46 protein-coding genes and 1 pseudogene (1 of these 47 cut by a window edge) are annotated in these 57,308 nt (G+C 67.4%); 24 read left to right on the forward strand and 23 right to left on the reverse strand.

Annotation, left to right across the window (positions count from 1 at the left end):
• Positions 1-93: 93 nt before the first annotated feature.
• Complete coding sequence (locus FOF45_RS01715; protein WP_158982309.1) at positions 94-735, reverse strand: histidine phosphatase family protein; 642 nt, start codon at positions 733-735, stop codon at positions 94-96.
• A gap of 123 nt (positions 736-858) precedes the next feature.
• Between FOF45_RS01715 and FOF45_RS01720 the strand changes: the two genes are divergently transcribed.
• The gene (locus tag FOF45_RS01720) at positions 859-1,257 is read left to right on the forward strand and encodes a DUF3224 domain-containing protein (protein ID WP_158982310.1); all 399 of its coding nucleotides are present in this window, start codon (positions 859-861) and stop codon (positions 1,255-1,257) included.
• A gap of 7 nt (positions 1,258-1,264) precedes the next feature.
• Here FOF45_RS01720 and FOF45_RS01725 read toward each other — a convergent pair whose 3' ends face one another.
• A complete protein-coding gene (locus tag FOF45_RS01725) occupies positions 1,265-2,554 on the reverse strand; it encodes a DUF1254 domain-containing protein (RefSeq protein ID WP_199244416.1) in 1,290 nt (429 codons plus the stop codon).
• Positions 2,555-3,242: 688 nt separating this feature from the next.
• Between FOF45_RS01725 and FOF45_RS01730 the strand changes: the two genes are divergently transcribed.
• From FOF45_RS01730 to FOF45_RS01740, 3 genes are all read left to right on the forward strand, one after another.
• Complete coding sequence (locus FOF45_RS01730) at positions 3,243-8,120, forward strand: autotransporter domain-containing protein (RefSeq protein ID WP_158982311.1); 4,878 nt, start codon at positions 3,243-3,245, stop codon at positions 8,118-8,120.
• Between the two features lie 193 nt (positions 8,121-8,313).
• Complete coding sequence (locus tag FOF45_RS01735; RefSeq protein WP_158982312.1) at positions 8,314-8,736, forward strand: hypothetical protein; 423 nt, start codon at positions 8,314-8,316, stop codon at positions 8,734-8,736.
• A gap of 5 nt (positions 8,737-8,741) precedes the next feature.
• Positions 8,742-9,059: a hypothetical protein gene (locus FOF45_RS01740; protein WP_158982313.1), complete on the forward strand. Its 318-nt coding sequence runs from the start codon at positions 8,742-8,744 to the stop codon at positions 9,057-9,059.
• 36 nt (positions 9,060-9,095) lie between these two features.
• Here FOF45_RS01740 and FOF45_RS01745 read toward each other — a convergent pair whose 3' ends face one another.
• The gene (locus tag FOF45_RS01745; protein ID WP_158982314.1) at positions 9,096-9,521 is read right to left on the reverse strand and encodes a cupin domain-containing protein; all 426 of its coding nucleotides are present in this window, start codon (positions 9,519-9,521) and stop codon (positions 9,096-9,098) included.
• 302 nt (positions 9,522-9,823) lie between these two features.
• On the opposite strand from FOF45_RS01745, the gene FOF45_RS01750 reads away from it, so the two are divergent.
• Positions 9,824-10,723: an acid phosphatase gene (locus FOF45_RS01750; RefSeq protein ID WP_158982315.1), complete on the forward strand. Its 900-nt coding sequence runs from the start codon at positions 9,824-9,826 to the stop codon at positions 10,721-10,723.
• A gap of 120 nt (positions 10,724-10,843) precedes the next feature.
• On the opposite strand, the gene FOF45_RS01755 is transcribed toward FOF45_RS01750, so the two are convergent.
• A complete protein-coding gene (locus FOF45_RS01755; RefSeq protein WP_158982316.1) occupies positions 10,844-13,009 on the reverse strand; it encodes a S46 family peptidase in 2,166 nt (721 codons plus the stop codon).
• Positions 13,010-13,177: 168 nt separating this feature from the next.
• Entirely contained in the window at positions 13,178-15,343 is a 2,166-nt protein-coding gene (locus FOF45_RS01760; protein ID WP_233264027.1) for a S46 family peptidase, read from the reverse strand.
• A gap of 155 nt (positions 15,344-15,498) precedes the next feature.
• Between FOF45_RS01760 and tdh the strand changes: the two genes are divergently transcribed.
• Positions 15,499-16,533 carry an L-threonine 3-dehydrogenase gene (gene tdh, locus FOF45_RS01765; RefSeq protein ID WP_199244417.1) on the forward strand — a complete coding sequence of 345 codons (1,035 nt, stop codon included), beginning with the start codon at positions 15,499-15,501 and terminating at the stop codon, positions 16,531-16,533.
• A 123-nt stretch (positions 16,534-16,656) separates the two neighbouring features.
• Here tdh and FOF45_RS01770 read toward each other — a convergent pair whose 3' ends face one another.
• A complete protein-coding gene (locus FOF45_RS01770) occupies positions 16,657-17,337 on the reverse strand; it encodes a hypothetical protein (RefSeq protein WP_158982318.1) in 681 nt (226 codons plus the stop codon).
• Positions 17,338-17,443: 106 nt separating this feature from the next.
• Between FOF45_RS01770 and kbl the strand changes: the two genes are divergently transcribed.
• Complete coding sequence (gene kbl, locus FOF45_RS01775; RefSeq protein ID WP_158982319.1) at positions 17,444-18,649, forward strand: glycine C-acetyltransferase; 1,206 nt, start codon at positions 17,444-17,446, stop codon at positions 18,647-18,649.
• Positions 18,650-18,732: 83 nt separating this feature from the next.
• Here the strand turns inward: kbl and FOF45_RS18220 are convergent, their stop codons facing one another.
• The 7 genes and pseudogenes from FOF45_RS18220 to FOF45_RS01810 all read right to left on the reverse strand — a co-directional run bounded on the left by FOF45_RS18220 (position 18,733) and on the right by FOF45_RS01810 (position 26,082).
• Positions 18,733-19,161, reverse strand: a complete 429-nt coding sequence (locus FOF45_RS18220) for a hypothetical protein (RefSeq protein ID WP_233264028.1) — start codon at positions 19,159-19,161, stop codon at positions 18,733-18,735.
• Positions 19,162-19,275: 114 nt separating this feature from the next.
• The gene (locus FOF45_RS01785) at positions 19,276-20,157 is read right to left on the reverse strand and encodes a pseudouridine synthase (protein ID WP_158982320.1); all 882 of its coding nucleotides are present in this window, start codon (positions 20,155-20,157) and stop codon (positions 19,276-19,278) included.
• Entirely contained in the window at positions 20,058-20,561 is a 504-nt protein-coding gene (locus FOF45_RS01790) for a hypothetical protein (RefSeq protein ID WP_158982321.1), read from the reverse strand. Before FOF45_RS01790 ends, FOF45_RS01785 begins: the two co-directional genes overlap by 100 nt.
• Before the next feature lie 172 nt (positions 20,562-20,733).
• Positions 20,734-21,780, reverse strand: a pseudogene (locus tag FOF45_RS01795) (OmpA family protein); the annotation flags it as partial.
• Positions 21,781-22,017: 237 nt separating this feature from the next.
• A complete protein-coding gene (locus FOF45_RS01800) occupies positions 22,018-23,100 on the reverse strand; it encodes an OmpA family protein (RefSeq protein ID WP_158982322.1) in 1,083 nt (360 codons plus the stop codon).
• A 256-nt stretch (positions 23,101-23,356) separates the two neighbouring features.
• Positions 23,357-24,463 (reverse strand): OmpA family protein, encoded by a 1,107-nt coding sequence (locus FOF45_RS01805; RefSeq protein ID WP_158982323.1) that lies wholly within the window; start codon positions 24,461-24,463, stop codon positions 23,357-23,359.
• Between the two features lie 170 nt (positions 24,464-24,633).
• Complete coding sequence (locus FOF45_RS01810) at positions 24,634-26,082, reverse strand: bifunctional 2-methylcitrate dehydratase/aconitate hydratase (RefSeq protein WP_158982324.1); 1,449 nt, start codon at positions 26,080-26,082, stop codon at positions 24,634-24,636.
• 163 nt (positions 26,083-26,245) lie between these two features.
• Between FOF45_RS01810 and FOF45_RS01815 the strand changes: the two genes are divergently transcribed.
• Positions 26,246-27,037 (forward strand): DODA-type extradiol aromatic ring-opening family dioxygenase, encoded by a 792-nt coding sequence (locus FOF45_RS01815; RefSeq protein WP_158982325.1) that lies wholly within the window; start codon positions 26,246-26,248, stop codon positions 27,035-27,037.
• 275 nt (positions 27,038-27,312) lie between these two features.
• Here FOF45_RS01815 and FOF45_RS01820 read toward each other — a convergent pair whose 3' ends face one another.
• Positions 27,313-28,233, reverse strand: a complete 921-nt coding sequence (locus FOF45_RS01820) for a LysR family transcriptional regulator (RefSeq protein ID WP_158982326.1) — start codon at positions 28,231-28,233, stop codon at positions 27,313-27,315.
• A 111-nt stretch (positions 28,234-28,344) separates the two neighbouring features.
• Here FOF45_RS01820 and FOF45_RS01825 point away from each other — a divergent pair, with 111 nt between their 5' ends.
• The 8 genes from FOF45_RS01825 (at position 28,345) to FOF45_RS01860 (ending at position 37,987) form a co-directional block, all read left to right on the forward strand.
• Positions 28,345-29,595 carry an MFS transporter gene (locus FOF45_RS01825; RefSeq protein WP_233264029.1) on the forward strand — a complete coding sequence of 417 codons (1,251 nt, stop codon included), beginning with the start codon at positions 28,345-28,347 and terminating at the stop codon, positions 29,593-29,595.
• Positions 29,596-29,620: 25 nt separating this feature from the next.
• Positions 29,621-30,964, forward strand: a complete 1,344-nt coding sequence (locus FOF45_RS01830; protein WP_158982327.1) for an SGNH/GDSL hydrolase family protein — start codon at positions 29,621-29,623, stop codon at positions 30,962-30,964.
• Complete coding sequence (locus tag FOF45_RS01835) at positions 30,916-31,944, forward strand: aldo/keto reductase (protein WP_158982328.1); 1,029 nt, start codon at positions 30,916-30,918, stop codon at positions 31,942-31,944. The genes FOF45_RS01830 and FOF45_RS01835 overlap by 49 nt, the downstream gene beginning before the upstream one ends.
• A gap of 224 nt (positions 31,945-32,168) precedes the next feature.
• Positions 32,169-33,188, forward strand: a complete 1,020-nt coding sequence (locus FOF45_RS01840; RefSeq protein ID WP_158982329.1) for a zinc-binding alcohol dehydrogenase family protein — start codon at positions 32,169-32,171, stop codon at positions 33,186-33,188.
• A gap of 102 nt (positions 33,189-33,290) precedes the next feature.
• The gene (locus FOF45_RS01845; protein ID WP_158982330.1) at positions 33,291-33,641 is read left to right on the forward strand and encodes a YciI family protein; all 351 of its coding nucleotides are present in this window, start codon (positions 33,291-33,293) and stop codon (positions 33,639-33,641) included.
• 449 nt (positions 33,642-34,090) lie between these two features.
• The gene (locus tag FOF45_RS01850; RefSeq protein ID WP_158982331.1) at positions 34,091-36,169 is read left to right on the forward strand and encodes an NADPH-dependent 2,4-dienoyl-CoA reductase; all 2,079 of its coding nucleotides are present in this window, start codon (positions 34,091-34,093) and stop codon (positions 36,167-36,169) included.
• A gap of 464 nt (positions 36,170-36,633) precedes the next feature.
• Positions 36,634-37,092 carry a cell wall hydrolase gene (locus tag FOF45_RS01855; protein ID WP_158982332.1) on the forward strand — a complete coding sequence of 153 codons (459 nt, stop codon included), beginning with the start codon at positions 36,634-36,636 and terminating at the stop codon, positions 37,090-37,092.
• Positions 37,093-37,375: 283 nt separating this feature from the next.
• The gene (locus FOF45_RS01860; RefSeq protein ID WP_158982333.1) at positions 37,376-37,987 is read left to right on the forward strand and encodes a glutathione S-transferase family protein; all 612 of its coding nucleotides are present in this window, start codon (positions 37,376-37,378) and stop codon (positions 37,985-37,987) included.
• A gap of 51 nt (positions 37,988-38,038) precedes the next feature.
• Here the strand turns inward: FOF45_RS01860 and FOF45_RS01865 are convergent, their stop codons facing one another.
• Positions 38,039-38,560, reverse strand: a complete 522-nt coding sequence (locus FOF45_RS01865; protein WP_158982334.1) for a hypothetical protein — start codon at positions 38,558-38,560, stop codon at positions 38,039-38,041.
• A gap of 165 nt (positions 38,561-38,725) precedes the next feature.
• Here FOF45_RS01865 and FOF45_RS01870 point away from each other — a divergent pair, with 165 nt between their 5' ends.
• Entirely contained in the window at positions 38,726-39,673 is a 948-nt protein-coding gene (locus FOF45_RS01870; protein ID WP_158982335.1) for a DUF2268 domain-containing putative Zn-dependent protease, read from the forward strand.
• Between the two features lie 87 nt (positions 39,674-39,760).
• Here the strand turns inward: FOF45_RS01870 and prpC are convergent, their stop codons facing one another.
• Together prpC and prpB are read right to left on the reverse strand one after the other, a co-directional pair.
• Complete coding sequence (gene prpC / locus FOF45_RS01875) at positions 39,761-40,912, reverse strand: bifunctional 2-methylcitrate synthase/citrate synthase (RefSeq protein WP_158982336.1); 1,152 nt, start codon at positions 40,910-40,912, stop codon at positions 39,761-39,763.
• Positions 40,913-41,159: 247 nt separating this feature from the next.
• The gene (gene prpB, locus FOF45_RS01880) at positions 41,160-42,041 is read right to left on the reverse strand and encodes a methylisocitrate lyase (RefSeq protein WP_158982337.1); all 882 of its coding nucleotides are present in this window, start codon (positions 42,039-42,041) and stop codon (positions 41,160-41,162) included.
• Positions 42,042-42,130: 89 nt separating this feature from the next.
• Here prpB and FOF45_RS01885 point away from each other — a divergent pair, with 89 nt between their 5' ends.
• On the forward strand, positions 42,131-43,342 hold the full coding sequence (locus tag FOF45_RS01885) for a citrate synthase family protein (RefSeq protein ID WP_158982338.1): 1,212 nt from the start codon (positions 42,131-42,133) through the stop codon (positions 43,340-43,342).
• A 3-nt stretch (positions 43,343-43,345) separates the two neighbouring features.
• Here the strand turns inward: FOF45_RS01885 and prpE are convergent, their stop codons facing one another.
• The 3 genes from prpE to FOF45_RS01900 form a co-directional block, all read right to left on the reverse strand.
• On the reverse strand, positions 43,346-45,244 hold the full coding sequence (prpE, locus tag FOF45_RS01890) for a propionate--CoA ligase (protein ID WP_158982339.1): 1,899 nt from the start codon (positions 45,242-45,244) through the stop codon (positions 43,346-43,348).
• A gap of 189 nt (positions 45,245-45,433) precedes the next feature.
• Positions 45,434-46,417 carry a malate dehydrogenase gene (locus FOF45_RS01895; protein ID WP_158982340.1) on the reverse strand — a complete coding sequence of 328 codons (984 nt, stop codon included), beginning with the start codon at positions 46,415-46,417 and terminating at the stop codon, positions 45,434-45,436.
• Between the two features lie 48 nt (positions 46,418-46,465).
• Positions 46,466-47,671: a pyridoxal phosphate-dependent aminotransferase gene (locus FOF45_RS01900; protein WP_158982341.1), complete on the reverse strand. Its 1,206-nt coding sequence runs from the start codon at positions 47,669-47,671 to the stop codon at positions 46,466-46,468.
• Positions 47,672-48,050: 379 nt separating this feature from the next.
• Between FOF45_RS01900 and FOF45_RS01905 the strand changes: the two genes are divergently transcribed.
• Genes FOF45_RS01905 through FOF45_RS01915 form a run of 3 tightly spaced genes read left to right on the forward strand, consistent with a single transcriptional unit; the run spans position 48,051 to position 50,526 of the window.
• Entirely contained in the window at positions 48,051-48,794 is a 744-nt protein-coding gene (locus FOF45_RS01905) for a hypothetical protein (protein ID WP_158982342.1), read from the forward strand.
• Positions 48,791-49,948 (forward strand): M48 family metallopeptidase, encoded by a 1,158-nt coding sequence (locus tag FOF45_RS01910; protein WP_158982343.1) that lies wholly within the window; start codon positions 48,791-48,793, stop codon positions 49,946-49,948. Before FOF45_RS01905 ends, FOF45_RS01910 begins: the two co-directional genes overlap by 4 nt.
• Positions 49,945-50,526 carry a hypothetical protein gene (locus FOF45_RS01915; protein WP_158982344.1) on the forward strand — a complete coding sequence of 194 codons (582 nt, stop codon included), beginning with the start codon at positions 49,945-49,947 and terminating at the stop codon, positions 50,524-50,526. The genes FOF45_RS01910 and FOF45_RS01915 overlap by 4 nt, the downstream gene beginning before the upstream one ends.
• Positions 50,527-50,617: 91 nt before the next feature.
• Here the strand turns inward: FOF45_RS01915 and FOF45_RS01920 are convergent, their stop codons facing one another.
• The gene (locus tag FOF45_RS01920; protein WP_158982345.1) at positions 50,618-51,124 is read right to left on the reverse strand and encodes a peptidylprolyl isomerase; all 507 of its coding nucleotides are present in this window, start codon (positions 51,122-51,124) and stop codon (positions 50,618-50,620) included.
• 185 nt (positions 51,125-51,309) lie between these two features.
• Here FOF45_RS01920 and typA point away from each other — a divergent pair, with 185 nt between their 5' ends.
• The 3 genes from typA to FOF45_RS01935 all read left to right on the forward strand — a co-directional run bounded on the left by typA (position 51,310) and on the right by FOF45_RS01935 (position 55,391).
• Positions 51,310-53,169, forward strand: coding sequence for a translational GTPase TypA (gene typA, locus FOF45_RS01925; RefSeq protein WP_158982346.1), 1,860 nt, complete (start codon positions 51,310-51,312; stop codon positions 53,167-53,169).
• Positions 53,170-53,211: 42 nt separating this feature from the next.
• Positions 53,212-53,682, forward strand: coding sequence for a DUF2127 domain-containing protein (locus FOF45_RS01930; RefSeq protein WP_158982347.1), 471 nt, complete (start codon positions 53,212-53,214; stop codon positions 53,680-53,682).
• Positions 53,683-53,744: 62 nt separating this feature from the next.
• Positions 53,745-55,391, forward strand: coding sequence for an amidase (locus FOF45_RS01935; protein ID WP_158982348.1), 1,647 nt, complete (start codon positions 53,745-53,747; stop codon positions 55,389-55,391).
• Positions 55,392-55,466: 75 nt separating this feature from the next.
• On the opposite strand, the gene FOF45_RS01940 is transcribed toward FOF45_RS01935, so the two are convergent.
• Together FOF45_RS01940 and FOF45_RS01945 are read right to left on the reverse strand one after the other, a co-directional pair.
• Positions 55,467-56,852 carry a class II 3-deoxy-7-phosphoheptulonate synthase gene (locus FOF45_RS01940; RefSeq protein WP_158982349.1) on the reverse strand — a complete coding sequence of 462 codons (1,386 nt, stop codon included), beginning with the start codon at positions 56,850-56,852 and terminating at the stop codon, positions 55,467-55,469.
• 117 nt (positions 56,853-56,969) lie between these two features.
• A protein-coding gene (locus FOF45_RS01945) for a disulfide bond formation protein B (RefSeq protein WP_158982350.1) crosses the window boundary here: on the reverse strand, positions 56,970-57,308 show its 3' portion. 168 nt of this gene lie beyond the right edge of the window; 339 of the gene's 507 nt are visible here — the last part of the coding sequence; its start codon lies off the right edge, out of view; it ends in the stop codon at positions 56,970-56,972.

Here is a 57,308-nt window from a genome sequence, read left to right on the forward strand (position 1 = left end):
GATTGTGAAGATGCGACAACCGGTGAGAAACGCGGCTTGAATCGCTGGATAAGCGGCTGTTTTTGCACCGGCTGAACCTTATGCCTGCCCGCATCACAACGCCCGATGAACCGCCTCGCCGAAGAACGCGGTGTGGTGGCTGCAGTCGTTGAGGCGAACGACTTCCAGGTGATCGACGTCGGCGCCTTCGAGCAGGTTGATCGTGGTCGGCGCCTGGCGGAAGGTCCACAGCTTCGCCAGCGGGATGCCGAGGATGCGGCACAGCAGCACGCGGTTGACGGCGTCGTGCGCGACCACCAGCAGCGTGTCGTCGTCGCCGAGTCCTTCAGTCGCGCGCGCGAACGCGGGCCAGGCGCGGTCGAACACGTGCTGCAGCGATTCGCCTTCGGGCATCAGCACTTCGTGCGGCGTGTCGCGCCACGCCTTGAGGCGTTCGCCGTCGCGCTCGCGGATCTCGCTGGCGAGCAGGCCTTCCCAGGTGCCGTGTGCGATTTCCATCAATCCCGGGTCCAGCGTCAGCGGCAGGTCGCGTTCGCCGAGTGCGAATTCGGCGGTCTGGCGCGCGCGGCCCAGCGGCGAGGCGACGGCGCGGGTAATCGGCACCTCGCGCAGGCGTTCGCCCAGCGCGCGTGCCTGCGAGATGCCGACCGGCGAAAGCGGAATGTCTTCCTGTCCCTGGTAGCGGCCTTCAGCGTTCCAGGGCGTTTCGCCGTGACGGGCAAGCAGGATGCGCATGATCGTGGTGTGTGGGGATGGGCCCCGCAGCCTAGCAAATGCCGGGCCGCGGACAACCGTTGCACTGGCAACCGCCGTGGCGCTGCGGGACGATGCACGTCCACCCCACGAAGGAGCGTCGAGATGGCACAGGTGAAGGGCGAGTTCGAAGTGAAGCGCACGCCTGAAGGCAGTTGCGATCTCGGCGATGGCGTGGCCGCCGGCCATTTCCGCTTCGACAAGCGCTTCAGTGGCGCGCTGGATGCGACCGGCGTGGTCCACATGATGGCGGTCGGCACCGAGGTGGAAGGCTCGGCCGCGTACGTCGCCCTCGAACGCATCAGCGGCACGCTCGACGGCCGCACCGGCGCGTTCTTCACCCAGCACAACGGCACGATGGACCGCGGCGCGCCGACGCTGTCGCTGACCGTGGTGCCCGATTCGGGCACGGGCGAACTGACCGGGCTGCGCGGTCGCATGGCCATCGACATCGTCGATGGCAAGCACTACTACACCCTCGACTACACGCTGGGCGAAGGCTGACGCCGGCTCAGGACGACGTCACCTTGACCGCCGGCGGCGACCACGCACCGTCCAGGATCGCCTGGTCCGGCCAGTACGTGCGCACGTACAGAGAGAACTCCGCGTTCTTCGGCGACGGCAGCCAGTTGGCGCGCTGCGCCGGATCGGTCGGCGCGTCGGGCTGCACGTAGATCGTCAGCGTGCCGTCGGGATTGGGCTGGAGATCCTTGTTCTTGGTGCCGACCGAATATCGGTTGATCGCATTGGGCGAGAAGAAATGCTGCGCGTCGTACAGCGTCAGCGACCAGAAGCCCTTCACCGGCGGGCCACCCTTGTCGAAAGTGACGGTGTAGCGCTTTCCACCGTTGAGCCGCGCGCCGGTTTCGTCGAGGTCCTGGTAGAAGTACGTGGCCTCGTTGGGCTTGTTGACGAAGATGTTCGACTTCGCCACGGCGGTACGCGTGAAGTAATCCGTGCCGAACTGCGCGCCGTTGCGCACCGTCGTCCAGTTGTGCGACAGCGGCACGCCGAAATTGCGGAACTGCAACAGCGGCGCGATCAGCTCCTGCTCGGTCTTCGCCGCCTCGTCGATCGCCGCGGCCTTGAGTGCCGGATCTTTCTGCAGCGCCGCCACCAGCGCGAGTGCCTGCGCGTAGCGTGATTCCTCGCCGGGCAGCGGCTTCGCGTCCTTCAACACAACGGGAAGCTCGTCGAAGAACTTCGCCGGATCGACCTTCGGCGCTTCACCTGCGCCGGTGGGTCTGGGCGGTTCGGGGAACGTCGGCGAAGCGCTCCAGTCGCGCTGCTTTGTCTTTCCGTCGAACTCCGACAGCGGATACATGTCGATCTGCGCGACCAGTGGCTGCACTGCCGCGCGATCCTCGGGCGTGTCGAGCAGCGCGACACGCGGAATCACGTAACCGGTGTTCGCGCTCGCGCGGAACACCTGCGTGATGCCCTGCGGGACCTCGCCTTTCCAGTCGGGACCGGCGAACAGATAGAAGCCCGGCTTCGTGCCGTACATCTTGCCGAGGTTGACGAAGCTGTCGGTGCGCGAATCGACCACCTGGTACACCCAGAAACGATCGCCGAAGTCCGGCACCTGGATCACCACCGGCGAGACATCGAGCGCGAGCGGCCCGCCGCCGTAAACGACGTCCTGGTTCGGACACGCGACTTCACGCTCGGACGGCGCCACGTAATCGGTGAGCATGCTCAAGCGGTTTGGTGGCGCGGCGGGGAGCACGCCGCCGAGCAGACCCGGCCCGGGCAGATCCTTGAAGCCAAGCCGGCGGTTGTAGACGTTGACATAGGCCATGCCCAGAAATACACGTCGCGCGCGACCATGCGCACGTACGGCTCGGTGAGGCGCGTGCCTTCGACCGGACCTGGGACCGTTGCAGCGACCGGCGCGGCGGTGACCGGCAACGACTCGCTCGCGACGGGCGCGCTTGGCGTCTCCGCACGCGGTGCTTCCTGTGGCGCGCGACTGCAGGCCGCAGCCAGCAAGGTCAATGTCAGGCAGGACAGAACCTGGAATCGCGACATGACACCGACCTCCTTGGCTGAAGACGCAAGGATCGAGTGGATACGTGAACGCGTGGTGAAACGTAGGCCACCAGAATGACCACGCGCGACTCAGGGTGATCCGCGCCGGACTTCCGGCGTCGCCGGCTCCGGTTTCGCCACTTCTTCAAGGCGGCGCGACCGGATCTCCGGGCCCGTGCTGCCCTCCGCGCCCCGCGACCCTACGTAGCGCGCCTCGCGAACCCGAATTTGCCGATTGCGGTCGTTCGTGACGGGAAAGTGTGAACTGCATCAAGAAAGTCGATCTCCCGACGATAACGTCGACGAGTGAGGTGTTCTCACCCCGCGAAACGCCCGGTTTCGCAGTGGCACACGCATTGCACGACAGCCGCCGCAACGCATCGCCGTTGTCGATCCGGCTGTGCACGCGTGCGCCCGCTCGTCTTGTCTTTATCGCAGCGGTGGGGAGCCGCATCCGAATGAATCATGTTTTTAGCGTCGTCTGGAACCGTGCCCTGAACCAGTGGGTGGTGGCCTCCGAACTGTGCCGCGCCCGCACCAAGAGCGCGCGTTCCGTCATCGCCGCTCCGTCCGCCGCGTTCTCGCGCCTTGGCGCTGGCGTCATGCTGGCCGTGCTCGGGCTGACGACGGCGCAGGCGCACACCATCTCCATCGGCTACGAAAACTCTGGCGACCGCGCCCTCACCTTCTGGTACGGCACCTACCACGCGCACAGCGAAACCACGTACACCGAAGGTTCGCTGCGCCTGCAGGGTCCGAACGGCCTCGACACCACGCTGCCGTTCGCGCTGCTGACCGACAACAAGCCGACCGGCCTGGTCGACGGCGACACCAACTTCTACAACAACGGCCACGGCGCGCTGGGCGGGATCAACCTCGACCCGCGCGGCGAGCCCGCCAACTGGCAGGGCCTGCAGTTCACCAACCTGTTCGCCGGCACCTACACCTTCACCTACGTGCCGATCGCCAACCCGACCCAGGTGTGGGCGCCGGAAAGCCCGGTGATCCTGAGCAGTTCGGTCACCATCATCACCGCCGACCTGAGCACCGCGCCGCGCATCGAAGCCGGCCAGGTCGTCAACGAAACGCAGGTCGGCGACCCGCTGCTGTTCGACGGCGGCACGCTGCGCATCGATCAGGACACCGTGCTCCCGCAGGTGGTCAGCCTGACCAACAAGGGCGGCACGCTCGACACCAACGGCCATGAGCTCACGCTCAACGGCGACATCGACGGCCGCGGCGACATGATCAAGGACGGCGACGGCACGCTGTTCATCCGTGGCGACAACACCAACACCGGCAACCTCGTCATCAACGAAGGCATCGTCAACGTCGTTGCCGACAGCAATCTCGGTGCGCCGGACTCGGACGTGATCTTCAACGGCGGCACGCTGCAGTGGGGCGCACAGTTCGACCTTGGCAACGCGCGCGACATCGTGCTCGACGCTGGCGGCGGCACGCTCGACACGCAGGCGAACGACACCCGCATCGACCAGGCGATCACCGGCACCGGCGACCTGACCAAGACCGGCACCGGCACGCTGGAATTCGGCGGCGCCAACACCTACACCGGCGACACCACGATCGACGAAGGCACGCTCGCCCTGACCGGCAACGGTTCGCTGGCGAATTCCAGCCAGGTCGTCGTTGGCAGCGGCGCGACGCTGGACGTGTCCGGCGGAAACACCGACGCAGCGATCGCCTCGCTCGGCGGCAACGGCGGCATCGTGCTGGGCAACCACGATCTGGTGATCGGCAACGGCCACGGCGACTTCGGCGGCACCATCGACGGCAACGGCGGTGTGCAGATCGTCGGCGGCACGCAGGCGCTGACCGGCAACAACACGTTCGACGGCGACCTCGTCGTCGGCGACAACGCCACGCTCGTCACCGGCGACGACGCCAGCCTCGGCCAGGGCACACTGGTGCTGGGCGACAACGCGACGCTCGTCGCGAACGGTTCGCTCAACACCGACAACGCGATCCGCACCGACGGCGCGGCGATCATCGACAGCGCCGGCCACGACGTGCAGCTCGGCGGCGACATCGGCGGCAACGGCGGTCTGACCAAGACCGGCGAAGGCACGCTGGTGCTGTCCGGCCAGAATGGCTTCGACGGCGACCTCGTGATCGACAACGGCACCGTGCAGGTGTCGTCCGACGCGCAGGTCGGCAACGGTTCGGTGGTGATCGACAACGACGGCCGCCTGCAGGCAGGCGCGGACCTGTCGATCGACAACGGCGTGGTGCTGCTCAGCTCCGACGCCACCGTCGACACCGACGCACACGAGGTCACGCTCGACGGCGGCGTCACCGGCGCGGGCACGCTCAACAAGAGCGGCACCGGCACGCTGGTGCTCGACGGCACCAACACCTTCGGCGGCGGCCTCGACATCGACGCCGGCACCGTGCGCGCGAACACGGGCGATGCCCTGGGCACGGGCACGATCCACATCGGCGACGGCAGCCTGCAGGCCGGCGGCGACCTCGTCATCGGCAACGATCTCGTGCTGGCCCACGCCGGTTCGACCATCGACACCGGCACGCACGACGTCGCGTTCGACGGCACGATCGGCGGCAACGGCGGCCTGACCAAGACCGGCAGCGGTACGCTCGAACTGAACGGCACCGGTTCGTACGCGGGCGACACCACCATCGACGACGGCACGCTCGCGCTGTCGGGCGATGCCGTGCTCGGCAACGGTGCGGTAATCAACCACGGTACGCTCGACATCTCCGCCGCCAACAACGGCGCGAACATCGTCTCGCTCACCGGCGACGGCGAGGTCGCGCTCGGCGGCAACGACCTGACCCTGTCCAACGCCAGCGGCAGTTTCGACGGCCACATCGACGGCACCGGCTCGGTGATCGTCACCGGCGGCACGCAGGCCCTGACCGGCGACAACGGCTTCAGCGGCGGCCTCGTCGTCGCTGGCGGCACCGTGCAGGTGTCCAGCGACGCCAGCCTCGGCACCGGCACGGTCAGCATCGGCAACGGCGTGCTGCAGACCATCGGCGGGTTCACCAGCGACAACGATTTCGCGCTGACCTCGACCGTCGCCACGATCGACACCGACGGCCACGACGTCACCTTCAACGGCAACCTCTCCGGCAACGGAAGCCTCAACAAGGTCGGCGACGGCACGCTCACCCTGCGCGGCGAGAACAGCCAGGACGGCCTCAACGTCCGCGGCGGCACGGTGGAGTTCGCCTCCGACGCCTCGCTCGGCCGCGACGGCAGCGTGGTCACCATCGCCGACAACACCACGCTGCGTTCGCTCGACTCGATGACGATCACCCACGAGATCTTCGTCGACAACACGCGCTCGGCGGTGTTCGACACCAACGGCCACGACATCGTCGTCGCCGGCGACATCGGCGGCTCGGGCATCGTGCAGAAGCTCGGCGGCGGCGTGCTGACCCTCTCGGGCAAGAACAGCCAGGTGCTGATGCAGGTGCAGGGCGGCTCGATCGCGGTGACCTCGCAGGAAGCCGCAGGCGCGATCGGTGGCGACATCTACATCGGACAGGACGGCAACTTCACCGCGCTGTCGGCCATGAACGTCACCCAGAACGTCCACGTCACGGGCGACAACGCGCGCTTCGAAACGCGCGGCGCCAACGTCATGCTGACCGGCACGCTCGACGGCAGCCACTGCCTGATCAAGGCCGGCAACGGCCGCCTCGACATGCGCAGCAACGGTTCCAACGCCATCGGTGCGTGCATCGAAGAAGGCGAGCTCGCCTTCAACAGCACCTTCGGCGGCAACGTGTGGGTGTATGCGGACGGCACCGCGAGCGGCTCGGGCCGCATCGACGGCGCGATGGACGTGCGCGGCGTGCTCGCCCCGGGCAATTCGCCGGGTGTGCTTGTGGTGAACGGCGATGTCGTGCAGCACGCGGGCAGCGTGTTCGTGGCCGACATCGACGGTCGCACCGCCGGCAACGGCGCGGGCCACCACGACCAGCTGCGCCTGGTCGGCGCGGACAGCGTGTACACGGCGGGCGGCGAACTGCAGCCGCTGCTGCGCGGCATCGCCGGTGCGGCGACCAACACCTTCGTTCCGGACGTGGGCGACAGCTTCGTGCTCGTCCAGGCCGAAGGCGGCGTGACCGGTTCGTATGCGAGCCTCACGCAGCCGCAGGTCGGCCTCGCCGCGAACACGCGTTTCGACGTGCGCTACGACGCGAATGCGGTCGTGCTGACCGTGACGCCGAACCTCTATGCCAACGCCATGACGACGCGCAACAGCGCCGCCGTCGGCGCCTCGATCGACGCGCTGCGCGCTGCGTCCGGTGTGCGTCGCAACGACGACGCCGGCCGCCTGCAGTCGAGCCTGATGGGCATGACGGTCGCGCAGATGGCGTCGGCGTTCGAGCAGATCGACGGTGAGTTCCACGCCACCACGCGTGGTGTGCTGGCCGACGATGCGCGTCGCGTTCGCGATGCCGCGCTGGATCGCATGCGCGGCGGTCGTTCGCCGGTCGCCGACGGCGAAGACGCCGGCGACGCGGTGTGGGGCCAGGTGCTCGCCTCGGGCGGTTCGCTCGACAGCGACGGCAACGCCGGCGCCGCTGACTACAACGGCAGTGGCCTGCTGCTCGGCGCCGAACATCGCTTCGGCAACGGCTGGCAGCTCGGCGTGATGGGCGGCAGCGAACGCACCGACATGGAAGTCGCCTCGCGTGCGTCCAGCGGCGATGCCGACACGCTGCATCTGGGCCTGTACGCCGACCGCAGCTGGGGCGCGTTCGACCTGCGCGCCGGCGTGGGCGTGGCCGAGCATTCCATCGACAGCGCACGCGTGGTCGCCCTGCCGGGCCTGAGCCAGCGCCTCATCGCCGATTACGACGCGCAGACGCGCCAGGTCTACGTCGAAGGCGGCTACACCATCGAAGGTCTGAAGGGCTCGCTCCAGCCGTACGTGCAATACGCCCGCGTCGAAACCGAGAACGATGCGTTCTCCGAAACCGGCGGCAGCCTCGCGCTGGACGTAGCGAGCGACACCACCGCCCTCGACGTGTCGACCGTCGGCGTGCGCGGCGAGCTTTCGCTGACCAGCGAAGGCACCGCCAATGGCTGGTTCAACCTGCGCGGCGGCCTGGGCTGGCGCCACGTCTCGGGCGACCTGGCCTCCACCACGCGCATGGGCTGGAACGGCGGCGCCGACTTCAGCGTCGACGGCACCCCGCTGGCGAAGGATGCAGCCGTGGTCGAGCTCGGCGTCGCCGCATGGCTGAGCAAGCGCACGCTGCTGGAACTGGGCTATGAAGGCCAGTACGCCGACGAAGGCCGCGACCACCAGGCCACCGCACGCCTGTCGATCCGCTTCTGACCACGGCGGCGCGAAAGCAACGGGAACGAGGGCGGCGCAAGCCGCCCTCTTCTTTTGTGGCGACTCTCCGAACCGCCCGCTTGTGACCGCCCCGGCCCGCGGCTAAGCTCGCGCCGATCGGGGAACCCTTACGGCCTGCACGCGCATCGAGCACGCGGCCGGGATCGAACAACGGACTGACACAGGGGACGTCATGAGCACCGTACTTTGGGCGAATGTCTTGCGGGACGGCGTCGTCCGTTCCGAAGAGCAGGATCGCGGCGCGCTGTACAAGCACGCGGACAAGCTGGACGCCATCGCGAAGAAGCTCGGCCTGCCGTCGTTCCTGTCGATCTGCGACAGCACCGACGCGCGCTACAACGTCGACGAAGACCTCGAGTTGCCCGAAGGCATGGAATCCACCAACGAGGTCATGGCGGTGTCCGGCGCGTGGCTCGCGCGCACCGACGCGCTGTCGTTGCTCGAAGGCCTGCTCACACACATCCGCGCGGAGAAGACGCGCTTCGGCCTGCTCTCCAACCAGCACGATGCAGTCGTCGAGGAACTGGACGGCGTTCTCGGATTCCTGCGCGGCGAAAGCGGCGCGGAGAAGTTCAACTTCGCCATCGTGATGTGACCCGCATGCGCGTGCACGTTTCCGTCGCCGACGGCGATGCCGGAGAATGGCTCAACGTGGTCGCCGTCGCGGGCGTCGAACAGGCATCGTTCGGCATCGCACTGATCCGCTACGACGCGGAATTCGCACTGCACAACGGCGAAGCGATGCGAGTCGCGGGCACTTTCGATCCACTGCATCACGGCGTGAACATCGATCTGTTCTCTGGCGAACGCCATGTCGCGAATCTGGGCGGATTCAAGTCGCCCACCGACGGATACGATCCCTCGCTCATCGTCCTCACGCCGGGCGGGAACTACCTGCAGGTGATGGTGGGCGCGTAGGACGCGCCGCCCTGGGCGACGCGTCCGCGGACTCGATCACGGCCCCGGGATCACCGCGGGCTTGCCGATGTCCTTGAGCATGAACACCACGAACTTCGCCGGGTGGGTCTTGCTGGCGTTGCGGCTGACGGCGTGCACGTCACCGGGCTTCTCGCTCCAGCTCTGGCCTGCGTTGAGCGTGACTTCCTGACCGCCCTGCACCGCCATCGTGACCGAACCTTCGATGACATAGACGAAGGCGTACGCGTCGTGGTGATGCAGCGGCGATTCGCCGCCCGGCGGATACGTGACGGTGAGGATGTGCCCTTCCTTGCCCGGATACTCGGGCAACGGTTCGGTCAGGATCGGCTTGACGGTGGCCGTCGGCGCGGCGGCCTTCTGCGGGTGGTGCTGCTGGGCGTGGCCAGCGGTGGCGACCGCCAGCATCGCGACGGCCAGGCTCAGACGGTGGTGGATGCGCATGTTGAACTCCGATGTCTGCCGCTGGGCGGCGTGGGGGATGAAGGTGGGACCTTTGGCAGCTTCAGCCTAGGAACGGCGGCCCGGCGCGGCTAGCCATCCACATGGACGCTTGGTGTTGAGCGGTGCGCAACAAAGCGCGCGAGCGCGCGTTATGGGGCGGTGAAGGCGATCACGCGGTCGCTCGCGCATGATTCCGCGACACACGGAGGTGTCCGCCATTCCGATGGGCGGTCGCGTCCGATTCCGGGCCCGAACGGACAAGCGACGGCCTGCACGCTGGATGTACTCCCGGAGGAATCACCATGCATGCTTCCCGGCGTTCGAACGTTCACTCGCAACCTTCGGCGAAGTGGTGGCGATGGGTGGCGCTCGCACTCGTACTCAGCGGATGCGCGACGTCGACGCCGACTGCGCGGGCACCGGACGCGGACGCGCCGCAAGCACCGACCGTGCCCGCGACGGTTCCGGAAATCCGTCCGGGCCTGCTCGCCGGGTATCTGGGGCGCGACCTGCCCGACAGCCTGAAGCTGCTGCCCGCGCCGCCCGCAACGGGCACGCCCGCGTTCCGCAACGACCAGGCGGTCAGCCGGGCGTCGCAGAAGCTGCGCGGTACGCCGCGGTACGAACTGGCGAAAGCCGACGCCGACCTCGCCTTCCCGCACACGGCATCGGTGTTCGAGTGCACGCTGGGCGTGCCGGTCACGCAACAGCAGTCTCCGTTCCTCTACCAGCTGTTGCGCAGGACGATGACCGATGCGGCGCTTGCGACGTATGGCGCGAAGGATCACTACAAGCGCATCCGTCCGTTCGTCCATTACAAGGAAGGCACCTGCCGACCCGAGGACGAAGCTTCATTGCGCAAGGACGGCTCCTATCCTTCCGGCCACACGTCCATCGGCTGGACGTGGGCTCTGATCCTCACCGAACTCGCCCCCGATCGCGCCGACGCTGTGCTCGCACGTGGCCGCGCGTTCGGCGAAAGCCGGCTGGTGTGCAACGCGCACTGGCAGAGCGACATCCTCGAAGGTCGCGCGACGGCGGCCGGTGCGGTCGCGAAGCTGCACGCCAATGCGGACTTCCGCGCGGACATGGCGATGGCGGTGAAGGAGATCGCGACGCTGCGCGCCAATGGCGCGACACCGGGCGTCGATTGCGCGGCCGAGGCAACGGCGCTGGCGGTGCCGATCCCGGGCGTGCTGTGACGGCGACGGAACGCTCCAGAGTCTGCTCCAAAGAAAACGCGCCGCCTTCCTTCGTGGATGGCGGCGCGTCGGGTTTGCGATCATGGTGTCGTGATCGCTTTCGCAGCGGATTCGAACCGGTCAGTTCTTCTCCGGCACACCCAGTTCCAGCAGCAGCTGCGGCGCCGGATAGACCTCCTGCATGATCCAGCGCATGTAGCGCTGATCGACGGAGATCATGCGGGTCATCGCCGGATCGAACACCCAGTTGCTGCTCACCGATTCCCAGTTGCCGTCGAACGCCAGGCCGACCAGCTTGCCTTGCGCGTCGAGCACGGGCGAACCGGAGTTGCCGCCGGTGATGTCGAGGTCCGACAGGAAATTCACCGGCACCGTCTTCAGCTTCTTGTCGGCGAGGCCGCCGTAGTTCTTCGCGGCGATCGCGTCGAGCAGCACCTGCGGCGCCGCGAACGGCTCCTGCCCCGTGGCCTTGGTCGCGACTTCCTCCAGGCGCGTGAACGGCACCTGCTTGCTGCCGTCGGTCTTGGTGTAACCGATCACCTTGCCGAAGGTGATGCGCAGCGACGAGTTGGCGTCCGGGTAGACGAACTGGCCCTTGCTCTTCTTGTAGTCGGCCACGGCCTGCAGGTAGACCGGGCGCGCGACCAGCGCATCGCCCGCGCGCGCCTTGCCTTCCTGTTCCAGCTGCAGCACGGTCGGCATCATCGCCACCGCGAACTGCACCGCCGGATCCTTGCTCTTCTCGAACGTGGCACGGTCGGTCTTCATCAGCGACACGCGTTGTTCGGTGCTGCCGAGCTTGGTCTTCGCCAGCTTGTCGAGCGCGGCGTCGATCGCCTTCGCGTCGGTGCCGCCGAGCCACTTGTCGAGCGCGGGCAGGCGCTGCGCGTCGGGCAGCTTCACGTATTCGCGCAGCCAGTACGCCTGCAGGCCGCGGTCCATCTGCGGCACGTAGCGACGATCCATCTGGCGCATCGCACCTTCGATGGTCGGCAGGTCGCGTTCCTGGTAGCCCTGTTCGCGTTCAGCGTCGGGCTTGGCGCGTTCGATCGACAGGCGGTACAGCTGCGTCGCCGCGCCGAGCACGCCAGTGCTGCGCAGTTGGCCGAACACGAGGTCGCGTTCGCGATGGATGCGTGCGGCTTCGTCCAGTGCGACCAGCTTGGCGTGCGCGCCGAGCGCTTCGTCGCCCTTGCCGCCTTGCTTGCGCAGCCAGTCGAGCACGGCAGCCTCTTCCGTCTGCTTCTTGCCGGCGGCGTCGATGCGACGGAAGCCTTCGAGCTGGCCGTCGTAGTTCTTCATCGTGTTCTGCCAGCCGCGCACGGTGCTGGCGTACTTCACCGCGATGTCGGGGTTCTTCGCGCCTTCGGACTGCACCAGCGCGACCAGCTTCTTGTAATGGCCGCCGACGGTGGGATAGGTCCACGTCGCGGTCTCGTCGAATTCCTCGGCCAGCGCATACCGCGCGGTGCGACCGGGATAGCCGGCGACCATGACGAAATCGCCCGCATCCAGCGGCTTGTCGGCGACCTTCAGCCAATGCTTCGGCTGGTACGGCACGTTGTCGGGCGAGTACGCGGCGGGCTTGCCGTCCTTGCCGACATAGGCGCGGTAGAACGAGAAGTCGCCGGTGTGGCGCGGCCACATCCAGTTGTCGACTTCGCCACCGTAATTGCCGACGCTGCCTGGCGGCGCATAAGCCAGGCGCACGTCCTTGATTTCGAGGTTGCGGAACAGGCGATACGTGTTGCCGCCGGAGAAGCTGTAGAGACGGCAGCGGAAACCGGCTTCGCGTTCGCACGAGGCGACCAGTTGCTTCTCGATCTTCTCCAGCGCCTTCGTGCGGCCGAGCGCATCGGGTGCGCCGTCGATCGCGGCCTTCACCTGCGTCGTCACGTCCTGGATGGTGTCGAGCGCGTAGATACGCGCGTTCGGGCCGGCGGACACTTCCTGCGCCTGCGTGGCGGCGTTGAAGCCGTCCTTCATCAGGTTGTGCTCAGGCGTGGAATTGAGCTGGATCGCGCCGTACGCGCAATGGTGGTTGGTGACCACCAGTCCCTGCGGTGAGACGAAGCTCGCGGTGCATCCGCCCAGCGACACGACCGCCGCCATCGGATCGCCGGTGAGGTTGGCGAGCTGGTTCGGGCTGAGCTTGAGACCCGCCTTCTTCAGCGGCCCGGCGATTTCCGGCAACTGCTGCGGGACCCACATGCCCTCGCCCGCCCGGGCCATGCCCGCCATTGCCATCGCACCCAACACTGCTACCGCCAACACCGTATGACGCATGCGCAACCCCTCCCGAGAGTCCAGCGGGCGAGTCTAGCCTGTGCCGCAAGGGCGCGGCCATGATGCAGTGCACCGTAAGCGGGCGAGCGTGCGCATCGCCCGTTCATGCATCGCGTCGAGCCGATCCCGCACGCCATCGTGCGGGAATCGGCAAATGCGGCGTGCGTCTCACTCCGCCGGAAGGTTCATTTCCTTCAACAGGTGCGGCGCCGGATAGACCTTGGCGAGCAGCCAGCGCAGGTAGCGCATGTCGACGTGGATGGCGCGCTTGTAGCGCGGATCGAACATCCAGCTCGCGCTGACGGCTTCCCAGTTGCTGTCGAAGTTCAGGCCGATGAGCTTGCCCTGCGCATCGAGCACGGGCGAACCGGAGTTGCCGCCGGTGGTGTCGAGGTTGGTGAGGAAATCCACCGTCTGCGTCTTCAACGAAGGCTCGGCCGTGCTGCCGAAATCGCCCTTGGCGATGGCGTCGAGCAGCGGCTTGGGTGCGTTGAACGGCTCCTGGCCGGTGTGCTTCTCGACGATGCCCTGCACCGTGGTCAGCGGCGTGTAGTGCACGCCATCGCGCGGATCCATCGCGCTGATGCGGCCGTAGCTCACGCGCAACGTGGAGTTGGCGTCCGGGTACACCGCACGGCCCTGCGAGTGACGGTAGGCGATCAGCGCGCGCATGTATGCCGGACGCAGGCGCAGCAGCTCGCCAGCGCTGGCCTTGGATTCCTCGTCCAGACGCAGCACCGCGGGCAGCAGCGTCGCAGCGGCCTTGAGCATCGTGTCGCTGGACGATGCCAGCGCGGCGCCGTCGGCCTGCATCGCCGACAAGCGCTGCGCTTCGTCGCCCAGCTTCGTGCCGGCGTACATCGCGTCGAGCTTCTGCTTCAGCTGCGCCGGCGTGGTGCCGAACACCGCGTCGAATTCCGCGACGTGCTGCGCCGCCGGCAGCGCCTGGTACTGCGTGACGAGCTCCGTCAGCAGCGCCTTCTCGACGTCCGGCGCGAAACGGCGCTGGACCTGCTTGAGCTGGCCGGTGATCAGTACTTCGTCGCGCTGCTGGTAGCCGGATTCACGCTGCGCATCGGGCTTGCCGCGTTCGCGCGCGAGGCGTTGTACGGTGAGCGCGGCACGCAGCAGCTGCGTCTGCGACTGGATCAGGCCGAGCAGCTGGTCGCGCTCGCGCATCGCGACGCCGGCATCGAGCACCGTCTGTGCGGCGGCGATGTCGGTCTTCGTCGTCGCGGCGTCGGGCTGCTTTTCGAGCCACGCGAACATCGCCGTCTCGTCGTCGCGACGCACGCGCACCGCATCGCTGCGACGCAGGCCGTCGAGTTCGCCCTGCGCGCGCTTGAGCGTGTTCTTCAGGCCGCGCACCTGGTTGGCGTAGCTCACGCGCGCGGCTTCGTCCTTCGCCGCGGTGCCTTCGATCACGTCGATCATGCGCTGGAACACCGCCACGCGCGACGGCAGCTGCCAGTCGATCTGGTTGGCGAATTCCGAGGCCATGCGATGGCGGAACGTCACGCCGGGATAGCCGGCGAGCATCGCGTAGTCGCCTTCCTTCACGTTGCGCGTGGACACCTGCAGGTGCGCCGGCGGCACGTAGGGCACGTTGTCGGGCGAATAGTCGGCGGGCTTGCCGTCCTTGCCGACGTAGGCGCGCAGCAGGGTGAAATCGCCCGCGTGGCGCGGCCACACGAAGTTGTCGACTTCGCCGCCGTAGTTGCCGATGTCGTTCGGCGGCGCGTAGACCAGACGCACGTCGCGCAGTTCGAGCTGGCGCACGAGGTAGAAATCGGTGCCGTAGTACATGTTGGCGACGCTGCAGCGATAGCCCGCATCGCGCTCGCATTCGGCGACCGCGGCCTTGGTCGCGACATCGACCGCGTCGTAGTACTCGCGGCCCTGCTTGCCGGCGGTGCCGGCGAGGATGCGGTCGGTGATGCGGTCGAACCCGGTGGTCACCAGCACGCGGTAGTCGGGATTGGCCGGCAGCTCGCCGGCGCGGTCGGCGGCGATGTAGCCGTCCTGGATCAGGTCGCGCCCCGGCTTGGAGTTGTACTGGATCACGCCGAACGCGACATGGTGATTGGTCAGCACCAGGCCGTCCTTCGACACGAACGCGCCGCTGGCGCCGCCGACCTTCACCACCGCATTCATCGGCGGCTTCGCCAGCTCGGCCAGGTCGCGCGCCTGGCCCTTGAAGCCCGCGGCCTTCAGCTGCCTGGCGATGTCCGGCAGCTGGGAGGGCATCCACATGCCCTCGTCGGCATGGGCGACGCCGGCCAGGGCCAGCGAGAGGGGCAGGACGAACAGACGGCGGCGCATGGTGGCTCGCATGGGTTTCCAGTGGTTCCGGCACGGCGGGAGCCGGCGACGATAGGCGAAGCCGCCTGCCCTCGGCAAACCCGATGCCCGGCCGGACCGGGGCCGCGACGTATAATTCCGCTCCCGCTCTCCTCACTCAGAGGCCGCCGCGCGCGGCCCAATCCCACATGACGCAAACGATGAAAGCACTGGTCAAGCGCGAAGCCGGCAAGGGCATCTGGATGGAAGAAGTCCCGGTCCCCGCGCCCGGTCCGAACGAGGTGCTGATCAAGCTGGAGAAGACCGCGATCTGCGGCACCGACCTGCACATCTACCTGTGGGACGAATGGAGCCAGCGCACGATCAAGCCCGGCCTGGTGATCGGGCATGAGTTCGTCGGCCGCGTGGTCGAACTCGGCGCCGGCGTGACCGGCTACAAGATCGGCCAGCGCGTCTCCGCCGAAGGCCACATCGTCTGCGGCCACTGCCGGAACTGCCGCGCCGGTCGCCAGCACTTGTGCCCGAACACCGTCGGCATCGGCGTGAACCGCGCCGGCGCGTTCGCCGAGTACATCGTGATGCCGGCCAGCAACCTGTGGCCGATCCCGGACCAGATCCCGTCCGAGCTCGCCGCGTTCTTCGATCCCTACGGCAACGCCGCGCACTGCGCGCTGGAGTTCGACGTGGTCGGCGAGGACGTGCTGATCACCGGCGCCGGCCCGATCGGCATCATCGCCGCGGGCATCTGCAAGCACATCGGTGCACGCAACGTGGTGGTCACCGACGTCAACGACTTCCGCCTCAAGCTCGCCGCCGACATGGGCGCCACGCGCGTGGTCAACGTCGCCAACACCTCGCTCAAGGACGTGATGGCCGACCTGCACATGGAAGGCTTCGACGTCGGCCTGGAAATGAGCGGCAACCCGCGCGCGTTCAACGACATGCTCGACTGCATGTACCACGGCGGCAAGATCGCGATGCTCGGCATCATGCCCAAGGGCGCCGGCGCCGACTGGGACAAGATCATCTTCAAGGGCCTCACCATCCACGGCATGTACGGCCGCAAGATGTACGAGACCTGGTACAAGATGACGCAGCTCGTGCTCAGCGGTTTCCCGCTCGGCAAGGTGCTCACCCACCAGTTGCCGATCGATTCGTTCCAGGAAGGCTTCGAGCTGATGGAATCGGGCAAGGCCGGCAAGGTCGTGCTGAGCTGGAACTGAGGTTCGATTCGTAAGCTGTCATCCCCGCGAAGGCGGGGATCCAGCGTGCAGCATCGATTCCGGCCTCCGGAGGGCGTGATGCTCCGGACGGCTGGATTCCCGCCTTCGCGGGAATGACGAACACTACCGACTCAACCCCACCCGCTCACCCCACCAGCGCCACGCCAGCACCGCGAACATCGCGGTGAGCCACAGGCCCAGGTGCCATTCGAGCAGGTTTTCCCAGCGATCCAGCAGCGCTGGATCGTCCAGTGCGTAGCGCAGTGCGACGCTCGCCAGCCCCAGCGCCATGAACCCCAGTGCGACGACCAGCAGCGGCACGTACGCGCGATCGCGCACCGGTGGTCGCGAGAGCACACGCAGCACCGACAGCAGCGCGAGATAGGTCAGGCCGAAATACAGGTTGATGCCGTAGCGGCGCATCGCCTCATAGGCGCGACCCTCCGTGCCGAGAAACGTCGCGTACATCGCCAGGAACACCGCCGCCGCGAGCCCGAGCCACGGCAGCACGCGCATCGCCGCGCCCGTTTCGCGGCGCAGCCATAGCGTCGCCGCGAGCCAGCACAGCGCCTGCACCGTCGCGCACGGCAGCATGACCATGCGGAACAGGTGGTTGCCCACGCCGTAGCGCGCGGCGCGGCTGATCGAGACGCAGCCGTCCCAGTAGAGATTGCACGACGGGATCAGCCCGTCGCGCAGCGACAGCCACCACGCCAGGTGCCCGACCACGAACGGCATCGCCGCCGCCAGCAAGGGCAGCGGCCACAACGGCACGGACAGGCGCGAGGGTCCATTCGCGGTCATGGCCGGATGCTAGGCGATCGCGACGGCGCGCGCGTCAACGCGCCAGACCCGGCGCCGTGCAGCCGGTAAACTGCGCAACTGCCGCAACGTCCCGACGGAACCCGCCATGACCGCTCCCGCTTCCCTCACCGCCCGCTACGCGGAAGAACTCGACACCATCCGCGCGCAGGGCCTGTTCAAGGCCGAGCGCATCATCACCAGCCCGCAGTCGGCGGAGATCACGCTGGAAGACGGTCGGACCGTGCTGAACTTCTGCGCCAACAACTACCTCGGGCTGGCGGACCATCCCGACGTGATCGCCGCCGCGAAGGAAGCGCTGGACACGCACGGCTTCGGCATGGCCTCGGTGCGCTTCATCTGTGGCACGCAGGATCTGCACAAGCAGCTGGAAAAGACCATCGCCGATTTCTTCGGCACCGAAGACACGATCCTCTACGCCGCGTGCTTCGACGCGAACGGCGGCCTGTTCGAACCGTTGCTCGGCGAGCAGGACGCGATCATCTCCGACGCGCTCAACCACGCGTCGATCATCGACGGCGTGCGCCTGTGCAAGGCCAAGCGCTACCGCTACGCCAACTGCGACATGGCCGACCTGGAGAAGCAGTTGCAGCAGGCCCGCGCCGACGGCGCGCGCACGATCATGGTCACCAGCGACGGCGTGTTCTCGATGGACGGCTTCATCGCGCCGCTGGACGAAATCACCGCGCTGGCGAAGAAGTACGGCGCACTCGTGCACATCGACGAATGCCACGCCACCGGCTTCCTCGGCGCGACCGGTCGCGGCTCGGCCGAAGTGAAGGGCGTGATGGACCGGATCGACATCTTCACCGGCACGCTTGGCAAGGCGATGGGCGGCGCACTCGGCGGCTTCACCACCGCGAAGCGTGAAGTGATCGAGATGCTGCGCCAGCGCTCGCGTCCGTACCTGTTCTCCAATTCGCTGCCGCCGCACGTGGTGGCCGCGGGCATCAAGGCATTCGAGATGCTTTCCAGCGCGGGCGAACTGCGCGAGCAACTGGCGCGCAACACCGCGTATTTCCGCGAGCGCATGACCCAGGCCGGCTTCGACGTGAAGCCCGGCGTGCATCCCATCAGCCCGGTGATGCTGTACGACGCGCCGCTGGCGCAGAAGTTCGCGCAGCGCCTGCTCGAGGAAGGCATCTACGCGATCGGTTTCTTCTATCCGGTGGTGCCGCAGGGACAGGCACGCATCCGCACGCAGATGTCGGCTGCGCACACGCGCGAGCACCTGGACAAGGCGATCGATGCGTTCGTGCGTATCGGCCGCGAGCTGGGCGTGATCAAGGGCTGACCGTCGCCTCCCGTCGACAGAAAAAAGAAGGCCGGTCGAGAGACCGGCCTTCTTCGTTCATGCGTGTCGCGTAGGCGAGGCGATTACTTGCCCTTCGCCTCGGTCGCCACCGCGGCACCGCCCTGTGCGGCGGCCGGAGCGGCCTGCGGCGCGCCCTTGGCGACGCGGATGCCGCGCGACTTCATCCAGGCATCGAATTCCTCGGCGGTCATCTTCTTGCCGTTCTGGTGCATGTTGAAGCGGTACGGCGTGTTGTCGTACTGCGTCTTGGGCTTGTATTCGTTCGGATTGAGGCTGGCCTCTTCCTGCTTCGGCGCCTCGGCCTTGGCCTCTTCGGCCTTCGGGGCAGCTGCCTTCTTGCCCGCGGCGACCATCTGGCCTGCGTCGAAACGCACCAGCGAATGCTCGGAGACCTGCGAGCGCTTGCCTTCCACCTTCACTGCCGAACCGCTGTGCGCGGACGCGACAGCCGAAACGAGCAGCAGCGAAACCGCCATCGAAATCTTGACCATGTTGCTTTCCCCCACGACGAAGTTCGCGGCAGTGTAGGCCCCAACGCAGGGTTACGTGCAAGTGAAAGAGTGATTTTCTGCACACTCCTGCATTGTCGTGCCGATGTCGCGTTTTCAGGGGTTTTTATGAATGCGGGACAGCGCCGCGACCTCGACGTCGTCGAGGCGCCGCCACTGCCCCTTGGGCAACTCGCCCAGGGCGAGCGTTCCCACCGCCACGCGGACCAGTCGCAGCACCGCAAGGTCGAACTCGGCCAACAGCCGGCGGATATGGCGATTACGCCCCTCGTCGAGGACGACTTCCAGCCATGCGTTGCGTTCGCCGCTGCGCAGCAGGCGCACGGCACGCGCGCGCAGATACTCGCCTTCGACCTCGACCCCGCGCACCAGGGCTTCGAGCAACGCCTCGTCGGGCACCGCGTCGACCTGCACGTGGTAGGTCTTGTCGGGACCGGTGTCCGGATCGGTGATCGCGGCGGACCATGCGGGATCGTTGCTGAACAGGAGAAGGCCCTCGCTGGCCTTGTCGAGTCGCCCTACCGGCGCGATCCACGGCAACCCCGAGCCGTCGAAGCAGCGATACACGGTGTCGCGCCCGCGTTCGTCCTGGGTGGTCGTCACCAGGCCGCGCGGCTTGTTGAGCATCAGGTACAGGCGTGGCGCTGCATCGAGCTCTCGACCGTCCACGCGCACGCGCTGGCGTCCCTGGACGATGGGGAATTCAGGATCGCGAACGATGCGGCCGTCGACTTCGACCCGCCCTGCCTCGATCCAGCGTGCCGCCTCGGTGCGCGAGCACAGCCCCTGTTTGGACAACACGCGTGCAAGCCCATGACGCGGCGCGTTCGACGGCGACGGCGCGCGACCGGGCCTCGGCCCGGGACGCACGGGTCGCGTCACTTCTTCTTTTCGGGTTCGGTCTTGGGGGGCTCGGCGGGCACCGGCGCGACGGCCGGCCTTGCCTTCACCACCCGGACGCCCTTGGCCTTCATCCATGCGTCGAACTCTTCCGCGGTCATGCGCTTGCCATTCTGGTTCATGTCGAACCGCCACGGCGTGTTGTCGTACTGGGTCTTGGGCTTGTAGGCCGCCGGATCGGTCGCGCTGGGCATGGCGGACGGCGTGGTTGCAGCCGGCAGCGCCTTCGCCACCTGGCAGCCCTCCACGCGCAGGCGGAACAGCACCTGGTCGACCGCGAGCGCTTCATCGAAGGCCTGCGACAGCACACCCGTGGGCGCACCCAGCTGATGACTCGGCGCGACGAGCTCGGGCGCGATCGGCGCCACCACCGTCGGACGGATCGGCAACGCCTTCGGCGCGGCGAGCGACCCGCATTGCGCGGACTGCGCCTGCGCGGCGCCGGCAAGCAGACACAAGGACAGACCCATCAAGGCGCGCATGAGCGTTCTCCTTCCACCGCCGCGAATGCACCGGCTGCGCGGGAAGTTTACGCCGCGACGCGCGCAGCCCCGTGAACGCAGCTCGTGAACCGCGTCCGCTGGAACGACGAAGCCCGGCGCGAGGCCGGGCTTCGAAGTGATGCTGTGCGGAACTCCGCGTACCGCGATGTCCTCAGTTCTGGACGTTCAGCTCGGTGCGGCGGTTGGCTTCGCTCTTGCAGTGCGGGAACTTCTGGCCCATGTCTTCCAGCGGACGGCTCTCGCCATAACCGTTCGGACCGGCAAGACGCGAAGCGTCGATGCCATTGCTGGTGAGATAGGCGTACACGGCCTGCGCGCGACGATCCGACAGCTTCTGGTTGTATGCGTCCTTGCCGCACTGGTCGGTGTGACCGGCGACTTCAGCGCGCAGTTCCGGATGACGCTTGAGGATCTCGATGGCCTCATTGAGGATCGCAGTCGCATCAGGGCGCAGGCGCGACTTGTCGAAGTCGAAGTTCACGCCGTGCAGATCGATCGACACCGGAACCGCACAACCGTTCGGACCGATCGCCTGGCCGGCCTTCGAATCCGGGCACTGGTCGACGCAATCGTCGACGCCATCGCCATCGTTGTCCGTACCCGGAACGCAACCCGGACGCGGCGGCGGCGGCGGCGCGACCGAAGCGGGAGCGCCCAGCGGAATCACCACGCCAACCGAGGCCAGCAGGTCGCCGAACCGCTCTTCGTGCGGTGCCGCGATGCTCCGGTCGTCGAAGTCGGCGCGATAGGCAAGCTCGGTGCGGATCGCCGCACGCTTGCCGGCCAGGGCGCTCTGGATGCCGACGCCAATCTTGGCGGCGAGGTTGCCATCCTCACGCTCGCCCGGCGAATGCGGGTTGTTGAGCAGGACGACCTCTTCTTCCGAACGCTGGTAGCCCAGGCCCATCAGCAGATACGGCGCCCAGCTGCGGCCGTCCTGGGTGAAATGACGACGCAGGTCGATCGATGCGCCGTACTGGCTCCAGTTGAGGTTCTGGTTGTGGTCATCGTTGGGGTTCTGGTAATTCAGCTCACCGTCCAGCGACCAGTTCTGGTTGAGGAACTTGCCCACGCCCAGCGCACCGAATGGCGCATCGCGCGTATCGCGGTCGTTGTCCTGGATGTTCATGCCGGCCGAGCCGGTCAGGTACCAGCGATCATCGAATTCCTGCGCGCTGGCCGCCTGTGCGAACGCGAGGGGCCATACCCAGTAGACGAATTTTCAAAGTGTCACTCCTTGCAGCAAGAGGAAGCAGCGGGGTCTTCCTGAAAGCGGTTGCGACGTATCGCAGCGCGCGTTTCACAAAGCGCAGGAATGATAGGAATTCGTTAGCCCAATGAATCTGCGAAAGGTTCTCAGCCAAAACGACGAAGCCCGGCGCGAGGCCGGGCTTCGAAGTGATGCTGTGCGGAATATCCGCGTACCGCGATGTCCTCAGTTCTGGACGTTCAGCTCGGTACGACGGTTCTTCTCGCTCTTGCAGCCCGGGAACGCCTGGCCCAGGTCTTCCAGCGGACGGCTCTCGCCGTAGCCGTTCGGACCGGTCAGACGCGAGGCGTCGATGCCATTCGCGGTCAGGTGGTCGTACACCGCCTTGGCGCGACGCTCCGACAGCTTCTGGTTGTACGCGTCCTTGCCGCACTGGTCGGTGTGACCGGCGACTTCGGCGCGCAGTTCCGGATAACGCTTGAAGATCTCGATCGCCTCGTTGAGGATCGAAACCGCGTCCGGACGCAGCGTGGCCTTGTCGAAGTCGAAGTTCACGCCCTTCAGGTCGATCGACACCGGCACCGGGCAACCGTCCGGACCGATCGTCTGGCCGGCCTGCGAACCCGGGCACTTGTCGTCGCAGTTGTTGACGCCGTCGCCGTCGTCGTCGAGGTCTGCGCAGCTCGGCGCCGGAGCCGGCGGCGGTGCCGCCACGACCGGCGGGCCCAGCGGGATCACGACGCCGACCGAAGCCAGCAGGTCGCCGAACCAGTCTTCGCTCGGGGCCGACATGCTGCCATCGTCGAAGTCGGCACGGTACGCCAGCTCGGTGCGGATGGCGGCACGCTTGCCGGCCAGGCCGCTCTGCACGCCGACGCCGACCTTCGCGGCCAGGTTGCCTTCCTCACGCTCGCCCGGCGAAACGGTGCTCGGAAACGCGTCGAACTCTTCTTCCGAGCGCTGGTAGCCCAGGCCCATCAGCAGGTACGGCGCCCAGTTGCGACCTTCCTGGGTGAAATGGCGGCGCAGGTCGACCGACACGCCGTACTGGCTCCAGTTCAGGTCCTGGTTGTCGTCGTTGTTCGGGTTCTGGTAGTTCAGCTCACCGTCGACCGACCAGTTCTGGTTGAGGAACTTGCCCACGCCCAGCGCACCGAACGGCGCGTCACGCGTACCGCGATCGTTGTCCTGGATGTTCATGCCGGCCGAACCGGTCAGGTACCAGCGATCGTCGAATTCCTGGGCATTGGCTGCCTGGGCGAACGCCAGGCCTGCCAGCAGCGCAGTGCTCAACACACGGATCTTCATCTGTCACTCCTTGGATCAGTAAAAAAGCGGTTTGGGGGGAACACGTCTTTACTGCAGGCGGCGCACACCCGGCAGGACCTGAACAGGCGCGGTCGGACCAGCGCCGCGGGTCACTGACGGCCGGAATGATACACCCGTCAAAGTGTTTGTTAACACCAGTTAACGTTTTTTGTAAGGATTGTCCCGTAAACGACGAAGCCCGGCTCCCGGCCGGGCTTCGAAGTGGTGCTACGCGGGAAAGGCCTTGTACCGGACGTCAGTTCTGGACGTTCAGCTCGGTACGACGGTTCTTCTCGCTCTTGCAGCCCGGGAACGCCTGGCCCAGGTCTTCCAGCGGACGGCTCTCGCCGTAGCCGTTCGGACCGGTCAGACGCGAGGCGTCGATGCCATTCGCGGTCAGGTGGTCGTACACCGCCTTGGCGCGACGCTCCGACAGCTTCTGGTTGTACGCGTCCTTGCCGCACTGGTCGGTGTGACCGGCGACTTCGGCGCGCAGTTCCGGATAACGCTTGAAGATCTCGATCGCCTCGTTGAGGATCGAAACCGCGTCCGGACGCAGCGTGGCCTTGTCGAAGTCGAAGTTCACGCCCTTCAGGTCGATCGACACCGGCACCGGGCAACCGTCCGGACCGATCGTCTGGCCGGCCTGCGAGCCCGGGCACTTGTCGTCGCAGTTGTTGACGCCGTCGCCGTCGTCGTCGAGGTCGGCGCAGCTCGGCGCCGGAGCCGGCGGCGGAGCCGCCACGACCGGCGGACCCAGCGGGATCACGACGCCGACCGAAGCCAGCAGGTCGCCGTACCAGTCGTCGCTGTCGAGCGAGGAATTTCCGCCCGGACGCGAGCTGAGGTCGCGATCGTTGAAGTCGGCGCGATAGGCCAGTTCGGTGCGGATCGCCGCGCGCTTGCCGGGCAGACCGCTCTGCACGCCGACGCCGACCTTCGCCGCGACATTGCCTTCCTTGTCCTCACCCGGCGAGTCCGGGTTCGGGAAGTTGTCGAACTCCTCTTCCGAACGCTGGTAGCCCAGGCCCATCAGGATGTACGGCGCCCAGTTGCGGCCTTCGGCATTGAAGAAACGACGCGCGTCGAACGAGATGCCGTACTGACTCCAGTTGAGATCCTGGTTGTCGTCGTTGTTCGGGTTCTGGTAGTTCAGCTCACCGTCCAGCGACCAGTTCTCGTTGAGGAACTTGCCGACGCCGATGGAGCCGAACGGAGTGTCGCGCGTGTTGCGATCGTTGTCCTGGATGTTCATGCCGGCCGCACCGGTGAGGTACCAGCGATCGTCAGCAACCTGAGCATTGGCCACCTGGACCAGGCTCAGGCCACCCAGCAGGGCGGCGCAGAGGAGTTTCTTATTCATATATCAGCTCCTTGATCAGAAATGCGGTAACGGCGTTGCGCGAGGTCCTTTGGACGGCCGCCCTACGACGCCATCGGGCGCAGGTTAAGTTTGCCTATGTGAAAGCGGTGTTAACGTCGATCTAACAATCCTGAAAGTTCCTCACGACGTTTTTTGTTGTCGCGTTCCGTTCACGGTGTCAGCAATGACATGAAGTCCGTGATGGCCAATGCATCGATGCGCGCCGGTTCGGCGGCGATGGCGTTCAGCGATTCGAGCTTTTCCGGCGGCAGGCGCCCGGCGATGGCGCGTTCGAATTTGTTGCGCAGCAGCGGAACGCCCTCCTCGCGACGGCGCCGGTGGCCGACCGGGTAGTCGATCGACACCTTCTCCGTCTGGCCGCCGTCACGGAAGGTCACCTGCACGGCATTGCCGATGTAGCGGCGGTCCGGGTCGTAATAGTCGCGGCTGAAGCGCGGCTCTTCACGCACGATCATCTTCGCGCGAAGTTCGTCGATGCGCGGATCCGACGCGACCGCGTCGGTGTAGTCGTCCGCGCCCAGGCGTCCGAAGATCAGCGGCACGGCGACCATGTACTGCAGGCAGTGGTCGCGATCGGCGTAGTTCGCCAGCGGGCCGGTCTTGTCGATGATGCGCATGGCCGCTTCCTGCGTCTCGATCAGCACGCTCTCGATCGCTTCGATGCGATCCGCCACCTGCGCATGCAGCCGCATCGCGCACTCCACCGCGGTCTGCGCGTGGAACTCGGCCGGGTGGCTGATCTTGAACAGGATGTTCTCCATCACGTAGCTGCCGAACGGCCGCTCGAACTCGAATTCGCGTCCCTCGAGAGCGACGTCGTAGAAACCCCAGGTCGGCACGCTGAGCGCGCTGGGATAGCCGACCTCGCCGCGGCACGCGTTCAGCGCATGTGTCACCGCGCGTCGGCACGCATCGCCGGCGGCCCAACTCTTGCGCGGACCGGTGTTCGGCGCGTGCCGGTAGGTGCGCAGCGCGCCGTTGTCGATCCAGCTGTGCGAGAGCGCGTTGACGATCTCGTCGCGGCTTCCGCCGAGCATCTTCGTCGCCACCGCAGTCGACGCGAGCCGCACCAGGATCACGTGGTCCAGGCCGACGCGATTGAACGAATTCTTCAGCGCGTAGCAGCCCTGGATCTCGTGCGCGCGGATGGCGTGGCCGAGCACCTCGCGCACGGTGAGCGGCGTGCCGCCCTCGCCCGCGGCGCGTCGGCCGAGGTAATCGGCGACGGCGAGGATCGCGCCGAGGTTGTCGGACGGATGACCCCATTCGGCGGCGAGCCAGGTGTCGTTGAAATCGAGCCAGCGGATCTGCACGCCGATGTCGTAGGCGGCCTGCACGGGATCGAGTTCATGGGCGGTGAACGGCACGCGCGCGCCGCCGGGAAGTACCGCACCGGGCACGATCGGCCCCAGGTGACGCACGCACGCCGGATGATCCATTGCCAGCGCGGCGCAGGCGAGCGAGTCGAGCAGCACCCAGCGCGCGGTCTCGTAGGCTTCCTGAGATGCGATGTCGGGCCCGTCGACGTAGTCGGCGATGTCGAGCAGCGGCGCATCGGGTTGCGGGCGGGCGGCGGAACGCTGGTCGAAATCGCTCATGGCGGGCTCCGCACGTGACGTGAGGATGCTGTTGTGCCAGAGCCGCGCCTCGTCCGTCGTGAAGCCGGCGCCGTTCGTCGCCTGCGATTGCCGTGGCCGGCGGAACGGACCGGCGCGGGCGCGGTGCTTGGAAATCGGCGATCAACGGCCCAACCTCGATGGCATGGACATTCCCGCACGCCTGCCCGCCCTGTTCCTCTCCCACGGCTCGCCGATGCTGGCCGTGCAGGATTCCCCCGCCGGCCGCTTCCTCGACGGCCTCGGCCGCGAACTGCCGTGGCCGCGCGCGATCGTCGTCGCGTCCGCGCATTTCATGACCGACCGGCCGATGCTCGGCGGACACCTGCAACCGCACACCGTGCACGACTTCGGCGGATTCCCGGAACCGCTGTATCGCATCCACTACCCAGCACCCGGCGCGCCTGATCTCGCCGAAGAGATCGCGCAGCGCCTCGCCGATGCGGGCCTGCCAGCGCGCGTGCGCGAGAACCACGGCCTCGACCACGGCGTGTGGGTGCCGCTGCTGCGGATGTATCCGCAGGCCGACATTCCCGTCGTGCCGCTGTCGGTGATGCCGCACGGCGACGCCACGGCGCACTACGCGCTCGGACAGGCGCTGGCGCCGCTGCGCGACGACGGCGTGCTGGTGATCGGCTCGGGCGGTTTCGTGCACAACCTCGGCGATCTGGACTGGGCGCATCCCGACGCGCCGATGACACCGTGGGCGCAGGAATTCGCGCAGTGGATGCACGCCGCGCTGGCTGTGCACGACATCGACGCCATGCTCGACTGGCAACAGCGCGCGCCGCATGCGCACCACGCGCATCCGACGGTGGAACACCTGATGCCGCTGTTCGTCGCGCTCGGTGCAGGCGGAGAGTCACCGACGGTGCGCACGTTGCACCGCTCGCACGAGTTCGGATCGCTGGCGCTGGATGCGTTCGCGTTCGATTGAACGGCGTTGCTGATCGCGAAGCCCGCGGCGCGATCAAGACACGCCTCGTAGCCCGGGTAAGGCCGAAGGCCGCACCCGGGGCTTCAACGCGATGGGCTTCCCGGGTGCGCTGCGCTTACCCGGGCTACGGGTAACGCGCGATGGTGCCCGCCAGGCTCGGTAGCCCGGGTAGGGCCGGAGGCCGCACCCGGGGCTTCGACGCGATGGGCTTCCCGGGTGCGCTGCGCTTACCCGGGCTACGGTAATGCGTGATGAGTCGCCACTCGCGGAGTGGTCTAGCCCTCGCGCAGACACTTTTCCCAGGGCGGATCGGCGAACCGTTCCGCGAGGAAATCCACCAGCGCGCGTACGCGTGGCGGCACCAGCCTTCGTTGCGGCATGACCGCATAGATGCCGCTGTCGGCGATCGGATGGTCGGCCAGCACCTGCACCAGTCGGCCCTCGCGCAGGTCTTCGCACACGTGCCAGGTCGAATGCACCGAGATGCCGAGTCCGGCCACGGCCATGTCGCGCACCATCTCGCCGTAGTTGGTTTCCACGCGACCGCGCACGCGCACCGCGGTCTCGCCGCCGGCACCGTCGCCAAGACGCCACACGTCCTGGCGGCCCTGGCTGCCGACCAGCAGCACGCAGTCGTGTTCGGCCAGTTCCTGCGGCGTGCGCGGCGTGCCGTGGCGGCGCAGGTAGTCGGGCGATGCGCAGAGCACGCGGCGATTCACCGTCAGCTTGCGCGCGACCAGTGAGGAATCGTCTAGCGCGCCGATGCGGATGGCGAGGTCGAAGCCGGAACTGACCAGGTCCAGCATCTGGTCGGTCAGGTTGATGCTGAGCCGGATCTTCGGATGCAGCGCGAGGAACTCCGGCAACAGCGGCGAAATGTATTGCCGTCCGAACGACGCCGACGCGGTCACGCGCAGGGTGCCGGCGATGTCCACGCCCGCCTGGCGCAGCCCGCCGGTCAGCGCTTCCAGGTCCTCGACCAGCGGGCGGCCCTGCTCGGCCAGCGCCGCGCCCTCGGGCGTGGCGTGGAGGCGGCGCGTGGTCCGGTGCAGCAGGCGCACGCCGAGGTCGCGCTCCAGCCGCTTCAGGCGCTGGCTGGCCACGGCCACCGACAGGTCCAGGCTGCGCGCGGCGGCACTGATCGAGCCCAGGTCCAGCACGCGCAGGAACAGCGCGATGTCGCCGATGCGGTCCATGAGGGACAGTTCCGATTATCAACGTAATGTTGAAACTACTTAGCCATCCTGATGGTTTGCGCTGAATATGCAAGCGCCTACGCTGCCGTCCTTTCGTCCAGGACGCCCACGATGGCCGCTCCCCTCTCCGCTTCCCTGCCTGCCCCGGCCACGCCGGGCGGGCGCATGCCGTTGGCGCTGTACGCGCTGACCGCCGGCTCGTTCGGCATCGGCTGTGCCGAGTTCGTGATCATGGGCCTGCTGCTGCAGGTCGCCGCCGATCTGCACGTCTCCATCGCCGCCGCCGGCCTGCTGGTGTCGGGCTACGCGCTGGGCGTGTTCGCCGGCGCGCCGGTGCTGACCCTGCTCACTCGCCGCATGCCGCGCAAGGCGGTGCTGATGGCGCTGATGGTGATCTACACCGTCGGCAACATCGCCTGTGCGATCGCGCCGGACTACACGACGCTGATGATCGCGCGCGTCATCACCTCGCTGACCCACGGCACGTTCTTCGGCGTGGGTGCGGTCGTCGCGACCGGACTGGTGCCGGCCGAACGCAAGGCGTCCGCGATTTCGATCATGTTCTCCGGCCTCACGCTCGCCACGCTGCTGGGCATGCCGGCCGGCGCGTGGCTGGGCCTGCACCTGGGCTGGCGCTCGACGTTCTGGGCGATGGGTGCGGTCGGCATCGTGTCGCTGCTGGTGATCGCGCTGCTGGTGCCGCGCAGTCGCGACGACAGCGCACCGGTCGCGCTGCGCGACGAACTGGCGACCATCGCACGACCGCAGGTGCTGCTCGGCCTGCTGATGACGATGCTGGGTTTCGCCGGTGTGTTCGTGGTGATCACCTACGTGCAGCCGCTGCTGACCCAGCTGACCGGCTTCGTCGACAGCGCGGTGTCACCGATCCTGCTGGTGTTCGGCGGCGGCATGGTGGTGGGCAACCTGCTTGGTGGACGACTCGCTGATCGCAAGGCCACGCCGGCGCTGCTCGGCACGCTGTTCGCGCTGGCCCTGGTGCTGGCTGCGATGGGTTTCGCGCTGCGCAGTCCGGTCGCGATGGTCGCCTTCGTCGGCGTGCTCGGCGTGGCCGCGTTCGCGACGGTGTCGCCGCTGCAGTTGCGCGTGCTGCGTCATGCCGAAGGTGCGGGCCAGAACCTCGCGTCGAGTTTCAACATCGCCGCGTTCAATCTCGGCAACGCGATCGGTGCGTGGCTGGGCGGCGTGGTGATCGACCGCGGACCGGGCCTTGCGTCGATCACCTGGTTCGCCGCCGCCGTCACCGTCGCCGGCCTGCTGGTCGCGGCGTGGAGCGTGTGGCTGGAACGCCGCGCACCGCAGCGCCTCGTACTGCCCGCCGGTTGCGCGACGGAAGGCGCGTGATCCTTCGACGACTTCGGAGAACCGCATGAACGCATCTGTTCCATCGAAGTTCCTGTTCGTCCTGATGGCCGCGCTGCTGACCGCAGCGCCGGCTTTCGCCGCACCGCCCGAACGCACGACGTGGATCCCGACGTGGACCGCGAGTCCGCAGGCGCGCTGGGACGGCGACTTCGCGTTGCCGACCAACCTGCCCTTCCATTTCTGGAACCAGACGGTGCGCCAGAGCGCACGCGTCAGCGTCGGCGGTCCGCGCATTCGTGTGCTGCTGTCGAACGCGTACGGCACGCAACCGCTGGTGATCGGCGCGGCGCATGTCGCGACACCCGCAAAAGACGGCGGCATCGTCGCCGGCAGCGATCGCGTGTTGACGTTCGGCGGCAAGACGTCGGTGACGATTCCCGCCGGCGCGCCGATGCTGAGCGATCCGGTCGACTTCAGCGTCGCTGCGCTTGCGGACGTGTCGATCAGCCTCCATTTGCCCGAACCGACCGCACCCGCGACCTTCCACTGGGATGCACGCCAGACTGCGTACGTCGGTGTGGGAGACCAGACCGGTGCGACGCGGATGAAACACGACGCGACGCTGACCACGCGCGTGTTCGTCACCGCCATCCAGGTCGAAGCGCCGGCGACGACGCGCACCGTGGTCGCGATCGGCGACTCGATCACTGACGGCAACATGGCGACGATGGACGCGAACACGCGCTGGCCGGACGTGCTCGCCGCCCGCCTCGCGCGACACGATGTCGCCGTGCTCAACGCCGGCATCTCCGGTGGACGCCTGCTGCGCGACCGCATGGGCGAGAACGCGCTGGCACGCTTCGACCGCGACGTGCTCTCGCAGCCGGGCATCGCATCGGCGATCGTGCTGATCGGCATCAACGACATCGGCTGGGATGGCACGCCGCTGGGCCCGCACGAAGGCGTCGCCAGCGCCGAATCGCTGATCGCCGGCTACCGCCAGCTGATCCAGCACGCACGTGCACGCGGCGTGCGCATCGTCGGCGCAACCTTGACGCCGTTCGAAGGCGCGCTGCAGGACACTCCCATGCGCGGCTATTTCACCGCCGACAAGGAGCGCGTGCGCCAGGCCGTCAACGCCTGGATCCGCGACGGTGGCGAGTTCGACGCGGTGCTCGACTTCGACGCGGTCACGCGCGATCCGGCAAAGCCGACGCGTTTCCTGCCGGCGTACGATTCGGGCGATCACCTGCATCCGGGCGACGCCGGTTACCGCGCGATGGCCGAGTCGATCGACCTTCGCGCCCTGCTCGGCGACGACGCCGACTCCGCCTCCCTCTCCCAACCAGGACCCACACGATGGAATACCGTCATCTCGGCCACTCCGGCTTCCGTGTCCCCGCGCTGAGCTTCGGCACCGGCACCTTCGGCGGCAAGGGCGAACTGTTCGGTTCGTGGGGCAACACCGACGTCGCCGAAGCCTCGCGGCTGATCGACGTCTGCCTCGACGCCGGCCTCAATCTTTTCGACACCGCCGACGTCTACTCCGGCGGCATGGCCGAGAGCATCCTCGGCGCGGCGATCAAGGATCGTCGCGACAAGGTGCTGATCTCGACCAAGGCGACGTTCCGTTTCGACGCGGACGATCCCAACGCGGTGGGTTCCTCGCGCTTCCACCTGCTGCGCACGATCGACGCGCAGCTCAAGCGCCTGGGCACCGACTACATCGACCTGTTCCAGCTGCACGGCTTCGATGCGAAGACGCCGGTGGAAGAAACGCTGTCCACGCTCGACGACCTCGTGCGCGCAGGCAAGATCCGTTACCTGGGCGTGTCGAATTTCTCCGGCTGGCATCTGATGAAGTCGCTCGCCGCGTCCGAACGCCACGGCTGGACGCGCTACGTCGCCAACCAGGCGTACTACTCGCTGATCGGCCGCGATTACGAGTGGGAACTCATGCCGTTGGGCCTGGACCAGGGCATCGGCGCGGTGGTGTGGAGCCCGCTCGGCTGGGGCCGCCTCACCGGCAAGATCCGCCGCGGCCAGCCGCGTCCGGAAGTGAGCCGCCTGCCGGGCAGTGCGGACTATGGTCCGCCGGTCGACGAGGAATACCTGTACCGCGTCGTCGATGCGCTGGACAAGGTCGCCGCGGAAACCGGCAAGACCGTTGCGCAGATCGCGCTCAACTGGCTGCTGCAGCGTCCGACGGTGTCGACGGTGGTGATCGGCGCGCGCAACGAGGAACAGCTCAAGCAGAACCTCGGCGCGGTCGGCTGGAACCTCACGCCGGAACAGGTCGCACTGCTCGACGAAGCGAGCGCGAAGACGCCGGCGTATCCGTACTGGCATCAGGCGGGATTCGCGGAACGGAATCCGTCGCCGGTGTGACCACGCGCCCCCTCTTCCGGCGCTTCGCGCCACCTTCTCCCACGAGGGGAGAAGGGAAGAGCCAATTCCCTCTCCCCTTGCGGGAGAGGGACAGGCCGCCGCAGGCGGCCAGGGAGAGGGGTCGGACCGCTTGCGACGCTGCGCGTCGCCCCTCTTCCGGCGCTTCGCGCCACCTTCTCCCGCGAGGGGAGAAGGGAAGTATCGAAAGTGAATCTGGAGCCTGCATGAAAGCCATCGCCCTCACCCGCTACCTCCCCATCGACGATCCGCAATCGCTGGTCGACGTCGAACTGCCCGATCCTGCCGCGCCGAAAGGCCACGACCTGCTCGTGCGCGTCGATGCGGTGTCGGTGAATCCCGTCGACACGAAGGTGCGTTCGCCCAAGCCGCAGGTCGAAGCGCAACCGAAGGTGCTCGGCTTTGATGCCGCCGGCATCGTCGAAGCCGTCGGCGAATCGGTCACGCGCTTCAAACCCGGCGATCGCGTCTATTACGCCGGCGACATCACCCGTCCGGGCAGCAACGCGCAATTGCAGCTGGTCGATTCGCGCATCGCCGGACATCCGCCGAAGTCGCTCGACCCGGCGCAGGCGGCGGCGTTGCCGCTCACCGCGCTGACCGCGTGGGAACTGTTGTTCCAGCGCATGCCGTACGACAGCGAGAACGGCGGTGCGGGCAAGACGCTGCTGATCATCGCCGGTGCCGGCGGCGTGGGTTCTTTCGCGATCCAGATCGCGCGACGTGCGGGCTTCACCGTGATCGCCACCGCCTCGCGCGAGGACACCATCGCGTGGTGCCGCGAGCTCGGCGCGCACCATGTCATCGATCATCGCCGGCCGCTCGGTCCGCAGCTGGCGGCGCTCGGCTTCGAGACCGTCGATGCCGCGCTCAATCTCTACGACACCAATCGCTACTGGGAACAACTCGGCGAGATCCTCGCGCCGCAGGGTCACGTCGGTCTCGTCGTCGAACCGAAGGAGCCGGTGCGCCTGGGCGATCCGTACAAGTTCAAGTGCATCGGCATCCACTGGGAAATGATGTTCGGTCGCCCGCGATTCCAGACGCCGGACATGGACGAACAGGGCCGCATCCTCGACCGCGTGGCGGCGCTCATCGATGCCGGCGAACTGCGCGGCACGCAGCGCGACTCGCTTTCGCCGATCGACGCGGCGAACCTGCGTGAAGCGCACCGCAGGCTCGAATCGGGCACGACGATCGGCAAGCTGGTGCTCAGCGGCTGGTGAACGCGAGTGCCGCGGTGTCGATCCGCGGCGGTTCCGTTCGTCGATTGGAATGAGGGGCGTGCTCGCCGCGCCCCCGACTTTCCCGAACCGGAGGAGCACCGCATGAAACGTTACCTCGCCGTTTTCCTGGGCACGGCCGCGTCGATGGAGCAATGGAAGGCGCTCAGCGAAGACGAACGCGCCCGCCGTGAGAAGGCCGGCATGGAAGCCTGGGGCCAGTGGGTGAAGCGCTACGAGGCCGCGATCGTCGACGGGGGCAGCCCGCTCGGCAAGACCAAGCGCATCGCGTCGAAAGGCATCGCGGACGTCCGCAACGAACTGGCCGCGTGGACCGTGGTGGAAGCCGAATCGCACGAAGCCGCGGCCCGGATGTTCGAGGGCCATCCGCACTTCACGATCTTCCCCGGCGATGCGGTGGAAGTGATGGAGTGCCTGCCGATGCCGACCGGCTGACGGCCGCGCGGGCCGGCGAGCTCCGGCGGCAAGGCGAAACGACTCGGTCGCAAGGCAGAACGGCTTGCACGCAAGGCGCCGGGACTCGGTCGCGAGGCAGAACGGCTTGCGCGCAAGGCGCCGGGACTCGGTCGCAAGGCAGAACGGCTTGCACGCAAGGCGCCGGGACTCGGTCGCAAGGCAGAACGGCTTGCACGCAAGGCGCCGGGACTCGGTCGCAAGGCAGAACGGCTTGCGCGCAAGGCACCGGGACTCGGTCGCAAGGCAAAACGGCTTGCGCGCAAGGCGCCGGGGCTTGGTCGCAAGGCAAAACGGCTTGCGCGCGACGCCGCGGTCCTTGCCGTCGGTCGCGTGCCCCCAGCCGCAGCCGCCCCGGCACCGCCGCCACGCTTGAAGCCGGGCGGCTTTCGCGGCATCGTGCCGGCTTCCGTACGCCAGCGTATTTACCCATGACGGTCGCCAGCCCCCTCAGCTTCGATTCCGCCGCGGCTTCGCAGCCGCCCGCGCCACATCCGCTTTATCCGAAGCTGTTCGAGCCGCTGGACCTGGGGTTCTGCACCCTCGCCAACCGGGTGCTGATGGGGTCCATGCACACGGGGCTGGAGGACAAGGCGGCGGATTTCCCGAAGCTGGCCGCGTACTTCGGCGAGCGCGCCGCGGGCGGCGTCGGGCTGATCGTCACCGGCGGCTTCTCGCCGAACCTCGCCGGCTGGCTCAAGCCGTTCGGCGGCACGATGCGCTTTCCGTGGGAAGTGCGCCGGCACCGTCAGGTCACCGGCGCCGTCCATGCGCACGGCGGCCGCATCTGCCTGCAGATCCTCCACGCCGGTCGCTACGGCTACAGCCCGCTGCAGGTCGCGCCGACGCGGCTGAAGGCGCCGATCAATCCCTTCACCCCGCGCGCGCTCTCGGCCGGCGGCGTCGAACGCCAGATCCGCGCCTTCGTGCGCAGCGCACAGCTGGCGCGGGAGGCCGGCTACGACGGCGTCGAGGTGATGGGCTCGGAAGGCTATCTGCTCAACCAGTTCACCGCGCCGCGCACCAACCATCGCCAGGACGCATGGGGCGGCGATGCGGCAAAACGCATGCGCTTCGCGGTGGAGATCGTGCGCCGCATCCGCGAGGCCTGCGGGCCGGACTTCATCATCGTCTACCGGCTCTCGATGCTGGACCTGGTCGACGACGGCCTGGCCTGGGATGAAGTGGTGCAACAGGCGAAAGCCATCGAGGCAGCCGGCGCCACGCTGATCAACACCGGCATCGGCTGGCACGAGGCACGCGTCCCGACCATCGCCACCTCGGTCCCGCGCGCGGCCTTCACCGGCATCACCGCGCGCCTGAAGCCGCACGTCGGCCTCCCGCTGGTGACGACCAACCGCATCAACATGCCCGACGTGGCCGAGGGCATCCTCGTCCGTGGCGAGGCGGACATGGTGTCGATGGCGCGCCCGCTGCTGGCCGACCCGCAATGGGTGAACAAGGCACGCGCGCAGCGCGCGGCCGACATCAATACATGTATTGCGTGCAACCAGGCCTGCCTGGACCACGTCTTCGAGAACAAGACCGCCAGTTGCCTGGTCAACCCGCGCGCCTGCGCCGAGACCGAACTCAACTATGTGCCGACCGCGACGCCGAAGCGCATCGCGGTGGTTGGCGCCGGGCCCGCCGGCATGGCGGCGGCGTCTGTCGCGGCCGAGCGCGGCCACCGGGTCACCCTGTTCGAGGCCTCGGGCGAGATCGGCGGCCAGTTCAACCTCGCCAAGCGCATCCCGGGCAAGGAGGAGTTCCACGAGACGCTGCGCTACTTCGGGCGCCGGCTGGAGCAGACCGGCGTGGAGGTGCGACTGGGGACGTATGCCGAGGCCGACACGCTGGCGGGCTTCGACGCGGTGGTGCTGGCGACCGGCATCCGCCCGCGCGAGGTGGATTTCGGCGGCGCCGACCATCCCAAGGTGGTGAGCTACCTCGACGTGCTCAGCGGCCGCGTCGTGCCGGGACGCAAGGTCGCGATCATCGGCGCGGGCGGGATCGGCTTCGACGTGGCGGAGTTCCTGGTCGAGCACGGCGCCAGCCCCAGCCTCGACGCGGCGCGCTGGCGCGCGCAGTGGGGCGTGGACCTGGACTACGACGGCAACCGCGGCGGCCTCGCGACGCCGCAACCCGAGCCGCCGGCACGCGAGGTCTGGCTGCTGCAGCGCAGCCCGGGCCGTCCGGGCGCGCGGCTGGGCAAGACCACCGGTTGGATCCACCGCGCGACGCTGAAGGCCAAGCGCGTGCGGATGCTGGGCGGCGTCGAATACCTCGGCGTCGACGACGAGGGTCTGCACGTGCGCGTGGACGGCAGCGCGCAGACGCTACCAGTCGATCATGTTGTGGTCTGCGCGGGCCAGGAACCCTATAAACCGCTGGCCGCGGCGCTCGCCGACGCGGGCGTGGCGGTGCATGTGATCGGCGGCGCGGACGTCGCGGCGGAACTCGACGCAAAGCGTGCGATCGCCCAGGGCAGTCGCGTGGCGGCCGCATTGTGACGAACTGCGCAGGCCTTGCCGGACGGGGCCTGCAGGGTCGTTCGAAGCGGTTTTTCATCACCTGCATCGAACGGCCGCGCCTACGACCATAGGAGGATTCTGAACAGCCGTTGGGGATTCGAACCCCACGGGTTGTGGATCAAAGGCCCATCGAAACAATGGGTTGCGATGCCGAGCCGAGTTTCCAGCAGCATCCGCTGCCGCACGGTCAAGCCCCCATTGTTCATCTGACGTTTATCTTCGCGCCGCTACCGTGCGCCAACTTTTTCCGGCCACCCCTTTGGTGGCGACCCTCACCGCCCGCGTGGACGAACCTCCCGCGCGGATTTGGTGAATGGGCAAAAGCGCGCCGCAGAGCCGCTGCCCTCCCCAGTACGCCATGCCGGTCCGTGCCGTGGTTGCCGTCTCCCTTGGAGAAGGCCGCCGCCAGCGGACAGGCGCAACGGAGCAAGGAGTCCGATTAGATGAAACTGGCTTGGATCCTGTGGCTGGCCTCCGTGCTGCCGCCGCAAACCGCCGATTCGCTGTGCCTGAGCACCACCGTCTACCTGGAAGCCCGCGACCAGTCCGTGCGCGGCCAGAAGGCGGTCGCCGAGGTCGCCCTGCGCCGCCGCGACAGCGGCCTGTGGGGCAACACCGTCTGCGACGTGGTCACGGCACGCAAGCAGTTCGCCCCCACCCTGGTGTCGCCGGGCACGCGCCTGACCAACACCGAGGCTTGGGGCGAGGCTGTCACCATTGCCCTCGACGCCGAGCGCAACTGGGCTCTGCCGCCCGGCCAGCGCAAGGAAATCGTCCCGGGCGCGAGCCACTTCGCCGCGCACGCCATCGCCAGCCCGTCGTGGCGCACGGCGTACCAGGTCGCGACGATCGGCGATCACACCTTCTATAAGGTGCAGTCGCTGAAGCCGCGGCGCTCGTAAGCCCTGCCCCTCTCCCTGGCCGCCTGTGGCGGCCTGTCCCTCTCCCGCAAGGGGAGAGGGACAACGCGGCGCTCGACGTCTGCAGCCTTCTCCCAGTCCTCGCGCTCTTCCTGGGCCCTTCTTAGGCTCTTCTTCTCCTCACGCAGGGGAAGGTGCCCGAAAGGCCGAAGAAGGGACGGCGCCAGCGCATTCAGGGCAATTGACCGTTGCACGCCGCGACATTGAGCGCCGGGCCACGCCTGCGCGATAGTGTCGGGATTCGCTTGTCTTCGAGGGATCCCGCATGAAGCTCTACACCAAGCCCGGCGCGTGCTCGACCGCCGACCACATCGCCCTGCAATGGACCGGCCAGCCGTTTTCGGTCGAGATCCTCGACAAGGAGTCGATGAAGGCGCCGGCCTACCTCGCGATCAATCCGACCGGCGCGGTCCCCGCGATCGTCGATGGCGACTTCGTGCTGACCCAGAACGCCGCGATCCTGGGCTACATCGCCGACACCTACCCCGAGGCCGGCCTTGCCGGCGACGGCAGCGCGCGCCAGCGCGGCGAGGCGTCGCGTTGGCTGGCCTACGTCAATTCGGACGTGCATCCGGCGTTCAAGCCGCTGTTCGGCCCGGCCAACTTCATCGGCGACGAAGCCCAGTACGACGCGGTGAAGGAAACGGCGCGCAAGCGCGTGCGTGCAGTGCTGGAAATCGCCGATCGCCAGCTGGCGGGCAAGCAGTGGCTGGCGGGATTCCGCAGCTTCGCCGATCCCTACCTCTACATCACGCTGCGTTGGGCCGATGGCGTGGGCATCGACATGCGCGGCCTCGACAACCTGGCCGCGTTCAAGGCGCGCATGGAAGCCGACCCGGCCGTGCAGAAGGCACTGAAGGTCGAAGGGCTCGCGTAAGCAACACCGCGCGGAGGCACGCGATGTGCCTCCGCGTTTCGACGTCGCGCCTCAGGCTTCGGCGAGTGCGCGGAAGCGGCGGTCCATCTCGGTGGCGAAGCCGACATCCTTCGCCTTGCCCAGCGCCGTGCTGAAGTCCGGCAGCAGGGCCAGCAGGTCGCCCACGTCGTTGCAGCGTTCGACCTTGAGCTGCAGGAAATAGCCGCGCAGGCCGAGATGGTCGCGCACTGTCTCCGACATCAGCGTGTACAGCGCGGAATATCCCTTCGCTCCGGCGCCCGACGATGCCGCGACAGCGGCCACCGGTGCGGCGGCACGTACTGCGTCGGGAATCGTCGCGGCGGCGGCGGCGGCCAGGCTCTTCGGCGCGGCGATCAGGCCCAGCGCTTCGAGCTGGTCCAGCGCATCGTCCGGTCCCTTGAGTCCGCCGATCACGCCGCGCAACTGCGCGACATTGCGCTGCCCGTCGACCATCAACAGGATCGAACGCAGCACGTTGGGCAGTTTGAGTGCGCGGCTCTGGATCTCGTCGCGCCCGGCATCGGTCTTGTTCGGCACTTCGTCTTCGCGCATGGTTTCCCCCAAACCATTGGCCACGAATGCCCCCCGACTATGCCACGGCAGACGGCGCAATGCGCGTGCCGCGGGATGGCCGGCGCGACCCGGACGTTCGGCACCTCCCTCCACGGCGGTGCCACTGCATGCTGATGCCTCCCCCGCTTTCCAGGATGGACACGCATGCACCCAACGTTCCGCTTCGCCCTGCTCGCTTCCACCCTATTGGCGCCGGCCTTCGCGCAGGCCGCGGACACGATGCCGGGCGCCGACATCGTCACCAACGATGTCGCCCGCTTCTACGCGCTCTACGAAGCCAGCGACGGCAAGCCCAGCGTGGTTCAGATCGAGAACGACTACCTCGCCAAAGGCACGCCGAGCCTGGTCGAGTTCGCGAAGTTGCGGCGCGTCACCGCGCAGAGCATCGCCGACCGCCTCGCCAGCGATCCGGCGATCTACGCGAACGCGCGGCAATGCATGGCCGAACTCCCCGCAGCGAAGGCACGACTCGCGACCGCGCTCGCGACGCTGGTCCGCCTTTACCCGCAGGCCAAGCTGCCGCCGGTGGCGATCGTGGTCGGTCGCGGCAAGCCGGTGGGCATGGCGTATCCGGGCGGCCTCACCATCGGCCTGGAAGCGCTGTGCGCCGCCGACTTCATGAACCCCAACGTGCAGGACCGCTTCGTGCACGTGATCGCGCACGAGTACGCGCACATCCAGCAGACCATGCAGACCGATTTCGAGGCCGGCGATCCGGACGCGACGGTGCTGCGCATGTCGCTGGCCGAAGGCGCGGCCGAGCTCATCTCTGAAGTGATCTCCGGCAACGTCGGCAATCCGAAGCTGGCCGATTGGACGCGCGGCCGCGAAGCGGAGGTCGAGTCCGCATTCGTGGGCGAGATGGACAGCACCGATCTGTCGAACTGGCTCTACAACTACCGCGCCGGCTCGGGCGAACCGTACGACCTGGGCTACTGGGTCGGCTATCGCATCGCCAAGGCGTATTACGTCAAGGCGACCGATCGCAAGGCGGCGTTGAAGGACATCATCGAGATGGACGATCCCAGGGCGTTCCTGGCGAAGAGCGGCTGGACGCCCGGCATGCGCCTGCCCGACTCCGCCAACGACTGAGCACGCGCACGTCGAAGTGCCACGCAAAGAGAAAGGCCGCGCATCGCGCGGCCTTTCCGTTTCATCGCACCGGATGAATCCGGCGAATCAGCGCTTGTCGATGGCGACGTACGCGCGGTCTTCGGGGCCGACGTAGTTCGCGCTCGGACGGATGATCTTGCCGTCCTCGCGCTGCTCGATCACGTGCGCGCTCCAGCCGGTGGTGCGCGCGATGACGAACAGCGGCGTGAACATCGGCGTCGGGATGCCCATCATGTGGTAGGCCGATGCGCTGTACCAGTCGAGGTTCGGGAACATCTTCTTGGTGTCCATCATCAGGTTCTCGATGCGCTCGGACACGTCGAACAGCGTCTGGTTGCCGCCGTCGGCGCACAGCTTGCGCGAGAGTTCCTTGATGATCGGATTGCGCGGATCGCCGATGGTGTACACCGGGTGGCCGAAGCCGATGATGATTTCCTTCTTCTCCATGCGCGCACGGATGTCGGCTTCCGCCTCGTCGGCCGAGCCGTAGCGGGCGATGATGTCCATCGCCACTTCGTTCGCGCCGCCGTGCTTGGGACCGCGCAGCGCGCCGATCGCGCCGGTGATGCACGAATGCAGGTCCGAGCCGGTGCCGGCAATCACGCGCGCGGTGAAGGTCGACGCGTTGAACTCGTGCTCGGCGTAGAGGATCAGCGACTTGTCGAGCGAGTCGGCGTGCAGCTTCGACGGTTCTTCGCCGTGCAGCAGGTGCAGGAAGTGCGCGGCGACGGAATCGTCGTCGGTCTCCACGTCGATGCGGCGGCCGTTACGGGTGAAGTGCCACCAGTACAGCAGCATCGAACCGAAGCTGGCGACGAGCTTGTCGGCGATGTCGCGCGCTTCGGACGCCGGATGGCCTTCGCGCTCGGGCAGCACGGTGCCGAGCACCGAACAGCCGGTGCGCAGCACGTCCATCGTATGCGCGTTGGCGGGAACCAGTTCCAGCGCTTCGGACACGATCGCCGGCAGGCCGCGCAGGCGCTTGAGCTTGGCCTTGTAGGCCTTCAGCTGCGACACCGTCGGCAGCGCGCCGTGCACGAGCAGGTGCGCGACTTCCTCGAAGGTCGACTTCGTCGCCAGGTCGTGGATGTCGTAGCCGCGATAGTGCAGGTCGTTGCCGCTGCGGCCCACGGTGCACAGCGCGGTATTGCCCGCGGCGGTGCCGCTCAGGGCGACGGATTTCTTGGCCTTGGGCAGAACTTGGGCCGAGTCGGTCATTGCGTTTCTCCTCGTGCGTTTGCGTGGCGGAATCGGGTCTGTCCGGTCCCGCCGGGGTCCGGCGTTGTCAGGATTACAGGGTGCCAGCAGGGGATAAGCCTAGCGACGAAATGTCGCGGACGACCGTGGCGAGCCAGTATCGCGCTCGCCGCGGTCGTAAGGCGGCCGGACGCGCCGGCGGAGAAAGGGACAGGGGGACTCATCGTCGAGGCCCTGTACGCTCCGTCGGCCGACCTTTTTCATCGCCTCACTTGCCGCGCGCGAACAGCGCGTCGAGCTTGTCCTCGTACGCGTGGTAGCCCAGGAAGTCGTACAGGTCCGCACGCGACTGCAGCGTGTCGATGATGTTCTTCTGGGTGCCCTCGCGGCGCACGGTCTCGTAGAAGTTCAGCGCCGCCTTGTTCATCGCCCGGTACGCGCCGCAGCAGTACAGCGCGATGTCCACGTTCGCCTCGCGAAGCTCGTCGGTGGTGAAGAACGGTGTCGAACCGAACTCGGTGAGGTTGGCGAGGATCGGCACTTTCACCGCGGCCTTGAAGCGCCGGTAATCGTCCAGCGTCTTCATCGCCTCGGGGAAGATCATGTCCGCGCCGGCCTCGACGTAGGCCACGGCGCGCTCGATCGCCGAGTCGATGCCTTCGGCCGCGGCCGCGTCGGTGCGCGCCATGATCACGAAACCCGCGTCCGTCCGCGCGTCGACGGCGGCCTTGATGCGATCGACCATCTCGTCGGTCGGCACCACTTCCTTGCCGGGACGGTGGCCGCAGCGCTTCTGGCCGACCTGGTCCTCCATGTGCACCGCGGCGACGCCGACGTTGATGAAGGAACGCACGGTGCGCGCGATGTTGAAGGCGCCGCCCCAGCCGGTGTCGATGTCGACCAGCAGCGGCATCTGGGTGGCATCGACAATGCGGCGCGCATCGGTCAGCACGTCTTCCATCGTGCTGATGCCCAGGTCCGGGATGCCCAGCGAATTCGCGGCGACGCCGCCGCCGGACAGGTACAGGGCCTTGTAGCCAACCCGCTTTGCCATCAGACCGGCGTAGGCGGTGATCGCACCCATCACCTGCAGCGGGGTTTCTTCCGAGAGAGCGGCGCGGAATCGCGCGCCAGCGGAGGCGGAACTCATGGGGGAACTCCTCATCTATTGCGGCCGCCAATCTGGCACCATCCCACTGGTTGATCAATCTTGATCATCACGATCAACCATTCCGGCCGATGAGCGACCTCCTTTCCGCCCGCGAGACCTGCCGCCTGCTCGGCATCAGCCAGGCCACGCTGTACGCGTACGTCAGCCGCGGCCTGATCGAATCCCGGCCCGGCCCCGACCACCGCAGCCGCCTGTACCTGCGCCAGGACGTGGAGCGGCTGGCGCAGCGCCAGCGGGCCGGCCGGGGACCCGCACGCGGCGCGGCGCAGAGCCTGGATCGCGGCCTGCCGGTGCTGGAGACGCGGATCTCGCTGATCCGCCCGGACGGTCCGTACTACCGGGGCCGTTCGGCGATCGCGGAGGTGCGCGCGGGCGCGACGCTCGAGGACATCGCCCGACTGCTGTGGGATTGCGGCGAGGACGATCCGTTCGCGATGCCGCTGTCGCCTTGGCCGGACACCGTCACGGCCATCGCGGGCAATGCGACTCTGCCGCCGCTGGAGCGCACGATGGCGGCGATTCCACTGTTGGCACTGCAGGAACGCCACTCCTTCAATTCCGCGCCGCAGGTGCGACATCGCGTCGCCGCGACGCTGCTGCGCCAGAACGCGGCGCTGCTGGTCGCGCAAGCGCCCTGGCCCGGTCCGGTGCATCGCCTGCTCGCGCAATGCTGGCGCGCCGACGACGACGCGTTCGAGGATCTGGTGCGTTCCGCGCTGGTGCTGTGTGCGGATCACGAACTCAACGTGTCGGCGTTCGCCGCGCGCGTGGTCGCATCGACCGGTGCGCACCTGCACGCGACGGTGTGCAGCGGACTGGCTGCGCTGTCCGGACCGCGCCACGGCGGCGCGACCGCGCGCGCCTACGCGCTCATCGACGAAACCCTGCAGGCTGCGTCGCCACGCGATGCGATCGCCGCGCGCTGGCAACGTGGCGACGACCTGCCCGGCTTCCGCCATGCGCTGTATCCGCACGGCGATCCGCGCGCGACGGAACTGCTCGAACGCCTGCGCACGCACGCGCCCGATCGCGCGATCGTGGCCGCACTCGACACCATCGTCGAAACCACCGAGGAAATCAGCGGTCAGCGGCCTAACATCGACTTCATGCTCGCCGCGATCTGCATCGCCTACCGCTTGCCGGCGACGCCGGCGCTGGTGATGTTCGCCGCGGGACGCCTGGCGGGATGGCTCGCGCACGCACTCGAACAGCAGGCGCAGGGCGGGCTCATCCGTCCGCGCGCCCGCTATGCGGGCGTGGCACCTTCACCGCAGGAATAAAGCTCAGCCACCCGCATCCGCACCACGTTCCAGCGCGCGCTTCACTTCATCCAGTGCGCTGGGATCGTCGAGCGTGGACAGGTCGCCCGGGTCGCGGCTTTCCGCCAGCGCCTGCAGCGAACGCCGCAGCAACTTGCCCGAGCGCGTCTTCGGCAACGCGTTGACCACGTACACGCGCGCAGGACGTGCGACCGCACCGAGTTGCTCGACCACTCGCTGCTGCACGCGCGCGGCGGCCTGCGCCGGTGTTTCGTCCCCGGCCGTCGCTTTGAGCGTGGCGAACACCACCGGGACCTGGCCCTTGAGCTCATCGTGCACCCCGACCACCGCCGCTTCGGCGACACCCGGATACGTCGAGCACGATTCCTCGATCTCGCGCGTGCCCAGGCGATGGCCGGCGACGTTGATCACGTCGTCGGTGCGGCCGAGGATGAAGGTGTAGCCGTCCTCGTCGCGGATCGCCCAGTCGAGCGAGCTGTACAGCAGCTCGTTGAAGTGGCTGAAGTAGCTCGACAGGAAGCGTGCGTCATCGCCCCACACGGTGGTCAGGCATCCTGGGGGTAGTGGCGGCTCGATCACCAGCACGCCCTTCTGCCCGGCCGCGACGTCCTCGCCACTGCTGTCGTCGATCACGCGCAGCTTGTAGCCGGGCGTGGGCAAGCCGGGCGAGCCGAACTTCACCGGCTTCAGGTCCAGGCCCGGCATCAACGACAGCACCGGCCAGCCGGTTTCGGTCTGCCAGTAGTTGTCGATGATGGTCTTGCCGATGCCCTCGGTGATCCACTGCGCGGTCGGTTCGTCGAGTGGTTCGCCGGCGAGGAACAGCCACTGCAGCTTCGACAGATCGTGCTTCTTCAGCCACGACGCGTCCTGCTTCTTCAGCACGCGGATGCCGGTGGGCGAGGAGAACATCGTGCGCACACCGTACTGCTCGCAGATGCGCCACCACACTGCAGGATCCGGATTCGTCGGCAGGCCTTCGTACAGTACCGATGTCGCGCCGGCGATCAGCGGACCGTACACGTTGTACGAATGCCCGACCGCCCAGCCGACGTCGGACGTGGAGAACATCACCTGGCCCGCGCGCACGTCGTAGATCGACCACATCGACAACGCCATCGCGACCGCGTAGCCGCCGACATCGCGCTGCACGCCCTTCGGCTTGCCGGTGGTTCCGGAGGTGTAAAGCAGGTAGCTGGGCTCGTTCGATTCCAGCCATTCGACCTGCACTTCCGCACCGTCGAACTGCGCGCGCAGCGGCGCGTAAGCGACGTCGCGTCCTTCGACAAGGACTCGACCGGAATCTAGTCCGCGATCGACGACCAGCACGTGCGGCGGCGGCGACTGCGCTTCCGCGCACGCGGCGTCAACCAGCGGCTTGTACGGAATCACCTTGCCACCGCGCATGCCCGCGTCGGCGCAGATGAGCAGCTTCGGTTTCGCATCGTCGATGCGCAGTGCGAGGTTGTGCGCGGCGAATCCGCCGAACACCACCGAATGCACCGCGCCGATGCGCGCGCAGGCGAGCATCGCGAACACGGCTTCCGCCATGTTCGGCATGTAGATGACGACGCGATCGCCACGACCCACGCCGAGCGACTGCAGCACCGCGGCGAAGGTGCTCACTTCGCGATGCAGCTCACGGTAGGTGAGCTCACGCGTGAGGTTGGTTTCGGACGAAATGCACACCAGCGCGAGCTGGTCGCCGCGTTCGCCTAGATGGCGATCGATCGCGTTGAAGCACAGGTTGGTTTCGCCGCCGGCGAACCACTTGCGGAACGGCGGATTCGAGTAGTCGAGGATCTTTTCCGGCGGCTTGTTCCAGTGGATCGCCCTCGCCTGCTCGCCCCAGAATTCCTCGGGCTGCTCGATCGAGCGGCGATAGAAGTCTTCGTAACGCATGGCCCACCTCCGACGGCAATGCCCTGAGGCTAGCCCCGCCAAGGGTAGGAGCGCGTTACGACCTTGGTCGAAACGCCAGGCCCAGTCCGGCATACCCGACAGATCGCGATGTCCGGCTGCAAAAAAAAAGACGCCGGGAAATTCCCGGCGTCCTCGTATACCGCACGCCCCGCGCGGGGGCGCTGGTGCTTACAGCAGGTGCGACACGCCGGCGCGCTCTTCCTCGAGCTCGGCCAGGGTCTTGTCGATGGCCTTCTGGCTGAAGTCGTCGACCGGCAGGTCCTTGACCATCGTGTACTCGCCGTCCTTCGTGGTCACGGCGAAGCCGAACATCACGTCCTTCGGAATGCCATAGCTGCCGTCCGACGGAATGCCCATCGTCACCCACTTGCCGTTGCTGCCCAGCACCCAGTCGCGGATGTGGTCGATGGCGGCGTTGGCGGCCGACGCAGCCGACGACAGACCGCGCGCTTCGATGATCGCGGCGCCGCGCTTGCCGACCTTCGGGATGAACTCGTTGGCGTTCCAGTCGGCGTCGTTGATCTTGTCCTTCAGCGACTGGCCGTTGACGGTGGCGAAGCGGTAGTCCGGGTACATGGTCGGGCTGTGGTTGCCCCACACGACCAGCTTCTCGATCTCGCCCACGGCCACGCCGGCCTTGTTGGCCAGCTGCGACAGCGCACGGTTGTGGTCCAGGCGCAGCATCGCGGTGAAGTTCTTCGCCGGCAGGTCCGGCGCGGACTTCATGGCGATGTAGGCGTTGGTGTTGGCCGGGTTGCCGACGACCAGCACCTTCACGTTGCGCGAGGCGACCTTGTTCAGCGCGGCGCCCTGGGCGGTGAAGATCTTGGCGTTCTCCAGCAGCAGGTCCTTGCGCTCCATGCCCGGGCCGCGCGGACGCGCGCCGACCAGCAGGGCGATGTCGGCGTCCTTGAACGCGACCTCCGCATCATCGGTGCCGACCATGCCGGCCAGCAGCGGGAACGCGCAGTCTTCCAGCTCCATCATCACGCCCTTGAGCGCGGCCTGGGCCTTCTCCATCGGCAGCTCGAGCATCTGCAGGATGACAGGCTGGTCCTTGCCGAGCATTTCGCCGGAAGCGATGCGGAACAGCAGCGAGTAGCCGATCTGGCCGGCAGCACCGGTGACGGCAACGCGGACGGGGGTCTTCATGGGTAACTCCTGGACGAAAAAACGGGGCGACGCGCGCCCCGAAATGGATTACGAAAGTTCGGAGAAGAATTCCTGGAAACGCTGCAGGCCCGGAGCGAGCTGCGGCGTCGGGCAGGTGTAGCTGATGCGCAGCGCGCGCGGTTCGCCGAAGGCCGAGCCCGGCACGCAGGCCACGCCCTTGGCTTCCAGCAGCGCGTTGCAGAACTCGACGTCGTTGCCGATCTTCGTGCCGCTCGGCGCATGCGTCTTGCCGAACGCGACGCTGATGTCCGGGAACACGTAGAACGCGCCCTGCGGACGCGGGCACACCACGCCCGGGATCGCGTTCATCACCGCCATCACCTGGTCGCGCTTGGCCTGGAACTCGGCGCACTTCTGCGTCGGCACATCCTGCGGACCGTTGAGCGCGGCGATGGCCGCGGCGCAGACGATCTCGGGCACGTTGGTGATGTGGTTGGAGTTCATCGTCGCCAGCGCCTGCGCGACGACTTCCGGACCTGCCATGAAACCCACGCGCCAACCGGGCATGCCGTAGGTCTTGGACAGCGAATCGAGGAAGATCACGCGGTCCTTCAGCTCCGGACGCGCGTGCACGAAGTTGTGGTACCCGATGCCGTCGAACACCATGCGGTTGTAGATGTCGTCGGTGATGACCCAGGTGTCCGGGTACTTCGCGACGACGTCGGCGAGCGCGTCGATCTCTTCCTTCGTGTACACCATGCCCGTCGGGTTGGACGGGTTGTTGAACAGGAACACCTTGGGCTTCTTCGCCAGCGCGGCGTCGAGCTGCGCGGGCGTGAGCTTGTAGTCCTGTCCGGCCGGGCACGGCAGCAGGTCGATCTTCGCGCCGACGATCTCGGCGATGTCGAGATAGCTGGTCCAGTACGGCGTCGGGAAAGCGATCGTATCGCCTTCGTCGAGCAGCGCTTCGGCGAGGTTGTAGATGACGTGCTTGGCGCCGATGCCGGTCGCGCAGTTGACGCGGCCGTAGCCGGTCAGGCCGATCTTCGCCATGTGCTCGACGAAGGCATCGAGCAGCGCGTCGGGACCGCGATTGCTGCCGTACTGGCCGCTGTCTTTCGACAACGCGTCGCGTGCGGCGGCGTAGACGTGCTCGCCGGGCAGGAAGTTGGGAACACCGATCGAGAAGCTGATGATGTCGCGGCCTTCGGCTTTGAGCCGCTTGGCCTTCTCGGCAACCTGCATGATCGCGCTGGGCTTGGCGCGACCGATGCGCCGGGCAAGCTGGGGCATCGCGGAAACCTCGTGGGAGTCGATGTGAGGGTGGGCCCCGTAGCCGGGAAAAAACCGCCGTTTACAGAGCCTCGGAATGGTAACACGCGACCCTTGCGGCAGCCGCCGCGATGAGCGCGCCGCGGGCCTGCCGGGGGCCCTTGAAATTCCCTCGCGGCTGCGATTTATTGCCGCCGGGGATTCGTCCGGCCGCAACGGCCGGCGAATGTAGGCAATGACGCCAACAGGGGAAAACCAGATGACCTGCGCTTGCAGCCGACTGCAGGGCGATGCTCGCCCGCATGCCGATGTTTCCGCTCGACTCCCGAAAAGTTCGTATACCGCCGGAAGCTGCGCCCCCCTAGGGTCGGCGCCTTCCCACCGTCATGAGAAGGACATCATGAGAGCCCTCGCCCTGCGAACGTTCGCCGTCGTGCTGACCGCGGCCCTGTGGTGCCTGCCCGCAGCCGCGCAGGTGCGCATCGCCACCGACGCCGCCGGACACGCCCTGCGGATCCAGGGCAGCGTGGTCGTGATCGAACCGGACATCGAGCTCAGCCTTGTAACCGCCGGCGGCCTGACCGAACCGCGCAAGGAATGGTCCGAGGCCGCGCGCAAGCTGTACCCGCAGGCCGTGCGCACGCGTCTGGGCAACCTGAACATCCAGCAGAAGGCGGATTTCGAGATCCCCGACGACCTGCCGGCCGACTCGCGAATGGGCCAGATCATCCGCCTCAACGAGGCGGTGGCGATGAGCATCTCGCAGTACTCCGCCGCCGGCAGCGTGCTGGCGACCAAGAAGGACGCCAAGGGCCGCCCGCGCATGGACTGGACGCTCGGCCCGGGCGTGACGGAACTGCAGCAGGCGACCGGTGCGGACTACGCCCTGTTCACCTACGTGCGCGATTCCTACACCAGCGGCGGTCGTGCGGCGCTGCGTGCGTTGACCATGCTGGCGGGCTTCGCGATGGGCACCTATCTCGACATCGGCGGCGGCGCGCAGGTCGGCGTGGCGACGCTGGTCGACCTGCGCACCGGCCAGGTGGTGTGGTTCAACCTGATGGCCAAGCAGAGCGGCGACCTGCGCGACCAGAGCGGCGCCAACGCCACGGCGATGCAGCTGCTGCGGGACATGCCCCGGTGAGCCGCCTCGCCCGTGCGCTGCTGTGCGCGGGATTGTTCACTTCGACGGCATACGCCGGCACGCCGGCACCGATCATGCCGGGCGAACGCCCCGCGCCCAACAGCACCGAATCCGAGCTCTGGTATGGCATGGACCAGGCCGAGCGGGATCTGAAGAGCTCGCCGCTGCTGGTCAGGGATCCCGCGCTGAACCGCTACGTCTACGACGTCGCGTGCAAGGTCGCGCAGGAGCACTGCCACGACCTGCGCGTGTACGTGGTCGACGTGCCGGTCTTCAACGCGTCGATGGCGCCAAACGGCACCATGATCGTGTTCACCGGCGCACTGCTGCGCATGCAGGACGAAGCCGAACTGGCGCTGGTGCTGGGCCACGAGTTCGCGCATTTCCGCCAGCGCCACAGCCTGCGCTACTGGAACAAGGCCAAGAACACCACCGCGTTCCTGTCGACTTTCACGGTGCTGTCGGGTTTCAGCGTGGTGTCGGTGGTCGCGCAGCTGGGCGGCATGGCCACGGTGTCGAAGTTCTCGCGCGACATGGAACGCGAGGCCGACCGCATCGGTTTCACCCAGGCCACCGGGCGCGGCTACGACCCGGACGCGGGCGCGGAGATCTGGGGACGGCTGCTTCGCGAGGAACAGGCCAGCCGGCGACCGAAGCCGTGGCCGGCGTTCGCCAGCCATCCCAACACCGCCGAACGCCTCGAGGACACCGCCGCCGCGGCCAAGGCGTTCCAGGGAACGCAGAAGGACATCGGGCGCGAGGCCTACCAGGCCGCGATCCGACCGCACCTGGAGCACTGGCTGGACGCGGAACTGTCGCGGCGCACCTACGACACCTCGATCCAGGCGATCGGCGAGCTCAAGGCGCAGGCCGATCCGCAGGACGCGGCGCTGTATTCGTTCTTCCTCGCCGAGGCCTACCGTCAGCGCGGCAGGAACGACGATCGCACCACCGCCGCGCGCTACTACGCCGAATCCGTCGGCCAGGCCGGCACGCCGCCCGCCGCGTGGCGCGAACACGGTTACGCGCTGCGCGATCACGGCGAGCGCACCGCCGCCGCGGATGCGTTCCGCCGCTACCTGACGCTCGAACCGAACGCCTCCGATCGCAGCTTCATCGAATCCACCCTTTCGCAGATGGAGACCACTCCGTGAAATCCACCGCCTTCCGACTGCTCTGCACCGCCGTGCTGGCGCTCTCGCTCGCATCGTGCGCGAGCAATTCGCTGCAGCGCGCCGGTTCCTCGACCGTGTTCGACATGCAGCTCGACAGCCAGCTCGACTGGGCGCGCATCAAGGGGCCGCGCAACGAGTCGTGGACCATCGACGGCACCAACCTCAACCTGCTGCGCATCTATTCGCAGGTAAAGCCGAACGAGCACGTCTTCATGGCGCGCAAGGAACGCGCGTCCAAGCCGGACGGCCCGTGGTTCCGTCCCGGCATGCGCCCTGACGAACTGCGCGACCTGGTCCTCGACGGCATCCGCGAACAGGGTTCGGTCAACGTCACCGCAACCTCCATGCGTCCGCACCGTTTCGGCGATACCGACGGCGTGCGCTTCGACGTGACGATGGCCAGCACTTCGGGTCTGAACTACAAGGGCACGGTCGCCGTGGTCGAACGCCGCGGCAAGCTGACCTCGCTGATCTGGACCGCGCCGAGCGAGCACTACTACGCCCGCGACGTGGAGCAGGTGAACCACATGCTCGACAGCATGCGCTTCGTGAACTGACACCTCGCACGCCCCCGGAAACGACAACGCCCCTCTCCGCGGAGAGGGGCGTTCGTTTTTCGCGGCGATGGATTGCTGCGAAACGCGGCGATCAGGGGCGCGCGTTCGCGTCGAGCGTCTTGTTCCACTCGGCGACGCGGTCGGCCTTGGCGGCCAGCGCGCCATCGACGTCGCCTTCGATCTTCACCGAGTTGATCTTGTCGCCCTGCTTCACGCTGTCGACGATCTCCTGGCCCTGGATCACCTTGCCGAACACCGTGTGCTTGCCGTCCAGCCACGGGCACGGCACGTGGGTGATGAAGAACTGGCTGCCGTTGGTGCCGGGGCCGGCATTGGCCATCGACAGGACACCGCGCTCGTGGCTCAGGCCGGTACGGGTCTCGTCCTCGAAACGGTAGCCCGGGCCGCCGGTGCCGGTGCCCTGCGGGCAGCCGCCCTGGACCATGAAGTCGTTGATGACGCGGTGGAAGTTGAGCCCGTCATAGAAGCCGCGCTGGGCCAGGTTCACGAAATTGGCGACGGTCAGCGGCGCCTTGTCGGCGGCGAGTTCGATGCGGATCGGACCGCGCTCGGTGTCGAAGGTGGCGATGAGGCTCATGAGCGTCTCTCCTGGACGTTGGGCTGGGGGAGGAATTCCCGCATTCGAGGGCCCACATGGCGGCGGCGGGCCCGCCTCACAAGGGTTGCGGGGAATGTTCAGCTGAACAGGGCGAAGTCGCCTCAGGCCCGGTATACTGTCAGGCTTCCTTTTCCGAACGAGCGCCGTTCCGGCGCCCCATCACCATGTCCGCTTCCCAGTCCGTAGAACGCCTGCGCAACATCGCCATCGTCGCCCACGTCGACCATGGCAAGACGACGCTTGTCGACCAGCTGCTCAAGCAGTCTGGCACCCTCAGCGAGCGCGCTGCCGTCCCGGACCGCGTCATGGACAGCAACGACATCGAAAAGGAACGTGGCATCACGATCCTGTCGAAGAACACTGCCATCCGCTGGACGAATCCCAAGACCAACGAGACCTGGCGCATCAACATCGTCGACACCCCTGGCCACGCCGACTTCGGCGGCGAGGTCGAGCGCGTGCTGTCGATGGTCGATTCGGTGCTGATCCTGGTCGACGCGATGGACGGCCCGATGCCGCAGACGCGCTTCGTCACCCAGAAGGCCTTCGCGATGGGTTTCAAGCCGATCGTCGTGGTCAACAAGGTCGACCGCCCGGGCGCGCGCGCCAGCTGGGTGCTGGACCAGACCTTCGACCTGTTCGACCGCCTCGGTGCGACCGACGACCAGCTCGATTTCACCACCGTCTACGCTTCCGGCCTGCAGGGCTACGCCGGCATGACCGAGGACGTGCGCGGCGGCGACATGACCCCGCTGTTCGAAGCCATCTGCGAGCACGTCCCGGCACCGCCGGTCGATCCGGAAGGCCCGTTCCAGATGCGCGTCACCTCGCTGGACTACAACAACTACGTCGGCATCATCGGCGTGGGCCGCATCCAGCGCGGCAAGGTCAAGACCAACCAGCCGGTCACCGTGATCGCGCCGGACGGCAAGACCCGTAATGCAAAGGTGCTGCAGGTGCTCGGTTTCATGGGCCTGGAGCGCGTGGAAGTCGGCGAGGCGCAGGCCGGCGACATCATCGCCTTCTCGGGCATCGAAAGCCTGGGCATCTCCGACACGCTGTGCGATCCGGCCGCGGTCGAGCAGCTGCCGGTCCTGACCGTCGACGAGCCGACGATCTCGATGACCTTCCAGGTCAACGACTCGCCGTTCGCCGGCGTGAAGGATCGCAGCGGCGGCAAGTTCCTGACCTCGCGCCAGCTGCGCGATCGCCTGACCCGCGAAACGCAGCACAACGTCGCGCTGAAGGTCGAGGACACGCAGGACGCCGACAAGTTCAAGGTCTCCGGCCGCGGCGAGCTGCACCTGTCGATCCTGATCGAGAACATGCGCCGCGAGGGCTACGAGCTGGCCGTGTCGCGTCCGGAAGTGATCATCAAGGAAATCGACGGCGTGATGCAGGAGCCGTACGAATCGCTGGTGGTCGACATGGAAGAGCAGTTCCAGGGCGGCGTGATGGGCCGCCTGGGCGAGCGCAAGGCGCTGCTGCAGAACATGGAGCCGGACGGCAAGGGTCGCGTGCGCCTGGACTACATCATTCCGGCGCGCGGCCTGATCGGTTTCCAGACCGAGTTCCGCACGCTCACTGCCGGCACCGGCCTGCTGTTCCACGTCTTCGACCACTACGGCCCGAAGACCGAGGGTTCGATCGGCCAGCGCATCAACGGCGTGCTGATCTCCAACGGCACCGGCCCGTCGCCCGCCTACGCGCAGGCGGCCATGCAGGAGCGCGGTCGTCTGTTCATCGAGCCGGGTGAGGAGATCTACGAAGGCCAGATCCTTGGCATCAATGCCAAGGACAACGACCTCACCGTCAACGCCCTGCGCGGCAAGCAGCTGACCAACTTCCGCGCCGCCGGCAAGGACGACGACGAAGGCCTGATCCCGCCGATCAAGTTCTCGCTGGAGCAGGCGCTGGAATTCATCGACGACGACGAGCTGGTCGAAGTCACGCCGAAGGCGATCCGCCTGCGCAAGAAGCTGCGCACGGAGACCGATCGCAAGCGCGCGTCGCGTGCGGCCTGACATCGCGGAAACCATCCGGGCGGTCGCCGGTCTGATCACGCCATGACCGAGGCCGCCCACTACAACCCCGACCCGCACGCCCATCCGGGCCTGCACGTCATCGCGATCTTCGAAGCGGCCAAGGGCCTGCTGGCGCTGTTCGCCGCCAGCGGGCTGGAACTGCTCGGCCCCGCCCCGCTGCTGCGCTGGGTCCATGACCTGATGGTCCGATTCCAGCTCGACCCGAACCAGGGCGCGCTGGCGTGGTTGTCCAACACGATCAATCCCGACAGCGTGCACCTGGCCGCGGCGGCGGTGTTCGCCTACGGCCTGCTGCGCATGCTCGAAGCGTGGGGCCTCTGGCGCGCGAAGGCATGGGCATCGTGGCTGGGCTGCATCAGCGCAGCGATCTACCTGCCGCTCGACGTCTACGCGATGTTCCGCCATCCAGGCTGGGTGTCGACCGCGGTGCTGGTGATCAATTTGATCGTCGTCGCAGTGCTGGCACGGGATCTGTTCAAGCGTCGCCACTGATTCGCCTTCGCCAAGCTGAATGGCGTATGCTCGGTCCAGCCATCCGCGACCGGGGAATCGCAATGCGCTCTTTGCTTCTGAAGGCGTTGCCGCTGGCAACGCTGCTCGCCTTGTTGCCTGCCTGCCAGCGCTTCGAAGCGCCGGCCACCGCCAATGCCAAACCGACGGCCGCGAAGAAGCCCGAAGCCAAACCGGCTGCCGGAAAGTTCGCCTTCGCCGAGGTCGGCATCGATGAACTGCAGGCGCGCATGGGCCGTGGCGAACTGACCAGCCACGCACTCACGCAGGCGTACCTGGACCGCATCGCCGCGATCGACGACGCCGGTCCGCGCCTCAACGCGGTGATCCAGACCAATCCCGACGCGCTCAAGGAAGCCGACGCGCGCGATGCCGAGCGCAAGGCCGGTCGCGTGCGTGGCCCGCTGCACGGCGTGCCGGTGCTGCTGAAGGACAACATCGACGCCACGCCGATGGTGAACTCGGCCGGCTCGCTCGCCCTCGCCTCGCACCATCCGCGCACCGACGCCTTCCTGGTTGCGCGCCTGCGCGACGCCGGCGCGGTGATCCTGGGCAAGACCAACCTCAGCGAGTGGGCGAACTTCCGTTCGTCGCGATCGAGCTCCGGCTGGAGCGCGCGCGGCGGCCAGACCCGCAATCCCTACGCGCTGGACCGCTCGCCGTGCGGCTCCAGCTCCGGCAGCGGCAGCGCGATCGCGGCCAGCCTCGCCGCCGCATCCATCGGCACCGAGACCGACGGCAGCATCATCTGTCCGTCGTCGGTGGCCGGACTGGTCGGCATCAAGCCAACCGTCGGACTGGTGAGCCGCAACGGCATCATCCCGATCTCGCACAGTCAGGACACCGCCGGCCCGATGGCACGCACCGTCGCCGACGCGGCGATCCTGCTGTCGGCGATCGTTGGTCCCAACGAAGGCGATCCGGCCACGGCCGAAAGCACCGGTCGCGCGATCTTCGACTATCACGCGCGCCTCAACCGCGATGGCCTGCGCGGCGCGCGCATCGGCGTGCTGCGCAAGGGCATGGGCTTCCATCCCGGCGCCGACGCCGCGATGGAACGCAGCCTCGAGGCGATGCGCCAGGCCGGCGCGGAAATCGTCGACGTGGAACTCGCCACCTCCGGCCAGTGGAACGACGCCGAGATGGACGTGCTGTTGTACGAGTTCAAGCACGGCCTGAACGCCTACCTCTCGCGCAGCGGTGCGACTGTGAATTCGCTGGAAGCACTGATCGAATTCAACCGCCGCAACGACAAGACCGAGATGCCGTTCTTCGCGCAGGAGTTGTTCGAACGCGCGCAGGCCAAGGGCTCGCTCGACGAAATCGCCTACATCGATGCGCGCAGCAAGGCGCGCCGACTGGCCGGCGCGGAAGGCATCGAAGCCACGATCGCGACGTCGAAGCTGGACGCGATCGTCGCACCGGCCACCGCCCCGGCGTGGCTGATCGATCCGGTCAACGGCGACCATTTCCTCGGCGAAGGTTACGGCGCTGCCGCCGTCGCCGGCACGCCCAGCGTCACCGTGCCGATGGGCGATTACTTCGGTCTGCCGATGGGCATCGTCTTCATGGGCCCGGCCTGGAGCGAGCCGCGCCTGATCGAACTGGCGTACGCGTTCGAGCAGAAGACACACGCGCGCAAGCCGCCGAAGTTCCTCGCCACCGCGCCACTCGGCCCGACCAAAGGCTGACGCGGGACAGGAAAGAGAAAAGAAAAAGGCCCGCGCAAGCGGGCCTTTTCGTATCGACGTCCGGCAAGGACGCGCTTACGCCGGCGCGGCGATCTGCGCCTGCTTGCGCACGATCAGCATCGCGATCTCCAGCGCCTGTTCGTAGTTCAGGCGCGGATCGACGGTGGACTTGTAGGCGCGTTCCAGATCGCTCTCGGTGAGCTCGCGCGCACCGCCGAGGCATTCGGTGACATCTTCGCCGGTGAGCTCCAGATGCGCGCCGCCCAGGCGGGTACCGGCCGCCGCGTGCAGCTCGAACGCCTGTTCCAGCTCGCTGCGGATGTTTCGGAAGCGACGCGTCTTGTAGCCGTTGCTGGTGCTCTCGGTGTTGCCGTGCATCGGATCGCACACCCACAGCACGCGACGACCGTCGCGACGCACCGCATCCAGCAGCGGCGGCAGCTTGTCGGCAATGCCGGACGCGCCCATGCGGTGGATGAAGGTCAACCGGCCCGGCTCGTCCTCGGGATTGAGCAGATCGATCGTACGGAGCAGCTGGTCCGGCGTCACCGACGGACCGACCTTCAGCGCGATCGGATTGCGGATGCCGCGGAAGTACTCCGCGTGCGCGCCGTCGACCGCGGCGGTGCGCATGCCGATCCACGGGTAGTGCGTGCTCAGGTTGAACCAGCCCCAGTGTCGCGGCACCTGGCGCGTGAGCGATTCCTCGTACGGCAGCAGCAGCGCTTCGTGCGAGGTGTAGAAGTCGACGCGATTGAGGTTGTGCACCTCGCTGCCCGACAGCGTTTCCATGAAGCGCACGGCATCGCCGATGGCGGTGACCATGCGGCGGTATTCGTCGGCGAGCGGCGAATGGCCGACCCAGCTGAGGTTCCAGTACTCGGGGTGATGCAGGTCGGCGAAGCCGCCGTCGATCAGCGCACGGACGAAGTTCATCGTCATCGCCGAGCGCGCATGCGCCTTGATCATGCGGCGCGGATCGGGAGTGCGCGCAGCCGCGGTGAACTCCGGTCCGTTGACCATGTCGCCGCGGTAGCTCGGCAGCGTGACCTCGCCGATGGTCTCGGCGTCGGCCGAACGCGGCTTGGCGTACTGGCCTGCGAAACGCCCCACGCGCACCACCGGCTTGCGCAGGCCGTGCACGAGCACGAGGCTCATCTGCAGCAGGACCTTGAGGCGGTTGGAAATGACGTCGGACGAGCAGGCGTCGAAGCTCTCGGCGCAGTCGCCGCCCTGCAGCAGGAAGCGCTTGCCTTCCTGCGCGTCGGCCAGTTGCTGCTTCAGCGAGAGGATCTCCCACGAGGTCACCAGCGGCGGCAGCGAACGAAGCTCGCTCAGCGCCGACTCGAGCGCGGTCGCGTCCGGATACTGCGGCAACTGCAGGGCGGTGCGGTTGCGCCAGGACTGAGGCGCCCAGTCGGCAGGCAGGTTCACGGCGCGGAGGGTGCGGTCGGTGGGCATGACACGATGCTGCAATGCGGCGAACCACTATGGGCGCTCGCGGGGCGGCCTGCAACCGTTACAGCGGCAACCGCCCCGGACCGCCACGATGGGCCCGGGATACGGAAGAGAACGCGCTCAGCGGCGACGGAAGGCCGCGTATGCCGCCCAGATCGCCAGCGCGACGAACCACACCAGGCTCCATGCCGGCATCGACAGTCCCAGGAAGGTCCAGTCGACGTTGGCGCACTCACCCGAACCGGTCATCACCTTGCGGATGACGCCGGTGATCGGCATGGCTTCGAGCATGTAGTCCAGGCCGGGGCCGCAGGCAGGAACCTGATCCGGCGGCAGGTGCTGCAGGCGCACGTGATTGCCGGCGACGGCGATGCCCGCGATCGAGGCGATCATCGCTAGCACGCCATAGGTACGACGTCCGCGGCTGCCCTTGGGCCCATGCAGCGCACCAGCCAGGAA

The organism is Lysobacter panacisoli (assembly GCF_009765165.1).
Lineage (GTDB): Bacteria > Pseudomonadota > Gammaproteobacteria > Xanthomonadales > Xanthomonadaceae > Lysobacter_J > Lysobacter_J panacisoli.

What these genes read in the sequence shown, in the direction of transcription:
- FOF45_RS01715 (WP_158982309.1), bottom strand. Translation starts at nt 735, where the DNA reads ATGCGCATCCTGCTTGCCCGTCACGGCGAAACGCCCTGGAACGCTGAA.
- FOF45_RS01720 (WP_158982310.1), top strand. Translation starts at nt 859, where the DNA reads ATGGCACAGGTGAAGGGCGAGTTCGAAGTGAAGCGCACGCCTGAAGGC.
- FOF45_RS01725 (WP_199244416.1), bottom strand. Translation starts at nt 2,554, where the DNA reads ATGGCCTATGTCAACGTCTACAACCGCCGGCTTGGCTTCAAGGATCTG.
- FOF45_RS01730 (WP_158982311.1), top strand. Translation starts at nt 3,243, where the DNA reads ATGAATCATGTTTTTAGCGTCGTCTGGAACCGTGCCCTGAACCAGTGG.
- FOF45_RS01735 (WP_158982312.1), top strand. Translation starts at nt 8,314, where the DNA reads ATGAGCACCGTACTTTGGGCGAATGTCTTGCGGGACGGCGTCGTCCGT.
- FOF45_RS01740 (WP_158982313.1), top strand. Translation starts at nt 8,742, where the DNA reads ATGCGCGTGCACGTTTCCGTCGCCGACGGCGATGCCGGAGAATGGCTC.
- FOF45_RS01745 (WP_158982314.1), bottom strand. Translation starts at nt 9,521, where the DNA reads ATGCGCATCCACCACCGTCTGAGCCTGGCCGTCGCGATGCTGGCGGTC.
- FOF45_RS01750 (WP_158982315.1), top strand. Translation starts at nt 9,824, where the DNA reads ATGCATGCTTCCCGGCGTTCGAACGTTCACTCGCAACCTTCGGCGAAG.
- FOF45_RS01755 (WP_158982316.1), bottom strand. Translation starts at nt 13,009, where the DNA reads ATGCGTCATACGGTGTTGGCGGTAGCAGTGTTGGGTGCGATGGCAATG.
- FOF45_RS01760 (WP_233264027.1), bottom strand. Translation starts at nt 15,343, where the DNA reads ATGCGAGCCACCATGCGCCGCCGTCTGTTCGTCCTGCCCCTCTCGCTG.
- tdh (WP_199244417.1), top strand. Translation starts at nt 15,499, where the DNA reads ATGACGCAAACGATGAAAGCACTGGTCAAGCGCGAAGCCGGCAAGGGC.
- FOF45_RS01770 (WP_158982318.1), bottom strand. Translation starts at nt 17,337, where the DNA reads ATGACCGCGAATGGACCCTCGCGCCTGTCCGTGCCGTTGTGGCCGCTG.
- kbl (WP_158982319.1), top strand. Translation starts at nt 17,444, where the DNA reads ATGACCGCTCCCGCTTCCCTCACCGCCCGCTACGCGGAAGAACTCGAC.
- FOF45_RS18220 (WP_233264028.1), bottom strand. Translation starts at nt 19,161, where the DNA reads ATGGTCAAGATTTCGATGGCGGTTTCGCTGCTGCTCGTTTCGGCTGTC.
- FOF45_RS01785 (WP_158982320.1), bottom strand. Translation starts at nt 20,157, where the DNA reads ATGGATGAAGGCCAAGGGCGTCCGGGTGGTGAAGGCAAGGCCGGCCGT.
- FOF45_RS01790 (WP_158982321.1), bottom strand. Translation starts at nt 20,561, where the DNA reads ATGCGCGCCTTGATGGGTCTGTCCTTGTGTCTGCTTGCCGGCGCCGCG.
- FOF45_RS01800 (WP_158982322.1), bottom strand. Translation starts at nt 23,100, where the DNA reads ATGAAGATCCGTGTGTTGAGCACTGCGCTGCTGGCAGGCCTGGCGTTC.
- FOF45_RS01805 (WP_158982323.1), bottom strand. Translation starts at nt 24,463, where the DNA reads ATGAATAAGAAACTCCTCTGCGCCGCCCTGCTGGGTGGCCTGAGCCTG.
- FOF45_RS01810 (WP_158982324.1), bottom strand. Translation starts at nt 26,082, where the DNA reads ATGAGCGATTTCGACCAGCGTTCCGCCGCCCGCCCGCAACCCGATGCG.
- FOF45_RS01815 (WP_158982325.1), top strand. Translation starts at nt 26,246, where the DNA reads ATGGACATTCCCGCACGCCTGCCCGCCCTGTTCCTCTCCCACGGCTCG.
- FOF45_RS01820 (WP_158982326.1), bottom strand. Translation starts at nt 28,233, where the DNA reads ATGGACCGCATCGGCGACATCGCGCTGTTCCTGCGCGTGCTGGACCTG.
- FOF45_RS01825 (WP_233264029.1), top strand. Translation starts at nt 28,345, where the DNA reads ATGGCCGCTCCCCTCTCCGCTTCCCTGCCTGCCCCGGCCACGCCGGGC.
- FOF45_RS01830 (WP_158982327.1), top strand. Translation starts at nt 29,621, where the DNA reads ATGAACGCATCTGTTCCATCGAAGTTCCTGTTCGTCCTGATGGCCGCG.
- FOF45_RS01835 (WP_158982328.1), top strand. Translation starts at nt 30,916, where the DNA reads ATGGAATACCGTCATCTCGGCCACTCCGGCTTCCGTGTCCCCGCGCTG.
- FOF45_RS01840 (WP_158982329.1), top strand. Translation starts at nt 32,169, where the DNA reads ATGAAAGCCATCGCCCTCACCCGCTACCTCCCCATCGACGATCCGCAA.
- FOF45_RS01845 (WP_158982330.1), top strand. Translation starts at nt 33,291, where the DNA reads ATGAAACGTTACCTCGCCGTTTTCCTGGGCACGGCCGCGTCGATGGAG.
- FOF45_RS01850 (WP_158982331.1), top strand. Translation starts at nt 34,091, where the DNA reads ATGACGGTCGCCAGCCCCCTCAGCTTCGATTCCGCCGCGGCTTCGCAG.
- FOF45_RS01855 (WP_158982332.1), top strand. Translation starts at nt 36,634, where the DNA reads ATGAAACTGGCTTGGATCCTGTGGCTGGCCTCCGTGCTGCCGCCGCAA.
- FOF45_RS01860 (WP_158982333.1), top strand. Translation starts at nt 37,376, where the DNA reads ATGAAGCTCTACACCAAGCCCGGCGCGTGCTCGACCGCCGACCACATC.
- FOF45_RS01865 (WP_158982334.1), bottom strand. Translation starts at nt 38,560, where the DNA reads ATGCGCGAAGACGAAGTGCCGAACAAGACCGATGCCGGGCGCGACGAG.
- FOF45_RS01870 (WP_158982335.1), top strand. Translation starts at nt 38,726, where the DNA reads ATGCACCCAACGTTCCGCTTCGCCCTGCTCGCTTCCACCCTATTGGCG.
- prpC (WP_158982336.1), bottom strand. Translation starts at nt 40,912, where the DNA reads ATGACCGACTCGGCCCAAGTTCTGCCCAAGGCCAAGAAATCCGTCGCC.
- prpB (WP_158982337.1), bottom strand. Translation starts at nt 42,041, where the DNA reads ATGAGTTCCGCCTCCGCTGGCGCGCGATTCCGCGCCGCTCTCTCGGAA.
- FOF45_RS01885 (WP_158982338.1), top strand. Translation starts at nt 42,131, where the DNA reads ATGAGCGACCTCCTTTCCGCCCGCGAGACCTGCCGCCTGCTCGGCATC.
- prpE (WP_158982339.1), bottom strand. Translation starts at nt 45,244, where the DNA reads ATGCGTTACGAAGACTTCTATCGCCGCTCGATCGAGCAGCCCGAGGAA.
- FOF45_RS01895 (WP_158982340.1), bottom strand. Translation starts at nt 46,417, where the DNA reads ATGAAGACCCCCGTCCGCGTTGCCGTCACCGGTGCTGCCGGCCAGATC.
- FOF45_RS01900 (WP_158982341.1), bottom strand. Translation starts at nt 47,671, where the DNA reads ATGCCCCAGCTTGCCCGGCGCATCGGTCGCGCCAAGCCCAGCGCGATC.
- FOF45_RS01905 (WP_158982342.1), top strand. Translation starts at nt 48,051, where the DNA reads ATGAGAGCCCTCGCCCTGCGAACGTTCGCCGTCGTGCTGACCGCGGCC.
- FOF45_RS01920 (WP_158982345.1), bottom strand. Translation starts at nt 51,124, where the DNA reads ATGAGCCTCATCGCCACCTTCGACACCGAGCGCGGTCCGATCCGCATC.
- typA (WP_158982346.1), top strand. Translation starts at nt 51,310, where the DNA reads ATGTCCGCTTCCCAGTCCGTAGAACGCCTGCGCAACATCGCCATCGTC.
- FOF45_RS01930 (WP_158982347.1), top strand. Translation starts at nt 53,212, where the DNA reads ATGACCGAGGCCGCCCACTACAACCCCGACCCGCACGCCCATCCGGGC.
- FOF45_RS01935 (WP_158982348.1), top strand. Translation starts at nt 53,745, where the DNA reads ATGCGCTCTTTGCTTCTGAAGGCGTTGCCGCTGGCAACGCTGCTCGCC.
- FOF45_RS01940 (WP_158982349.1), bottom strand. Translation starts at nt 56,852, where the DNA reads ATGCCCACCGACCGCACCCTCCGCGCCGTGAACCTGCCTGCCGACTGG.